58 protein-coding genes and 1 tRNA gene (1 of these 59 only partly in view) are annotated in these 55,878 nt (G+C 56.6%); 28 read left to right on the forward strand and 31 right to left on the reverse strand.

Translation table 11 applies throughout. The annotated features are described in order from the left end of the window. Position 1 precedes the first annotated feature (1 nt). Positions 2-75, forward strand: a tRNA-Gly gene (locus tag AS136_RS01660). 167 nt (positions 76-242) lie between these two features. Here AS136_RS01660 and AS136_RS01665 read toward each other — a convergent pair. Then, a complete protein-coding gene (locus AS136_RS01665) occupies positions 243-1,631 on the reverse strand; it encodes an MFS transporter (RefSeq protein WP_016161796.1) in 1,389 nt (462 codons plus the stop codon). Between the two features lie 129 nt (positions 1,632-1,760). Between AS136_RS01665 and AS136_RS01670 the strand changes: the two genes are divergently transcribed. After that, positions 1,761-2,690 carry a LysR family transcriptional regulator gene (locus tag AS136_RS01670; protein ID WP_008806405.1) on the forward strand — a complete coding sequence of 310 codons (930 nt, stop codon included), beginning with the start codon at positions 1,761-1,763 and terminating at the stop codon, positions 2,688-2,690. A gap of 360 nt (positions 2,691-3,050) precedes the next feature. On the opposite strand, the gene AS136_RS01675 is transcribed toward AS136_RS01670, so the two are convergent. Genes AS136_RS01675 through AS136_RS01690 form a run of 4 tightly spaced genes read right to left on the reverse strand, consistent with a single transcriptional unit; the run spans position 3,051 to position 5,801 of the window. Beyond that, positions 3,051-3,854, reverse strand: a complete 804-nt coding sequence (locus tag AS136_RS01675; RefSeq protein WP_023323255.1) for a carboxymuconolactone decarboxylase family protein — start codon at positions 3,852-3,854, stop codon at positions 3,051-3,053. A gap of 32 nt (positions 3,855-3,886) precedes the next feature. Continuing rightward, positions 3,887-4,906: an aldo/keto reductase gene (locus AS136_RS01680; protein ID WP_023323254.1), complete on the reverse strand. Its 1,020-nt coding sequence runs from the start codon at positions 4,904-4,906 to the stop codon at positions 3,887-3,889. 20 nt (positions 4,907-4,926) lie between these two features. Continuing rightward, positions 4,927-5,490 carry an NAD(P)H-dependent oxidoreductase gene (locus AS136_RS01685; protein ID WP_023323253.1) on the reverse strand — a complete coding sequence of 188 codons (564 nt, stop codon included), beginning with the start codon at positions 5,488-5,490 and terminating at the stop codon, positions 4,927-4,929. Positions 5,491-5,492: 2 nt separating this feature from the next. Continuing rightward, complete coding sequence (locus tag AS136_RS01690; protein WP_004151785.1) at positions 5,493-5,801, reverse strand: superoxide dismutase; 309 nt, start codon at positions 5,799-5,801, stop codon at positions 5,493-5,495. 138 nt (positions 5,802-5,939) lie between these two features. On the opposite strand from AS136_RS01690, the gene AS136_RS01695 reads away from it, so the two are divergent. Together AS136_RS01695 and AS136_RS01700 are read left to right on the forward strand one after the other, a co-directional pair. Then, positions 5,940-6,839, forward strand: a complete 900-nt coding sequence (locus AS136_RS01695; RefSeq protein ID WP_012540606.1) for a LysR family transcriptional regulator — start codon at positions 5,940-5,942, stop codon at positions 6,837-6,839. Positions 6,840-7,008: 169 nt separating this feature from the next. Continuing rightward, positions 7,009-7,284, forward strand: coding sequence for a hypothetical protein (locus tag AS136_RS01700; RefSeq protein ID WP_008806400.1), 276 nt, complete (start codon positions 7,009-7,011; stop codon positions 7,282-7,284). Positions 7,285-7,287: 3 nt separating this feature from the next. Here the strand turns inward: AS136_RS01700 and AS136_RS01705 are convergent, their stop codons facing one another. Both AS136_RS01705 and AS136_RS01710 read right to left on the reverse strand, forming a co-directional pair. After that, positions 7,288-7,860 (reverse strand): DUF1349 domain-containing protein, encoded by a 573-nt coding sequence (locus tag AS136_RS01705; RefSeq protein ID WP_023323252.1) that lies wholly within the window; start codon positions 7,858-7,860, stop codon positions 7,288-7,290. Between the two features lie 18 nt (positions 7,861-7,878). After that, the gene (locus tag AS136_RS01710) at positions 7,879-8,172 is read right to left on the reverse strand and encodes a YciI family protein (protein WP_023323251.1); all 294 of its coding nucleotides are present in this window, start codon (positions 8,170-8,172) and stop codon (positions 7,879-7,881) included. Between the two features lie 219 nt (positions 8,173-8,391). Here AS136_RS01710 and AS136_RS01715 point away from each other — a divergent pair, with 219 nt between their 5' ends. From AS136_RS01715 to AS136_RS01735, 5 genes are all read left to right on the forward strand, one after another. Continuing rightward, positions 8,392-8,721 (forward strand): metalloregulator ArsR/SmtB family transcription factor, encoded by a 330-nt coding sequence (locus AS136_RS01715; protein ID WP_008806397.1) that lies wholly within the window; start codon positions 8,392-8,394, stop codon positions 8,719-8,721. A gap of 52 nt (positions 8,722-8,773) precedes the next feature. Continuing rightward, positions 8,774-10,066 carry an arsenic transporter gene (locus AS136_RS01720; protein ID WP_008806396.1) on the forward strand — a complete coding sequence of 431 codons (1,293 nt, stop codon included), beginning with the start codon at positions 8,774-8,776 and terminating at the stop codon, positions 10,064-10,066. 9 nt (positions 10,067-10,075) lie between these two features. Continuing rightward, positions 10,076-10,498, forward strand: a complete 423-nt coding sequence (arsC, locus tag AS136_RS01725; RefSeq protein WP_008806395.1) for a glutaredoxin-dependent arsenate reductase — start codon at positions 10,076-10,078, stop codon at positions 10,496-10,498. Between the two features lie 476 nt (positions 10,499-10,974). Then, entirely contained in the window at positions 10,975-12,528 is a 1,554-nt protein-coding gene (locus AS136_RS01730; protein ID WP_008806394.1) for a peptide MFS transporter, read from the forward strand. Between the two features lie 183 nt (positions 12,529-12,711). Then, the gene (locus AS136_RS01735; RefSeq protein WP_008806393.1) at positions 12,712-13,011 is read left to right on the forward strand and encodes a DUF1889 family protein; all 300 of its coding nucleotides are present in this window, start codon (positions 12,712-12,714) and stop codon (positions 13,009-13,011) included. A gap of 264 nt (positions 13,012-13,275) precedes the next feature. Here AS136_RS01735 and AS136_RS01740 read toward each other — a convergent pair whose 3' ends face one another. From AS136_RS01740 to AS136_RS01755, 4 genes are read right to left on the reverse strand one after another with little or no spacing between them, the layout of a single operon-like run. Next, the gene (locus AS136_RS01740; RefSeq protein WP_023323250.1) at positions 13,276-14,724 is read right to left on the reverse strand and encodes an MdtP family multidrug efflux transporter outer membrane subunit; all 1,449 of its coding nucleotides are present in this window, start codon (positions 14,722-14,724) and stop codon (positions 13,276-13,278) included. Then, positions 14,721-16,658, reverse strand: coding sequence for a multidrug efflux transporter permease subunit MdtO (gene mdtO, locus AS136_RS01745; RefSeq protein WP_023323249.1), 1,938 nt, complete (start codon positions 16,656-16,658; stop codon positions 14,721-14,723). The genes AS136_RS01740 and mdtO overlap by 4 nt, the downstream gene beginning before the upstream one ends. A gap of 12 nt (positions 16,659-16,670) precedes the next feature. Next, positions 16,671-17,696: a multidrug transporter subunit MdtN gene (mdtN, locus tag AS136_RS01750; RefSeq protein ID WP_008806390.1), complete on the reverse strand. Its 1,026-nt coding sequence runs from the start codon at positions 17,694-17,696 to the stop codon at positions 16,671-16,673. A gap of 6 nt (positions 17,697-17,702) precedes the next feature. Then, the gene (locus AS136_RS01755) at positions 17,703-17,975 is read right to left on the reverse strand and encodes a YtcA family lipoprotein (protein WP_008806389.1); all 273 of its coding nucleotides are present in this window, start codon (positions 17,973-17,975) and stop codon (positions 17,703-17,705) included. A gap of 206 nt (positions 17,976-18,181) precedes the next feature. Between AS136_RS01755 and yjdI the strand changes: the two genes are divergently transcribed. Both yjdI and AS136_RS01765 read left to right on the forward strand, forming a co-directional pair. Next, positions 18,182-18,412: a 4Fe-4S mono-cluster protein YjdI gene (yjdI, locus tag AS136_RS01760; protein WP_012540613.1), complete on the forward strand. Its 231-nt coding sequence runs from the start codon at positions 18,182-18,184 to the stop codon at positions 18,410-18,412. 11 nt (positions 18,413-18,423) lie between these two features. After that, complete coding sequence (locus AS136_RS01765) at positions 18,424-18,696, forward strand: GNAT family N-acetyltransferase (protein ID WP_008806388.1); 273 nt, start codon at positions 18,424-18,426, stop codon at positions 18,694-18,696. 42 nt (positions 18,697-18,738) lie between these two features. On the opposite strand, the gene AS136_RS01770 is transcribed toward AS136_RS01765, so the two are convergent. The 10 genes from AS136_RS01770 to fimB all read right to left on the reverse strand — a co-directional run bounded on the left by AS136_RS01770 (position 18,739) and on the right by fimB (position 28,885). Next, positions 18,739-20,151: a cyclic diguanylate phosphodiesterase gene (locus tag AS136_RS01770; RefSeq protein ID WP_023323248.1), complete on the reverse strand. Its 1,413-nt coding sequence runs from the start codon at positions 20,149-20,151 to the stop codon at positions 18,739-18,741. After that, entirely contained in the window at positions 20,148-21,053 is a 906-nt protein-coding gene (locus AS136_RS01775) for a fimbrial protein (RefSeq protein ID WP_012540615.1), read from the reverse strand. The genes AS136_RS01770 and AS136_RS01775 overlap by 4 nt, the downstream gene beginning before the upstream one ends. Before the next feature lie 17 nt (positions 21,054-21,070). Continuing rightward, positions 21,071-21,571, reverse strand: a complete 501-nt coding sequence (fimG, locus tag AS136_RS01780) for a type 1 fimbrial minor subunit FimG (protein ID WP_012540616.1) — start codon at positions 21,569-21,571, stop codon at positions 21,071-21,073. A 12-nt stretch (positions 21,572-21,583) separates the two neighbouring features. Then, positions 21,584-22,111: a type 1 fimbrial adaptor subunit FimF gene (fimF, locus tag AS136_RS01785; protein WP_023323247.1), complete on the reverse strand. Its 528-nt coding sequence runs from the start codon at positions 22,109-22,111 to the stop codon at positions 21,584-21,586. Between the two features lie 10 nt (positions 22,112-22,121). After that, positions 22,122-24,737 carry a fimbrial biogenesis usher protein gene (locus tag AS136_RS01790; protein ID WP_012967258.1) on the reverse strand — a complete coding sequence of 872 codons (2,616 nt, stop codon included), beginning with the start codon at positions 24,735-24,737 and terminating at the stop codon, positions 22,122-22,124. Positions 24,738-24,817: 80 nt separating this feature from the next. Beyond that, positions 24,818-25,522: a fimbria/pilus periplasmic chaperone gene (locus tag AS136_RS01795; protein WP_012540619.1), complete on the reverse strand. Its 705-nt coding sequence runs from the start codon at positions 25,520-25,522 to the stop codon at positions 24,818-24,820. 49 nt (positions 25,523-25,571) lie between these two features. Next, positions 25,572-26,108 (reverse strand): type 1 fimbrial minor subunit FimI, encoded by a 537-nt coding sequence (gene fimI / locus AS136_RS01800; RefSeq protein ID WP_063266649.1) that lies wholly within the window; start codon positions 26,106-26,108, stop codon positions 25,572-25,574. 70 nt (positions 26,109-26,178) lie between these two features. Beyond that, positions 26,179-26,727 carry a type 1 fimbrial major subunit FimA gene (gene fimA / locus AS136_RS01805; protein WP_008806380.1) on the reverse strand — a complete coding sequence of 183 codons (549 nt, stop codon included), beginning with the start codon at positions 26,725-26,727 and terminating at the stop codon, positions 26,179-26,181. Between the two features lie 480 nt (positions 26,728-27,207). Continuing rightward, a complete protein-coding gene (gene fimE / locus AS136_RS01810) occupies positions 27,208-27,816 on the reverse strand; it encodes a type 1 fimbria switch DNA invertase FimE (RefSeq protein ID WP_022064927.1) in 609 nt (202 codons plus the stop codon). Between the two features lie 463 nt (positions 27,817-28,279). Beyond that, entirely contained in the window at positions 28,280-28,885 is a 606-nt protein-coding gene (fimB, locus tag AS136_RS01815; protein WP_012967261.1) for a type 1 fimbria switch DNA invertase FimB, read from the reverse strand. 244 nt (positions 28,886-29,129) lie between these two features. Between fimB and AS136_RS28450 the strand changes: the two genes are divergently transcribed. Continuing rightward, a complete protein-coding gene (locus tag AS136_RS28450) occupies positions 29,130-29,327 on the forward strand; it encodes a hypothetical protein (RefSeq protein WP_153242724.1) in 198 nt (65 codons plus the stop codon). Positions 29,328-29,737: 410 nt separating this feature from the next. On the opposite strand, the gene AS136_RS01830 is transcribed toward AS136_RS28450, so the two are convergent. Further along, positions 29,738-29,983, reverse strand: coding sequence for a hypothetical protein (locus AS136_RS01830; protein ID WP_008806377.1), 246 nt, complete (start codon positions 29,981-29,983; stop codon positions 29,738-29,740). 349 nt (positions 29,984-30,332) lie between these two features. On the opposite strand from AS136_RS01830, the gene yehD reads away from it, so the two are divergent. From yehD to AS136_RS01855, 5 genes are all read left to right on the forward strand, one after another. After that, a complete protein-coding gene (gene yehD / locus AS136_RS01835) occupies positions 30,333-30,875 on the forward strand; it encodes a fimbrial protein YehD (protein ID WP_023323246.1) in 543 nt (180 codons plus the stop codon). 61 nt (positions 30,876-30,936) lie between these two features. Continuing rightward, on the forward strand, positions 30,937-31,620 hold the full coding sequence (locus tag AS136_RS01840) for a fimbria/pilus periplasmic chaperone (protein WP_012540626.1): 684 nt from the start codon (positions 30,937-30,939) through the stop codon (positions 31,618-31,620). Between the two features lie 12 nt (positions 31,621-31,632). Beyond that, a complete protein-coding gene (locus AS136_RS01845; RefSeq protein WP_012967262.1) occupies positions 31,633-34,113 on the forward strand; it encodes a fimbrial biogenesis outer membrane usher protein in 2,481 nt (826 codons plus the stop codon). Between the two features lie 12 nt (positions 34,114-34,125). Continuing rightward, complete coding sequence (locus tag AS136_RS01850) at positions 34,126-35,115, forward strand: fimbrial protein (RefSeq protein ID WP_012967263.1); 990 nt, start codon at positions 34,126-34,128, stop codon at positions 35,113-35,115. Positions 35,116-35,252: 137 nt separating this feature from the next. After that, a complete protein-coding gene (locus tag AS136_RS01855) occupies positions 35,253-36,209 on the forward strand; it encodes a nickel/cobalt transporter (RefSeq protein WP_063266650.1) in 957 nt (318 codons plus the stop codon). On the opposite strand, the gene AS136_RS01860 is transcribed toward AS136_RS01855, so the two are convergent. After that, complete coding sequence (locus AS136_RS01860; protein WP_012540630.1) at positions 36,206-36,712, reverse strand: MarR family winged helix-turn-helix transcriptional regulator; 507 nt, start codon at positions 36,710-36,712, stop codon at positions 36,206-36,208. The two genes, AS136_RS01855 and AS136_RS01860, sit on opposite strands and share 4 nt — an antisense overlap. An 81-nt stretch (positions 36,713-36,793) precedes the next feature. On the opposite strand from AS136_RS01860, the gene AS136_RS01865 reads away from it, so the two are divergent. Then, positions 36,794-37,690, forward strand: a complete 897-nt coding sequence (locus tag AS136_RS01865; protein ID WP_012540631.1) for an EamA family transporter — start codon at positions 36,794-36,796, stop codon at positions 37,688-37,690. A gap of 95 nt (positions 37,691-37,785) precedes the next feature. Here the strand turns inward: AS136_RS01865 and AS136_RS01870 are convergent, their stop codons facing one another. Next, on the reverse strand, positions 37,786-37,995 hold the full coding sequence (locus AS136_RS01870; protein WP_002916131.1) for a YdgH/BhsA/McbA family protein: 210 nt from the start codon (positions 37,993-37,995) through the stop codon (positions 37,786-37,788). A gap of 705 nt (positions 37,996-38,700) precedes the next feature. Here AS136_RS01870 and mrkA point away from each other — a divergent pair. The 5 genes from mrkA (at position 38,701) to mrkF (ending at position 44,239) form a co-directional block, all read left to right on the forward strand. After that, positions 38,701-39,309 carry a type 3 fimbria major subunit MrkA gene (gene mrkA, locus AS136_RS01875; protein ID WP_008806369.1) on the forward strand — a complete coding sequence of 203 codons (609 nt, stop codon included), beginning with the start codon at positions 38,701-38,703 and terminating at the stop codon, positions 39,307-39,309. A gap of 95 nt (positions 39,310-39,404) precedes the next feature. After that, complete coding sequence (gene mrkB, locus AS136_RS01880; protein ID WP_012967265.1) at positions 39,405-40,106, forward strand: type 3 fimbria chaperone MrkB; 702 nt, start codon at positions 39,405-39,407, stop codon at positions 40,104-40,106. Positions 40,107-40,117: 11 nt separating this feature from the next. Next, positions 40,118-42,604, forward strand: coding sequence for a type 3 fimbria usher protein MrkC (gene mrkC, locus AS136_RS01885; RefSeq protein ID WP_063266651.1), 2,487 nt, complete (start codon positions 40,118-40,120; stop codon positions 42,602-42,604). After that, the gene (mrkD, locus tag AS136_RS01890; RefSeq protein ID WP_012540632.1) at positions 42,595-43,590 is read left to right on the forward strand and encodes a type 3 fimbria adhesin subunit MrkD; all 996 of its coding nucleotides are present in this window, start codon (positions 42,595-42,597) and stop codon (positions 43,588-43,590) included. Before mrkC ends, mrkD begins: the two co-directional genes overlap by 10 nt. A 13-nt stretch (positions 43,591-43,603) precedes the next feature. After that, complete coding sequence (mrkF, locus tag AS136_RS01895; protein ID WP_012540633.1) at positions 43,604-44,239, forward strand: type 3 fimbria minor subunit MrkF; 636 nt, start codon at positions 43,604-43,606, stop codon at positions 44,237-44,239. Positions 44,240-44,274: 35 nt separating this feature from the next. Here the strand turns inward: mrkF and mrkJ are convergent, their stop codons facing one another. The 6 genes from mrkJ to AS136_RS01925 all read right to left on the reverse strand — a co-directional run bounded on the left by mrkJ (position 44,275) and on the right by AS136_RS01925 (position 49,625). Next, a complete protein-coding gene (gene mrkJ / locus AS136_RS01900) occupies positions 44,275-44,991 on the reverse strand; it encodes a cyclic-di-GMP phosphodiesterase MrkJ (protein WP_032731214.1) in 717 nt (238 codons plus the stop codon). Between the two features lie 143 nt (positions 44,992-45,134). Further along, positions 45,135-45,719, reverse strand: a complete 585-nt coding sequence (mrkI, locus tag AS136_RS01905; protein ID WP_049008691.1) for a transcriptional regulator MrkI — start codon at positions 45,717-45,719, stop codon at positions 45,135-45,137. Positions 45,720-45,724: 5 nt separating this feature from the next. Beyond that, a complete protein-coding gene (mrkH, locus tag AS136_RS01910) occupies positions 45,725-46,429 on the reverse strand; it encodes a transcriptional activator MrkH (protein WP_063266652.1) in 705 nt (234 codons plus the stop codon). A gap of 382 nt (positions 46,430-46,811) precedes the next feature. Further along, the gene (locus tag AS136_RS01915) at positions 46,812-47,690 is read right to left on the reverse strand and encodes an aldo/keto reductase family oxidoreductase (RefSeq protein WP_012540635.1); all 879 of its coding nucleotides are present in this window, start codon (positions 47,688-47,690) and stop codon (positions 46,812-46,814) included. 119 nt (positions 47,691-47,809) lie between these two features. Next, entirely contained in the window at positions 47,810-49,039 is a 1,230-nt protein-coding gene (locus tag AS136_RS01920; RefSeq protein ID WP_063266653.1) for an amino acid permease, read from the reverse strand. A gap of 124 nt (positions 49,040-49,163) precedes the next feature. After that, a complete protein-coding gene (locus tag AS136_RS01925; RefSeq protein WP_008806359.1) occupies positions 49,164-49,625 on the reverse strand; it encodes a multidrug/biocide efflux PACE transporter in 462 nt (153 codons plus the stop codon). 102 nt (positions 49,626-49,727) lie between these two features. Between AS136_RS01925 and AS136_RS01930 the strand changes: the two genes are divergently transcribed. The 3 genes from AS136_RS01930 (at position 49,728) to ompK26 (ending at position 52,839) form a co-directional block, all read left to right on the forward strand. Continuing rightward, positions 49,728-50,597 (forward strand): LysR family transcriptional regulator, encoded by an 870-nt coding sequence (locus tag AS136_RS01930; RefSeq protein ID WP_008806358.1) that lies wholly within the window; start codon positions 49,728-49,730, stop codon positions 50,595-50,597. Between the two features lie 118 nt (positions 50,598-50,715). Next, positions 50,716-51,894, forward strand: coding sequence for an acetyl-CoA C-acetyltransferase (locus tag AS136_RS01935; protein ID WP_008806357.1), 1,179 nt, complete (start codon positions 50,716-50,718; stop codon positions 51,892-51,894). Positions 51,895-52,143: 249 nt separating this feature from the next. Continuing rightward, complete coding sequence (gene ompK26 / locus AS136_RS01940) at positions 52,144-52,839, forward strand: KdgM family porin OmpK26 (protein WP_012967271.1); 696 nt, start codon at positions 52,144-52,146, stop codon at positions 52,837-52,839. A gap of 133 nt (positions 52,840-52,972) precedes the next feature. On the opposite strand, the gene AS136_RS01945 is transcribed toward ompK26, so the two are convergent. Continuing rightward, positions 52,973-54,148: an oligogalacturonate lyase family protein gene (locus AS136_RS01945; RefSeq protein WP_008806355.1), complete on the reverse strand. Its 1,176-nt coding sequence runs from the start codon at positions 54,146-54,148 to the stop codon at positions 52,973-52,975. A gap of 487 nt (positions 54,149-54,635) precedes the next feature. Between AS136_RS01945 and kduD the strand changes: the two genes are divergently transcribed. Both kduD and araE read left to right on the forward strand, forming a co-directional pair. Then, positions 54,636-55,397, forward strand: a complete 762-nt coding sequence (gene kduD / locus AS136_RS01950) for a 2-dehydro-3-deoxy-D-gluconate 5-dehydrogenase KduD (protein WP_012540639.1) — start codon at positions 54,636-54,638, stop codon at positions 55,395-55,397. Between the two features lie 297 nt (positions 55,398-55,694). Then, a protein-coding gene (gene araE, locus AS136_RS01955) for an arabinose-proton symporter AraE (RefSeq protein ID WP_008806353.1) crosses the window boundary here: on the forward strand, positions 55,695-55,878 show its 5' portion. 1,238 nt of this gene lie beyond the right edge of the window; only the first 184 of its 1,422 coding nucleotides appear in the window; its start codon is at positions 55,695-55,697; the stop codon falls past the right edge of the window.

A 55,878-nucleotide genomic window follows, 5' to 3' on the forward strand; every position in this document is an offset into this window, starting at 1 on the left:
CGCGGGCGTAGTTCAATGGTAGAACGAGAGCTTCCCAAGCTCTATACGAGGGTTCGATTCCCTTCGCCCGCTCCAAACTCCAGTCTCCTGACGTCTTCTAAACTCACTTCTCCCTTGATAAATCAGCGGTTATAGCTTTCTGTCAGTCTATTGAACTCCGACGGAGGACTCCACTTTGGTTGCGGGATCAGCGTTTTGCGCTGCTGGCGCTGGAGTAGTCGCGTTTAGTGATATTTTCGCATTTATCCTGTTTCCGCAGGATGAGTAATTTTACGCAACCGGCTCGCGCTGACGATGACCGATACCGCAGAGGCCGCGGCAGCGCTCCACAGCGCAACATGAATTGACCTTTCATCTGCTGCCAGCAGAACGGCTACGGCGGCGGCTCCCAGGCACTGCCCGAAAGTGCGCATAATGGATAAAACACCGGACGCATAACTCGCGTGCTCACGAATAACGTTTGAGAGCATTTCCCGGTTATTGGGACTCTGAAAGCAGCCAAACCCTATTCCGCACACCAGACTTCGCAGGCAGATATCCCACATTGAAGGGCCGGCGGGTAACGTCGCCAGCAGGATCAAACCGATGACAAAAATCACCAGCCCCAGGGTGGATATCGCCGGGGCTGATATCGTGTCCGCCCAACGGCCTGCATGCGGCGCAATCAGCACGATCCCTAACGGCCACGGCGTAAACAGCAGGGCAGACACTACCGGACTGTAGCCGTATTCGCTCTGAAACAGGAAGGGTAGCGCAATAAAGGTGATCCCCTGGCTGACAAAAGCAACCATCGACGTGAAGGCCGCGAGGGTAAAACGTTCATTTTTAAACATGGTCGGCGGCAGTAAGGGATGATCCGTGCGGCGGATTTGCCAGATAAAAGCCATGCCGCTCAGCGCAGCGAGAGCCATCCAGCAAAGGCTGCCGAATTGAGAAGTAGCGTTCTGTAGGCTGTTCGCCGCCATGATCGTCGAACCCAACAGCAGCGCCGACAATATGGCGCCCAGGGTGTCGAAGGGCGCCTGCATACGGATCGCATCCCGCGGCAGCGCTCTGACCGCCAGCAGTAAGGCGAGGGTGCCGGGAAGAACGTTTATCGCAAACAGCCATTGCCAGCTCAGGGTGTGAAGGATCGTACCGCCCAATACCGGGCCGATAGCGGAGCTGGAGGCAATGAGCAGGGCATGGAACCCCAGAATGCGGCCAAGTAATCGTCCGGGAAATACGGACCTGAGTATTGCGGGGGCAATACTCAGCGTCGCCGCGCCGCCGATCCCCTGAAGCACGCGCATACCAATAAGCACTTCGGGCTTATTCGCCAGCGCGCAACCCAGTGATGTCAGGGTAAAGGTCGTCAGGCCCGCCAGAAATACGGGGCGATAACCCAGACGGGCCGCAAGCGCCGCGAATATCGCCAGCGTCATCGCAGCCGCCAGCAGATACCCGTTGGCGAACCAGACGGCAATACTGGCAGGTACCTGCATCTCCTGAGCCATTGAGGGCAGGGCAATGTTGATCATGGTGCCATCAAACACGCCCATTAAGGTGGTGGTCATTATTGCGGCCATCACCCGTGCACGCGCCGGGCCAGGCAGTCCTTCGTCGCCGGGTTGGCTGGAAAAGAGCGTCATCATTTGTCCTCTGAGAAGAGTGTATGGATGACAAAACTATAAAGATGGCTTTTACTGGGCGGAAGGCGCACTACTTTCACTTTATTGTTGCATCAAACGCCTTATCTTAATGTACTGGGAGGAAGGATAATGTCTGATCCCGATTTTAATTTGCTGGTAGCACTCGACATATTGCTGAGTGAAGCGAGTGTCGCAGGTGCGGCACGTCGTCTGAACCTCAGCACCTCGGCCATGAGCCGGACATTAAGCAGGTTACGCGATGTCACAGGAGACCCGATCCTGGTGCGCGCCGGGCGTAACATGGTACTGACCCCGTGGGCCGAAGCGACCCGGGATCGCGCCAGGCGTGCAGTGCACGAGGCCAGGGCAGTATTGCAGCCCTCAACGGAAACGTTCTGCGCGAGAAGTCTGGCGCGTCTTTTTACCATCAGGGCAAACGATGGCTTTGTGGTGGCGTTTGGGCCTGCGCTCATAGCAGCGGTTGCCGACGCCGCGCCGGATGTCTGTATACGCTTCGCGCCTAAGCCGGAAAAAACGTCGCGCTATCTTCGGGAAGGGCTGGTTGATCTGGAGATTGGCGTTCAGAGTAATATGGGGCCAGAAATACGGCTGCAACGACTGTTTGAGGATCGGTTTGTTGGCGTCGTGCGTAAAGGGCACCCGCTGGCTAAGCAGGCAGAAATAGGCGTGGGTGATTATGTCGCCTGGGGCCATGTGGTAGCGTCACCCGATGGCGCGTTGCACGGATCCGTCGACGATGCGCTGGCCGAACTGGGGACAAAACGTAAAATTGCGAGCGTCGTACCGGGATTTCCGACAGCCCTGTCCGTGGCGCTGGAATCGGATCTTATCGCCATGATACCCGCACTCTATTTACTCAATCAGCAGGTAACGGATCAGGTACACGTTTTCGAGCTGCCGTTCAAAAGCCGTCGTATTACGGTATCGCAGATGTGGCACCCAAGAATGGAACGCGACCCCGGTCACCGCTGGCTGAGAGAGCAAATTCTTGCGATATGCGGTGTGGGGAGGTCAGTCATGACTAAGGAGCCTGTATAGCGATTGCTATAACATCAATTTATATTAAATGAATAGTTCAAACTACTGATATTTAAGATAAAAAATCAAACGAAGTAGCGGTGTAGTAACTAAATTGAGATGCCCATCTCTGACCAAATAGACATGTCCGCGCTACCGTCTCGCTACAGCGATCGCTGCTTTCAAAGGATGAGACTCATGACGGCATACGGAACGGAAATTTTCTCAATGAGCGATGTGAACAGACTCACTATCGAAGTCTCCATACTTCGATAGACCGTTTATGTTCTTTCCGCGAGACCTAATCGAAAGCCCTCGTGGTACCTTTAAATTAACAGTTAACGATAAATAAAGGACAGCTTCCCTGTCCTTTATTCTTTTTTATTCAGCTTTGCTCTCGCGCGCTCGCAATACCTCGCCGACCACCGGGGCGGCGGTAAACGCATTTGGCCATCCCGCGTAGAACGCCGCCTGGGCGACCACTTCTCCGGCCTCTTCAGCCGAAAGCCCATTATCCATAGCTCTGTTCAGGTGGTAGCCAATCTGCGCGCTCTGTCCGGCGGCGATTAACGCGCTGACCGTCACCAGACTTCTGTCGCGGGGCGTAAGCGCGGGCCGTTGCCAGAGGTCGAGAAACAGCGGGTCGGCGGTAAATTTAACCAGGCCAGGCGAAATGGGGCCGACATTTTTCTCCACGGTCTCTGCACGCTGTTTCTCTACCTGTTCATTGAGTGGCAGCAGCGTTGGCGAGGCGGCGGGCAGGGCCTCTGCCGTGATGTCGCGGGCTGCAAAGATCGCTTTGGTCACGCTGACGGCTGACATTGCATTGGGCCAACCTGAGTAGAACGCCAGATGGGTAATGATCTCTGATACTTCCGCTGGCGTCACGCCGCTATCGAGAGCGACTTCAATATAGTGCTTCAGCTCGCCTGGCTGGTTGCGGGCAATCAGCATGGCTACGGTCACGATGCTGCGGTCGCGGGTGGACAGGGCGTCACGTTGCCAGAGGTCGTTGCTGATGGCCTCGCGGCCGAAGCGCGCCAGCGCCGGTGAGACCGCGTGAATATCAGCGTCCACAAGGGTGGAGGGGGGAATTTTCATCATAGCTTCATCTCTTTGTTCGTTGGCATAAGTAAAATCAGACAGCACAAGCGACAAGGCTGCCGCGGCAATCACGTTTTTCATGTTTTATTCTCCCTGCTGAACAGGACAGAGGGTTACCGCGTCCACACCTGAGGATGGTCTTTGGCTTGCGGCGTGTTTTGCGCCATCACGCCTGTGAGAACGTGCGGCTGATAGGCTTCTTCCAGATAACGGATTTCTTCCGGGCTCAGTTGAAGGGCCACAGCGCTGACCGCACCGTCAACATGGTGCTTTTGCGTGGCGCCGACCACCGGGGCGGTGACTTTAGTCAGCAGCCAGGCCAGCGAGATTTCGGTCATGGAGACCTGATGCCGTTCGGCAAGTTCGGCGACGCGGGCAATAATGATCCGATCCTGCTCTGCCGTGCCGTCGTATTTCCCCCGGGCATAATCATCTTCCACCGCTCGCCGCGTGTAGCCTTCTAAACGCGAGAGACGGCCGCTGGCCAGCGCGCTATAGGGGGTCATGGCGATATTATCTTCTGCGCACAGCCCGAAGAGTTCTCGTTCGTCTTCACGCATAATCAGGTTGTAATGGCTTTGCATGGAGACAAAGGGCGTCAGCCCTTCGCGTTCAGCAAGGGCGTTCGCCTTCGCCAGCTGCCAGGCATAGCAATTGGAAATGCCAATCGCGCGCACCTTGCCGGCGGTCACGGCGGTGTGCAGCGCCTCCAGCACGTCGATAACCGGGGTGTTGTGATCCCAGATGTGGTAGATGTAGAGGTCGATGTAGTCCATCCCGAGGTTTCGCAGACTCTGGTCGAGCGAGCGGGCTATCGCCTCTTTTCCGCTGATCCCCTCGGCTATCTGGGCAGCGGTTCGTGGCAGAAACTTGGTGGCCAGCACCACCTCCTCGCGTTTTGCCATCTCCCGCAGCGCCCGGCCAACGTACCGCTCACTGGAGCCGTTCTGATAGGCGATGGCGGTATCGTAAAAATTGATGCCCTTTTCGAGGCCGTAGCGAATGATGTCCCGGCTGGCTGTTTCGTCCAGCGTCCAGCGATGCTGGCCCGTCAACGGATCGCCAAACCCCATACATCCCATGCAGATGCGGGAGACCAGTAAGTCACTTTTACCGAGCCGGGTATACTGCATCGTTATTTTCTCCCTTTGGGTTATTCCACCAGAGTTTTCAGCTGCGCGATCAGTCTGGCCGCGTGCTCCCGGGCACGCGCCTTTTGCTGGGCGATTTTGTCGGCATCCCGGTCGGCGTAGCTGATGCCGCAGGTATAAACTGGCGCCAGCAGCTCAAGATTGCACAGCCTGGCCGTGGTCTCGAAAGGAAGGAGGTACTCTTCAATGGCGTGGCCAAAGAAACCGTCAGTGGTGTAGAGCGCCTGCGGCGCACCGGTGGTGAAAGAGAGAAGCAGTTTTTTACCGCCCAGTTTCGCCGTTGAGCCATGCGCGAAGCCGTGAACAAAGACCTCGTCCAGCCATTGTTTCATTAACCCGGGCAGCCCATACCAGGAAAAAGGAAACTGCCAGACAATCACATCGGCCTTCAGCAGGCTTTCCTGCTCTGCGCTGATGTTGAATTTGCCGTGCGGATAGAGCCAGTCCAGACGACGGATTTCCGCGTCGGGCAGGGCGGTCTCTACCTCGTCGAGAATGGTGGCGTTGGCGATGGAATGGTTGAGATCCGGATGCCCGGAAACGATAAGGATATGAGGCCTTTCCATCGTTACTCCTGATGTTTAAATTCGGCAGAAAAGAGGTTTTCCCAGCTAATAAACGAGCCGAGTGGAATACACTCGAAGGTTAATAAACCCGCTTTTGCCAGCGGAAATTCGGCCATGACGTTATTCGCCTCTTCCACGGTGTCGCATTCGAGGAAAATAGCGACGCCGGGTCGGTCCTGACGGAAATAGATGTCGCGGATAAAGCCAGACTTATACAGTCCCCAGGCATGCAGGGCTTCCGCGGTAAGGTGCGGCGCATAGTGTTCCAGCGTCGCGCCGGGCGCGGGGATATCCAGACATAAAATTCGCATCGTTGTCTCCGGAAAGTCGTTATCAGCGGGAAGAGACAAAAGTATACGAGCCCCTGATGGCGAAGATTAGGCGGTCATTGACTTAAGAATATTTAGCCTGTACTTAATAATCAGGCGAGGTTGGCTTAAGGAGATGCTATGAATAACGCGCTTTATAATCAGATACGCATTTTTCAGAGCATTGCGCGCGAAGGCACTATCTCGGCCGCCGCAAGGAAATTAGAAATCACGCCGCCGTCGGTCAGCAACGCGCTCAAGCTGCTGGAAGAGCACATTGGTCATCCGCTTTTTGTGCGCACTACCCGGCGAATCGAGCTGACAGAAACCGGGCAACAGCTGCTGGAGCAGACTGCGGCGGCGGTGGAGGTTCTGGAAACATCGCTGGAGAGCCTCCGCGACCAGAATCAGGAACCCTCCGGAGCAGTGAGAATAACCCTCTCGCGCTTTGCCTACCTGCTTATTTTGAAACCGGCGATGGCGGCATTTTGTCAGCAATATCCGGGGATCCAGCTGGAAATATCGGTCTATGACGGTACCGTCAATATTATTGAAGAACGATTCGACCTGGGGATCCGCTTTGGCGATATTCTCGAAGGCGGAGTGGTCGCCCGCCCGTTAATGAAGCCGTTTCGGGAAGGGTTATATGCCTCCTCAGCCTATCTGGCCGAATATGGCGTGCCTGCGGTACCCGCCGATCTCAACCATCACCGGCTGATTGGCTATCGCTTTATTACCAACAACCGCATCCTGCCGCTGATCCTCAATGACCACGGCGAGCAACTCACCGTCGAGATGCCGGGGCAGTTAATCAGCAATGATATTGACGTCATGGCCGACGGTATCCGCCATGGACTGGGGATTGGCCGCTTGTTTGAACCCATCTGGCGGCTACAGCCCGATCGTGAACAGTTTCTACCGGTGATGGAGGACTACTGGAAAACCTATCCGCCGGTTTATCTCTATTACCCGAAAAACGCGGGCAGAACGAAAAGGGTGAAAGCCCTGATTGATTTTCTGATAGCGCATACCGCGGAATAGAGGTTATTTGCGTGCGAAATGTCTGAAGGCACCGGCCCTGTCTTTCTCTCAGCCTTAACCCTATACTCCCTGCGGATAACGCGTTTTTATCGCGGTGCATTTTGCCGTGCAACGGCTCATCCCATCGTCAACGCGATGGACGGGGAATATCAATAAGGGAGAGGCAGCAATGGGCAGACGCTTCATGGTCTGTATGTTCGCGCTGGTGGCGTTTTCGGCCAGTGCAGCGCAGGGCGTTCACGGTGGCCATAACGGGCAGTCGGTAATAGCTGGCGCCGACGGCGGCAACGGTTCGAACGGCGGCGATAGCGATAATTCCTCGGGTCGGGCAGGGTGCCCGGGCGGCACCGATCCCGATAAGCACGGCCATTTTTACCTGCCCGGCACCCGCGAACCCTGTAATCCCGGGCCCCAGGATGCAGAGAAAGTCGGGTCTTCCCGCTAGCGTTCAGCTCAGATCGTGCAGCGCTTTGTCTGATGGCGGGGAAAGCTGGATATCCTGAAACTCAACCGCCAGTCCCGCGCGCTCCGGTGAGCAGCACATGACGCCCGCTTTCACCGGGCCTGGCGGAAAGTAGCCGAGCCGCAGCAGCGGCCAGCGCTCGCCGTCGGTCGAATACTGCAGCCTTAACGCATCGCCCTTGCGGGTCAGCCGCAGCCAGAAGGTGCGCGGGTCGCCGGGAAAAAGCCCGGTGGCCCAGTCGGAGTGGGTTAGCGTCAGTACGCTGCCGATGGCCGGGGCATCGTCATTGAATTCAATCCCCGCCTTCAGCCAGGTCTGCTCGTCCGCCATCATCATTAGTCCAGCCTGGTCGTAAAGCGTGGTGAAATCGGCACATATTTTTGCCTGCAGGGTAAAATCACCTTCCACCTCAGTAGCATAAAGATGCCCAGAGAAACGCTCGAAGCCATACCAGGTATGGCGCCAGAAGTCGGTATGCTTATCGGTGACCACCGTCAGGCCGTCGGTATCGCGGCGCCACTCGGCAGGTTCATTGATCCAGTGAAAGGACGGCTGCATTTTTCCTCCGGGATACGCTTATAACAGCGACTGCAGTACGGGTGACGCCATGCTGGCCTCAAAGGGAATAATCTCGGTACGGGCGAGACCCAACTGCTGGAAGGGATCCTGACTCAGACGCGATTCCAGCATTTCCCGGCTGGCGCATTTCGCCAGAATCACCCCGCCGGTGCGGGGAAGGCGGCGGCCGGAGGCGAGAAAGAGGCCGTCAGCATAGCTTTTTTTGAGCCATTCGACGTGGGCGGGAATGGCGTCGTCCACCTCTTCGAGCGGTTTTATATACGTTAAAACAACCACATAAAGCGTACTCATCCTGAAAACCCTGTCAATCCGATGGGATCGCCAGCCTGACACATTTCGATGAGGGATAAAAGAAAGCGCGGCATTTTTCCGTGCTATTGCGCAAGGGAGGGCGTGTAGCCACTCAACGGGGGCTTATCGCAGGCGTGAAATAACACATATGTTTTTACGAATGTATATTGATCTTTATTGGTGGTTCCGTATGCTGTCCGTCACGCTTAAGGAGAAATCATGTCTTTATTGCCCCTGCAACTGTTCAAAAACCTCGCCGATGAAACCCGGCTGGGGATCGTATTGCTGCTCAAGGCGCGTGGAGAGCTGTGTGTTTGCGATCTCTGTACGGCGCTCGCCCAGTCCCAGCCCAAGATCTCCCGCCATCTGGCGATGCTGCGGGAAAGCGGGCTGCTGCTGGATCGTAAACAGGGTAAATGGGTCCATTACCGCCTCTCTCCGCAGATGCCGGCCTGGGCGGCGCAGGTGATTGAGCAGGCCTGGCTCAGTCAGCAGGACGATGTGCGGATGATGGTTTGCAGACTGGCTGACGGGGCGGGTTGTCAGTAAAAATTTTATCTAAACATATCTGTTTTTTCGAATGTGATTGACGGGGGTAATCATGTTGCTGGCAGGCGCGATTTTTGTCCTGACCCTGGTGCTGGTGATCTGGCAGCCGCGGGGTTTAGGGATCGGCTGGAGCGCGGCCTTTGGCGCGGCGCTGGCGCTGGCCACCGGTGGAGTACAACTAGCCGATATCCCGGTGGTGTGGCATATCGTCTGGAATGCGACCGCCACCTTTATCGCCGTTATCATTATCAGCCTGCTGCTTGATGAGTCTGGCTTTTTTGAATGGGCCGCGCTGCACGTTTCCCGCTGGGGAAGAGGGCGGGGTCGTCTGCTATTTACCTGGATTATCCTGCTCGGCGCCGCGGTGGCGGCGCTGTTTGCCAACGACGGCGCGGCGCTGATCCTCACCCCCATCGTGATTGCCATGCTGCGAGCGCTGGGATTCAGCAAGGGAACGATGCTGGCCTTTGTCATGGCCGCCGGATTTATTGCCGATACCGCCAGCCTGCCGCTGGTGGTGTCGAATCTGGTGAATATCGTTTCGGCAGATTTCTTTGCCATCGGCTTCAGGGAGTACGCTTCGGTGATGGTGCCGGTCGATCTCGCGGCGATCCTCACCACCCTGGCGATGCTGCACCTGTTCTTTCGCCGGGATATCCCGCCGGCCTGGGATATGGCGTTACTGAAAGCGCCGGTCACGGCGATAAAAGATCCGGCGACGTTCCGCACCGGCTGGGGCGTGCTGCTGCTGTTGCTGGTCGGCTTTTTCGTTCTTGACCCGCTGGGGATCCCGGTCAGCGCCATCGCGGCGCCGGGAGCGGGGATCCTGTTTGCTGTCGCGAAGCGCGGGCGGGTGATTAACACCGGCAAGGTGCTGCGCGGCGCCCCGTGGCAGATCGTGATCTTCTCGCTGGGAATGTATCTGGTGGTGTATGGCCTGCGAAACGCCGGGTTAACGGATTATCTGACCACGGTGCTGAACATGCTGGCGGAGCGCGGGCTCTGGGCCGCGACGCTGGGCACCGGTATCCTGTCGGCCTTCCTCTCTTCAATAATGAATAATATGCCCAGCGTACTGGTCGGCGCCCTGTCGATTGATGGCAGCGCGGCAACAGGGACGATCAAAGAGGCCATGATTTATGCCAACGTCATCGGCTGCGATCTGGGGCCCAAGATCACGCCAATTGGTAGCCTGGCCACGCTGCTCTGGCTACATGTGCTGGCGCAGAAGCACATCACCATCGGTTGGGGGTATTATTTCCGCTGCGGCATTACCATGACCCTGCCGGTGCTGCTTGTGACGCTGGCCGCGCTGGCGCTGCGTCTCTCCTTCAACCAGCCATGAGAACGTACGATGAGCATCACCATTTACCATAACCCTGACTGCGGCACTTCGCGTAATACCCTGGCGCTGATCCGCAACAGCGGCGCTGAGCCCACCATTATCTATTATCTGGAGACGCCGCCATCGCGCGATGAGCTGCGCCAGCTGATCGCCGCGATGGCGATCCCGGTACGTGCCCTGCTACGGAAAAACGTTGAACCCTACGACGCGCTGGGGCTGGCGGAAGACCGGTTTACTGACGATCAGTTAATCGACTTTATGCTTCAGCATCCGATCCTGATTAACCGTCCGATCGTGACAACGCCGCGGGGCACCCGACTCTGCCGCCCGTCAGAGGTGGTGCTGGAGATCCTGACGGCGTCGCAAAAAGGCGCGTTCGTGAAGGAAGACGGTGAGCCAGTCATTGATGCCGCAGGGCAGCGTGTGAAATAACTCGCGAAAGGCGCCGGCTTTGACTCCCGGCTGCCTCACTTCCCCTCCCGTCATCCTCCGCGACAAACACCGTGGGCCAGGATAGTCCCTGATAGAGAAATATTGCCACTTAGCGTGGTTTCTACATCATTCCACCTGTTTTCCTTACTTTTTCTGTCGTTATCCTGGCAGCCGAACTGAGCCGCTATAGATCCTCGCCTTAGCGTTAACTTTCTGTTTTTTAATAAAAATAATCGGATTTGCTGCGCTAATATAAAGTCAATGCTGTTTATCTTTTTATGAACGTTAAATCTGTAAAACTAGATGTTTGTCGACTTTTCATCTAAAAAGGGAAGGTAAGGGGCTGGACAAAACCATTGTGTGGTTATCAAATGGTTAAAAATGCTCGCGTTTGATGTTAATGCAAACAAATTATAAATCGTCAGCCCGCTTTATACGGTTAACTTGCGCTGCGGCGCACCTTACCTGGAGAATTTATGCATTCCTCTGTTAATAAAAACGAAAGCCGTACCTTTTTCGGCCATCCTTATCCGCTGGGCTCCCTGTTCTTCACCGAAATGTGGGAGCGCTTCTCGTTTTACGGCATCCGTCCCTTACTGATCCTGTTTATGGCGGCGACGGTGTACGACGGCGGGATGGGACTGGCGCGGGAGAACGCCTCGGCGATCGTCGGGATTTTTGCTGGCAGTATGTATCTGGCCGCGCTGCCGGGCGGCTGGCTGGCGGATAACTGGCTTGGCCAGCAGCGGGCCGTCTGGTACGGCTCTATCCTGATCGCCCTGGGGCACCTGTCGATCGCCCTGTCGGCATGGCTGGGCAACGACCTGTTCTTTATCGGTCTGATGTTTATCGTCCTGGGTTCCGGGTTGTTTAAAACCTGTATCTCAGTGATGGTCGGCACCCTGTATAAAAAAGGCGACGCGCGCCGCGACGGCGGTTTTTCGCTGTTCTATATGGGGATCAACATCGGCTCGTTTATCGCGCCCTTGATCTCCGGTTGGCTGATTAAATCCCATGGCTGGCACTGGGGCTTCGGCATCGGGGGGATCGGGATGCTGGTGGCGCTGGTCATTTTCCGCGTCTTTGCCGTGCCGTCGATGAAGCGCTATGACGCGGAGGTCGGCCTCGATTCCACCTGGAACAGCCCGGTGGCGAAAAAGAATGGCGTCGGAGCGTGGCTGCTGGCGCTGGCCCTGGGGGTGGCGGTGCTGGTCACGCTCATTAGCCTGGGCACGATCGTGATTAACCCGGTGGCGGTGGCCAGCGTGCTGGTCTATGTGATTGCCGCCTCCGTGGCGCTCTATTTCATCTGGCTGTTCGTCTTCGCGGGGCTGAACCGTAAAGAGCGGGCGCGCCTGCTGGTGTGCTTTATTTTGCTGGTCTCGGCGGCCTTTTTCTGGTCCGCGTTTGAACAGAAACCGACCTCCTTTAACCTGTTTGCTAACGACTACACCAACCGGATGATCGGCGACTTTGAGATCCCCGCGGTCTGGTTCCAGTCGATTAACGCCTTGTTTATCATTCTGCTCGCGCCGGTATTCAGCTGGGCGTGGCCTGCGCTAGCGCGTAAAAACGTGCGTCCGGGCAGTATGACCAAATTCGTGATTGGCATCCTGTGCGCAGCGGCGGGCTTTGGCCTGATGATGCTGGCGGCGCAGAACGTCCTGAGCAACGGCGGGGCCGGTGTGTCGCCGCTGTGGCTGGTGGGCAGCATCCTGATGCTGACGCTCGGTGAGCTGTGCCTGAGTCCGATTGGTCTGGCGACCATGACTCTGCTGGCGCCGGAGAGAATGCGCGGCCAGATGATGGGCCTGTGGTTCTGCGCCAGCGCGCTGGGTAACCTGGCGGCGGGCCTGATTGGCGGTCACGTGAAGGCCGATCAGCTGTCGCTGCTGCCGGACCTCTTCGCCCGCTGCTCCATCGCATTGCTGATCTGCGCCGCCGTGCTGGCCGTGCTGATTGTCCCGGTCCGCCGGATGCTGGAGAACAGTCGGTCCAGCGCCGGGCAAACATCCGTCAGCAACGCCTGACGCGATCCTCAGGCCGGCCCTACGGGGCCGGCTTATTTTTGTACGAAACCCGCCTCAGCAGAACAAAATCCCTTTTTCACAATGCGCGATGTCCCATAACGTGAGCGTGTTCTTTGAAATCACGTCACTTTCCGGTCCATAGTGTAGTCAGGTTTACTATGTGGTTAATATAAGGACACACCTATGCCAGCAGTCATTGATAAAGCATTGGATTTCATCGGTGGTATGAATACGTCTGAGCCAGTACCACAGTCTATGGATGAAAGTACCGCGAAGGGAATTCTCAAATATTTGAAAGAGCTGGGCGTGCCCGCCACCCCGGCCGACGTCGCTGAACGCGGGCAGCAGCAGGGCTGGAGCGCCGGGTTTACCGACAAAGTGGCGGATTGGGCTGAACGGATCGCCGCCGGCGAGCGGATGGTCATCAAGCATCCGGAATTCTTTTCCACCTATATGCAGGAGGAGCTGCGCGCCCTGGTGTAATCGCCGCGCAGCCACCCCGCCTCTTCTGTTAAATGCCTTCCCCATCCGGGAAGGCATTTTTGCTGATGACAAACCTGTTTGGTTATTGTGCTCGCCTTTCTGCCGGGTGGCGGCTTTCGCCTTACCCTGCCTACAAAATACAGCAACATCAAAAATTTATGCAGTTAGTTGCAGGCTCGCGCAAGCGCAGCGCCGCCGGGCAATCTCTGAAGATTGCACTTTGTCTGCAGTCTGAATGCCTTCCCCTCGGGGAAGGCATTTTTGTTACTGCCCGCGATAGCCGCCGCCCAGGGCTTTGATCAGGGTAATGTCGGTGCTTAGCCGCTGGGCCTCAATGTCCAGCAGCAACAGCTGCTGGGCGAGGACCGCCCGGCGAGCTTCTTCGGCGGCGTAGCGGCTGAGCAGGCCGCGCTGATAATGGGCGCGAGCGCTGTCGGTAGTGGTCTGCGCCGCGGTGACCTTTAGCTGCTGCAGCGCGCGCTGTTGGTTCAGATCGTTAAGCTGGCTGGAGCTGATGGCGACATCGCGCACCGCGTCCAGCACCGCCTGGTTGTACTGTTTGATCAGGATGTTGCTGGCGGTGCGCACCGACTGCAGATTAGCGTTCAGACGACCGCCGTCGAAGATTGGCAGATACAGCCCGGGCAGCAGGTTGATCTGCTGGAAAGAGGACTTAAACAGATCCCCGACGCTCAGGGCGTTATATCCCCAGAACGCTTTGATATCAAAATGAGGATAGAAGGCCGCTTTCGCCGCATCGACCTGGCTCAGGGAGGCAGTCACGTAGCCGCGCAGCGCCTGCAGGTCCGGGCGGCGGGCCAGCAGCTCGAAAGAGAGCGATGGCGGCAGCGTCTCCTGGAGCGCCGGCAGCGCCACCGGATGGATCGCCGGCATGCTCTGCGCATCGGCGCCGATCAGCGCCCGCAGGGTTTCACGATACTGGGTCAGCATCCCCTCGGCGCTGATAATCTGCTGGCGAGCGGCGAGCTGCTCAGCCCGGGCATTGGCCACATCCACACTGTCTTCCACGCCGCGTTGGGTCCGGTGCTCATGGGCCGCTGCCGAGAATTGGGCAATACCCTCCAGCTCCTGCAGCAGCGCGATTTTCTGGAACGTCGCCTGCATGGCGAAATAGAGCTGCGCCACGCTGCTGGCGATGTCGAGTTCAATGCCGGCGGTTTCCGCCAGCCGGGCATTTTTCTCGCCAATGGCGGCGGCGACCCGGGCGCGATCGGCTCCCCAGAGATCGATATTCAGCTGCGCCCCGACGCCAACGGTATTCAGCGTATACCAGGGACCGTTCTTATCCACCGGCAGGGAGTACGAGTAGGGCCAGCTAAAGGATTTGTCGGTGATCCGCAGGCGGTTTTGCGCCGCGACGGCGGTGGCCTGCAGGCCCATCGCCGACCGGGCGAGTTCCACCGTGGACTGCGACTGGGAGATGCGTAGCCGGGCGGCCTGCATGGTCGGCGAGTTCTGCAGCGCCCGGTTGATCAGCAGGTTGAGCTGAGGATCATCATAGGCCTCCCACCAGCGGGCTGCCGGCCAGTCGCTGTTCGCCAGGTGGATCACCTGCGCCAGCTGGGCCTGCTGCGGATTGACGATGGCGACCTGGGAAGGCTCATCCTGGATCAGCGCGCAGCCGCTGAGCAGCGTCAGCGTCAGGGTAAAGAGAGTGACCCGCAATCGCGCGGGGAAAGGAAGCATCATCATGACGTTTTAGCCTGTTGCTCAGTCGCTATCGGTGTCGGGCCCCAGTCGGGCAGGGCGGCCAGCGCGGTAGCCAGCGCCGGGCCAAAGGGGTTGCGGAGATCGGCGGCCAGCGTCCCGTCAGGCGCTGCCGCCTCCTGTTCGATACGTTCGGCGTAGCGCCGCAGCTGTTCGGCGCAGCGGGCCAGCGTCGGGTCTCCCGGCGCGGCGTTGAGCCGGTAGCCTTCGCTGAGGCGGGCGATCTCCTCGGCCTGGGCGAGGGTGGCGCGCATCGGCCAGCCTTTCGCCTGGGGCCAGGGATGGGCCCAGGTGCCCAGCGGTTCAGCGCGAACCCGATGGAGCAGCGCTTCGCTGTCGGTGAAGGCGACAAACAGAGGGGCCAGCGGCACCGCATCGTGCGGGGCGGCGAGGCAGTCCGCCAGCCGGCGATAGAGGCTGGCGAGGCGCGATTTCAGCTGCGGCGCTTCGCTGTCCGGCCAGAGATACAAATGGACAATGGAGGAGACCAGCACCCCGAGCAGGATGCCGAGCACCCGATCCCGCAGCTCGGTGAGGTTCGTCAGCGGGCCAAACCAGCTGAGGAAGGCCAGCGCAAAGGTGAAACCAATCTGGATCCCGGCGTAGGCGATACGCTCCGAGCCGGCGGCAATCCACGCCGCCAGCGCCAGCACCGGCAGAGACATCGCCAGCAGGCCCGACAGCGAATCGGTCCAGGGCTGAACAAAGACGATTAACAGCAGCGCCAGCAGGGTGGCGAGCAGCGCCCCGCCGATACGCAGCCATGTCTTTTGCATCGTGGCGCCCAGCCCGGGCTGGGCGACAATGACGCAGCTCAGCATAATGGTGTGCAGCCCTTGCCAGTCGGCAGCGGTATAGAAGACATAGCAGATTAGCGTCGCCAGCAGGGTCTTGAGCGCAAAATGGAGATAAGCGGGGTTACGCCAGGCGTCCGGCGCCAGCAGGGGCGCCTTCTCCACCTCACCCTGCGGCAGGGCGACGGGCTCACCCTGCGCCAGCTGCTGCAGGAGGGTAGCCATCTCCTGCAGAACCGCGTGATTAATGCCACGACCGCTGAGCGCCAGGGGAGGAATGGCGCCGTCAAACTGTTCCTCGCTGAGGGCACTCTTCAGCTTCAGTACCGCCTGCGACAGCTGCTGGCGATCGTCGCTATCCGCCTCGTCTGCTTGCAGCAGCGCCGCCAGCTGATAGCAGCGCAGGGTGGCGGCCAGCCGCGAGCGCCAGGCCTGCGGTTCGGCGGCTATCTCCGGCGTGGCCCGGCTGGCCTGGGCGAACAGCGACTGCAGCTGGTTGAACTGCGCGGCGGTCTCGCCGAAGGTCGGTGGCGCTTCATCGCCAGGAGCCGTCAGCCGCCGGGCGACCTCGTGCAGCATCCCCGCCAGGCGCGCCTTAAACTGGTTGCCGGGAAAGGCCTGCTGAAAACAGGCGTTGACCAGCAAAGTGACGAGGATCGCGGTGTTAATCGCCACCCACAGCCAGAGCAGCAGCCGCACCAGGATCTCGCTCTGACTGGTCATTGACGGGAAGGTCTGAGCATAAATCACCGCCAGCGCCACCACGAAAAAAGCCAGTCCCAGCTTACCCAGCACCCGCATCAGGTAGATGGCGCAGAAAAAGAGCGCCACGGAGGCCGCCAGGCGGATCAGCGGGTAGTCATAGGTCCACTTGATGATCAGCAGCACGCCGCCGAGCGCCACGGTGACGGTAACAAAAAAGACCACGCTGACCAGCTTGATCATCAACACGTTAGGCTGACTGACGTAGAACACGACGATCAGCGCAACGGCCAGGAAGGGGATCTGCAGGGTCATAAACAGGGTGATGAGCACCGCGCAGCTCAGCGTCAGGCGCAGCGTGTAGCTGGCGCGTCCCGGCGCGTCGCGCAGCTCCTGGCGTAAAAAATGGGCGAGAGGAAACATCGCGTCCCCCGGCTACGGCTGCAGCACGGCGCTGGCCGAGGCGCCCATGCGGAACAGCGCCGGATCGGGATCGCTGACGGCGATTTTCACCGGGAAGCGCTGCGAGACGTGAACCCAGTTAATGCTTTTTTGGATCAGCGGCAGCCCTTCGATGACGCTCCCGCCTTCGGGCAGGACCCCGGAGCCGACCGAATCGACTACCCCGTTAAAGGTCCGGTTGTGGTTGGTCATCACGGTGATCCGCGCCGCCACGCCGGGGCGCACGTTGTTCAGATCGGTCTCGCGGAAGTTAGCGATCACATACCAGCGGTCGTCATCCAGCAGGGTAAAGACCGGCTTCAGCGCCGAGGCGTACTGGCCGACGGTGGTTTTCAGCGCCACCACCACGCCGTTGAAGGGCGCACGCACTTCGGTAAATTCCAGATGCAGTTCGGCGAGGGCGATCTGCGCCAGGATCCCGGCGCGTTGCGCCACCATGGCATCCACGCCGGTCACGGCCGCCGAGGCCTGTCTGGCCTGCAGCAGCGTGGCCTCCAGCTCCGCCCGCGCCGCTTTCTCAGCGGTGCGCGCCTGATCGAGATCTTCCTGGGAGGCAAACCCCTGCGGCACCAGCGGCTCAAGGCGGGTGCGCGTGGAGGTGGTCTGCTTGACCAGCGCTCTGGCGCGCTCGACGGCGGCCGCCACCGACTGGGCGTTATACTCCTGCGCTTTGATGGTGCGCTGGGTCAGCATGATCTGCGCGTCGAGGGTCGTCAGCCGCGCTTTCGCGTCATCGAGCATCGCCTGATAGGGGCGGGGGTCGATGCGGAACAGCAGATCGCCTTTTTTCACCCGCTGGTTATCGCGAATGGGCATCTCCACGATGCGTCCGCTGACCTCGGGCACCACATCGATGGTATCGGCATAGACATAGGCGTCATTGGTCTCCGGCGAGGTTTGCAACTGCCAGATAACCAGGATCAGCGCCAGGATAGCGGCAAGGACCAGCGCCAGCAGAGGCCACTTTTTGCGTAACAGGGGAGTGCGGGAAGTTGTCATAAGCGATCAGTGAACAAAAAACAGAAACCACAGCAGCGTGGCGAACAGGAACATCAGCGCGACATAGCTGAAGACCAGAGGAGAAAAGCGCGGCTGCCAGCCTTTACGGGTAATCAGGATATGGCAGGGGATCAGTAAAAACGCCCCGCCCAATAAGCAGAAAAACCAGCCGGGGAACGCGGCGCCCAATACCGGGATCGCGGGCGAAAGTGAGCAGCCAGAAAGCGGCAAGACGAGCAGTAACCGCGCCGGGCGGGCGATGGTGGCAATATGATTCAATAGAGCATCCCTGAGTGATCATACCAGTGTGTGATGAGTGTAATCGCCTCGTTGCGGGAATGAAAGTCAACGGATCGCCGACTGCGGGATCCTTACCCGATGGGAAAGCATGATGTGAGGCGCCAATTCCCACGCTTACGCGTAGTCAGCCGCGACGTGTAGGACTATGCTTAGCCTGAAACATAAAAAAAGAACGAGGCAATGTCATGGATAAGGAATTATTGGAAGCGGGCTACCGGGCCTACACCGGAGAGAAAATCGACGTCTACTTTAATACGGCGATCTGTCAGCATTCGGGGAACTGCGTGCGCGGCAGCGCGAAGCTTTTTAACCTGAAGCGTAAACCGTGGATTATCCCGGATGAAGTGGATGTGGCGACGGTGGTAAAAGTGATCGATACCTGCCCGAGCGGCGCCCTGCACTATCGTCATAAATAAGCGAGGAGAAGATGGAAATACTGGAAGGGCACAACAAGTTTTATGTTAACGACGCGCAGGGAAACCAGGTGGCGGAAATTGTTTTTGTTCCCACCGGCGACCACCTCAGCATTATCGAACATACCGATGTTGATCCCAGCCTGAAAGGCCAGGGCGTGGGGAAACAGCTGGTGGCGAAGGTGGTGGAAAAAATGCGCCAGGAGCAGCGGAAGATCATCCCTCTCTGCCCGTTTGCCAAACATGAATTCGATAACACCCGCGAATACGACGATATTCGCGCCTGACGTACCGGCACCGGTGCCAACCGGTGCGCTTTTCTCGCGCCATTAACGATCCGCCGGATCGCGCTGATGGGAAAAGCGGCGGATCAGATCCGGGAGATGCTCGCGCCGCATCGGCGGTGAAAACAGATAGCCCTGGAAACGGTCAATACCCAGCGATTTTAACTGCGTAAACTTCGCCAGCGAATCCACCCCTTCCGCCACGCAGCGGCTGCCGCTCAACTGGCAGTAGTAGGCCAGGCTTTTTATCAGCGCAAGCGCCTTCTGATCGTGCTGAGCGTCGTTGACGATACTCATATCCAGTTTATAGGCATTGAAGTGCAGGCGACGCGCCGGAAAGATGACGCTCCCCTGAGAAAAGCAGTCGTCCAGCATCACCCGCACGCCAGCACGTTGCAGTTCCTCCACCTGGGCGGTGGATCGGCTCTGACGGCGAAAATCGATGGTTTCAGCATATTCCAGCACCAGCCTTTCCACGCCCTCTGGCTGCCGGAGCTGCTGGCGAGCGGCTTCCACCATCCGCAGCAGGCTATCGCTGGCGGCGAGCGAGGAAGGAATATTGACCGAAAAATAGAAAGTACCCGGATGCTCATTAATATTCTGCACGGCCTCCTGCAGGACAAAGGCCGTGAGCAGCAGCCAGGCGTAGTCGGCGCGGAACTGCGGCAAAAAAGCCTGCGGATGGAGAACCTGGCCGCGGTGGCGCCAGCGGATCAGGATCTCCACCCCCTGTAGCTGTGAGCGACTATCGACGATAGGTTGAAAAACCGGGAAGACCTGGCGATCGTGGATCGCTTGTACCCATTCCTGTTCAAACGCCGACAGTGAGCTGGCGGATGAGCGCGGTAGCAGCGTACGCGGAAAGCGGGGGGCCAGATGTGGGTGATATTCCACCAGCTTTTTCACCCCGGCCAGCCGCTGGGTGTAGAGCGTTTTCTGGCTCAATCGGAGACGCCGGGCCTGCTCGCCTATCGTCTGCCCTTGCAGCAGGGCGAGGATCACTTTGAACTCGGCATGGCTCAATCCGGCGGCTCGTTTGTCGTTGAGCAGGGCGGCTTCACTGGCAAGCCGCTCAAGTCGCGGTGCGTTCTCCAGCCGATCGGCCAGCTCCGTGCAGGAGAGATCGGCGGGGGCGGTATGGACGTTGCGCAGACGATCCGGATGGCTCACCTGATAAAGCAGCGTTTGCCACAGCCAGATGGCCGGGCTGCGGCTCAGAATCAACATCGGTAACGGCTGCAAGGCCTGGTCGAGCAGCCTTGCCGCCTGGCGCAGCGTGGTGAGCATCCACAGGGGATCGTCAGGGAGAAACACCACGATCCGCTTCACGGCGGTCAGCTCCCGCAAGGACACGCCCTCGACCGGCAGCTCAACGGGCCGCTTCGCGGCGTTCACCATCAGCTGGCTCAACCCGCGGGCGGCCAGCGAGCAGGGTGAGAGGATATAGTCGGTCATCATTGATAGACAAAGGTGATGCCGATGATCGACTGCACGTTGCCGGCAGTGACCTGGCCTGTGGTCCGGGCATAGGTTGCCGTCAGACCGAGATTAACTGGCGAGGTACTGACGGTGCCCAGCGAGACCGTGCTGTTCGCCGGCACGGCGCTGCCGTTGCGGGTCAGCTGAACGCCTATCCCCTGCGCCGGCGAGGCGGAGGCGGTATTGGTGAAGATCGCGTTGGCGCTATCCGCGGTGGTGCCGGAGAGGTAATACCCCAGCTGCTGGCTTTGCGCGCAGTGCACGGTGAGCGGCACGGCCATCGATCCCGGGTAGTCGGGGAGGGTGACGGTGACATCGCGGGCGGAGACATCGCAGCCGCCGGTGGGGACCACCACGTCGTTGTTGGCGTAAATGTTCCAGATGAACTGGAAGGAGTCGCTATTATAGTTGTTGGTCTGATGCAGGATCAGCACCGCGATTAACGATCCTGCGGTGATCGCCACCCCACCGGCGGTGCTGACCGGCGTCAGATACAGGACGGTGGGCCAGGGCTTATCGGTCCGTGAATCGTAAACCACCCGCGCCGTTTCCGTGGTGGTCGGGAAGGGGTAAGAGGTGCCGTTATATTTCACGGTGCCGGAGAAACTCGACAGCACGCCGCCGTAGGCGGATCCGCGCTGCAGGGTGACGTAGTCAGTGATCGTTTCCGGATAGTCGTTATGGCAAAAAATCTGCGTGGAGAGGTCGACCACCAGGTTTTGCCCGACGTTAACCGCCGGTGTCAGATTTACGTAGACGTTGGCTGACCCGCCGCCGATGGGGATCGTCGCCCCGGTGGCCGTTTTGCAGGCAAAGGACCAGGCGTTCATCGACCAGCCCAACAGCAGCAGGGTGGTGAACAGGGGGATAATTTTTTTCATCATAATGCTCTCCTGGCTCAGGCGTAGGTATAGGTGACGTTAATCACCGCCTGAATGGTGCCTTGCGTGGCGCCGCCGTTGACGGACAGGGCTCTAACCTGCAGCGGGAAGCGAGCGGACTGGCTGGCCTCATCCACCTGTACCGACTGGCTGCTGCCATTGTTCAGCGTGGTGCCGTCCTCGCTCTGCAGTTCGAGCTGAATATTGCCCGCCGTTCCCTGGTTTTTGTAATAGCCGGTGCTGTCCGCCGTCCCGCTGAAGGTGGCCTTCACCCGTGAAGTACCCACGGGGCAGTTACTGAGATCCAGCGCCACGCTGTGCCAGGCCGATGCCGAGCCCGCGCCGATCAGGCTAAAGGTATAGAGATCGCCCAGCTCGACGGTGGCATTGACGGTGGAAACCGTGCAGGGTCTGGCCACCACCTTCCCGTTGACGGTGAGGGTGACGTCGGCCGCCCGCAGGGAAGCGCTCGCGGTTAACAGGCCGGCCAGCAGCCAGCCCACGTGGGTCCATTTCATTTCAGCCTCCGCTTACTGAAATTCCAGCGTGAATGTCGCTGTCGCATTGACATGCCCGGCGGTGACGGGCACCTGAGTGGCCATCAGACGGGCGTAAAAGTTGAGAATGTTGGTCTGGCCCGGCGTCAGCGTGGTCCAGGACATGGCTGACGACGGCGCATTGACCGGCAGCCGGGACTGCTGCTGATCGAGAATTTCCACCCCCATTCCCGCCGCCGCCGAGGCGCCGGCATCGAGTTTTAACAGGCTGGTGTTGACGCTGTCCGCCACGCCGGTGAAACCGACCTTCACCGCGGTGACGGAAGTGCCACAGGGCGACAGCACGATGCGGAACGGCACCGGCGGCGTCGTCGCCCCGACGGCATAAAACTGCTTTGCGGCGTTGTCCTGAAAATCGACGGTGAAATCCTTCGACTCGCCGGCCACTGCGCAGGCGTTGTCGCGCACATAGCCGCTGATGGTGATCGTGCTATCGGCAGCGAAGCTCAGCGGCGCGGCCAGAGTGAGCAGAGCGCCCAGCAGATACTGCAGTGTTTTCATCATGATCTCCTTAGCGGCACGCGGCCAACAGCTGGCTGAGCGCCTGCTGCTGACTCTCCGGCGGCAGACGATAATCGGCCACGCACTGAGCGTCCGGGCCATCGCCCCATTTCACTCGCACCTTGCCCGCCAGCGGCATCCCGCTCAGGTAGACCTGGCCGTTATCCGCGACGATGCTGCCGCTCTGGTTGCTGTCGCCGGTGGCGAGGGCGCCAAACGGCACCGGTTTGCCGCGATGGGTCAGCGTCATCAGGATCTTCATCCCCACCTGCGCGTTAAAGTTGGCGCGGACGATCGCCCCATGGGTCGGCACCACGCTGACCACTGCATCATCAAGGTCGACATTGTCTGCCAGGGTGTTGGTGTCCAGCGCGATCCGGTTTTCGCGATACTCGGTGGCATAGGGCAGGACGGCATACCCGCGCCAGTCGGTGCGTACCCCGGTCTGGTTTTCCACCTTCACGCCGCCGGCGCCGGGGGCTTTCACCAGCACCACGGTATCGTTCAACGGCTGGCTCAGGGTGATGCCGTTGGCGTGCGCCAGCACGCCGCCGCTGACCCCGTAGTAGAGCTGTTTAAAGCCGTCGCTGCGGCTGTAGCCGACGTTGGCGTTGCCGTAGCCGCCGCGGTAGTTGAGCGCCGTATAGCCTGTGCTCCCGCTGTCGCCGTTGCCGCCGCCCGCATAGCCGGTCTGCACGCTATAGCTGAGGTTGTTGTCTTCCAGCAGGGTGCCGTACAGGCCCGCCAGGTTAGTCATGCGGCCATTGAGATCGTGCGACAGGCTGTAGCTGGCGCTGGCGTGCCGCCAGACTGAGCGGCTATCGGAACGCAGCCAGTGGCTGAAGGGGATATTGACGTTGACCGCCAGCATCTGATCGCGCCCTTGCTGCCAGGCGTTTTTGGTCAGGCTGTAACTTAGCGACCAGTTGATATCGTCTACGGCGGCGTTGAGGCCGGCCTGCAGCTGCTCATCGGCATCGTCGGTGCCCCAGTAGGTCTGGTGGCTGCCGCTGAGATAGAGGGTGGCGGTGCGGCCCAGCTGCTGGGTCACGCTCAGTTGCACCTTGCCGCGCTTGCTGTAAGCCAGATTGTAGTAGTCGGTAAATTTGGGTTTCACCTGGATAACGCCGTCCTGAGTTTCCACACTGTAGCCGCTCATCCGGCGGTAGGTGGTATCGGCAAAGTTATAGTAGCCGCGGGTGGAGTAGCGGTAGCCCACCAGCTGCAGGTTAGTCCCGGTCTCATCCAGGGATTTGTTATAGAGGAAACGCACCGACTGTCCCTGATGCTCGCTGTCGTCCGCCAGCGTGGCGTTGGCCTGGGTGATATCCAGCGACAGGGCGCCGAAATAGCCCATGTTTTTCCCCACCCCAAGGTTAAAGGCGCGATAGCGGTCCGCCAGCTGAGTGCCGCCGTACAGGGTCCAGCCCGCCGGCAGGCCATGCATGGCCGTGCTCTGGAAAAAATCGGGCGTTTCCTGTTGGCTGTTGCCGCTGCGGTACTCTCCGGCAGTGAGGGCGAAGCGGGTATGGCCTTCGCGCTGCAGCACCGGCACCGTTGACCAGGGCACGCTGAAGACCTGGCGGGAGCCATCCGCTTCTTTAATCGTGACCTGCAGATCGCCGCCATTGCCCGCGGCGTAGAGATCGTCGATGGTAAACGGCCCCGGCGGCACTGTGCTCTGGTAGATTTCATAGCCGTTTTGTTTGATTGACACCTGCGCCGTGCCGCGGGCGATCCCGTGGATCACCGGCGCGAAGCCTTTCTGGCTGTCCGGTAGCATATTGTCGTCCGAGGCCAGCTGGGCGCCGCGGAAGTTGATCCCGTCGAAGACATCGCCGTTGGTATAGCTGTCCCCGAGGGTCAGCCGCGAACGCAGAGGCGTGATGTCCCGCTCAAGCCAGCTGTTAACGTGCTGCCAGCGGTTTTCACTGGAGGAAGCGCTGCCGCTGCCGCTACTGTAGCTCCACGTGCTGTTATCGCGCAGACGCCAGGCGCCAACGTTCAGGCCGCTCTGCAGATTCAGATAGGCGTAACGGCTGCTGCCACCCGTGGTGTTATGGACGTTATTGCCCGTGAAGTTATAGTTAATCAGCCCGGCGGTGATACCGTTATCCCACAGCTCCGGCGGAATATAGCCGCGCGCGCGGGTGCCCATAAATGCCTGAGGCACGGTGAGATACAGACGCTGTTGGCCGACGTCGAAGCGCGTGGTGGCTTCGCTGATAAGCGTCGTTAGCGGCACGCAGGCTGCGCTGTCCAGCGTCGCCATGCCCGGCACCCGACCGGTATCCACGCCCATGCTCGCCAGCTGGCCGCGCGTCAGACAGGGCGACAAGCCATGGCCCTGCGCGTCGGCCTGGAAAGTGACGTCCCGGGTGGTCATAAAACCATTGTTGAGATAAATATCGACGCGATAGGTGCCTGGCGGCACCTCCTGGCCTTTTTCAAATCCCGACAGGTCAGCCACCGCCGCCGGATCGTCAGCTAAGAAGCGGGGGTTAAAATAGAGGTCCGCCCGCGCGGCAAACGGCTGTGAGCAGAGCCACAGCGTCAGCGCCGGCGTAATCAGGCGCCGGGCGCTTCGGCAACCCCAATGGTCCAGTCCATATTTTCGATGTGACATAATCCCTCCGGTCCGACGTTGCCCGGCTGTCAGTGCTTCTGGTCATGCGCAGCGTGGCCCGCGCGGCGGGGTACTCTGGGTTAACGCAGTACGCCATTCATTTTCGGCGTCAGCGCGCCGTAATCGTTAATCGTGCGATAGGTGATGGTGCTCCCGGCATCCGCGGGCAGCTTGACGCTGGTTTTGCCCATCGGCGGCACGAGGGCGTTTTCCAGAATGCGCGTCCCGGCGTTCAGTTCGGTCACCGTCAGGTAATAAGGGGTGGGGTTCGTCAGCGTCAGCGACGATCCGCTGCGGCTAAAGGTCAGCTTTTCCGCCGCCTGATCCGGGGGCAGGGCCAGTTTTCCCGGACGGTAGTAGAGCTTGATGCGGCTGATAATCGCCAGCTGCAGGGTATTGTCGCTGAGCTTGGATTTATCCATCGAGGGGATCGCCTTCACGTTCATCCAGAACAGGCTTTCCCGATCCTGCGGCAGCTGGTTATTGGTGGCGTCGATAATGCGCAGGGTGTTCTCTTTTTTGCCCTGCATGGCAAACAGCGGGGGAGTGATGACAAACCGGCCGTCTCGCTGACCATCGGCATTTTCCACCCATGACTGTATAAGCCAGGTGCTGTTGTCGTCATTATTGGTCACCGCGAGCTGGACCTGCTTCTGTCCCGCCGGGTAGATAACCCGGGTCGCGCCCAGCGCGACGCCCGCCTGCGCGCTGGCGCTCAACGCACCGGCGACGAAAAGTAAACATCCCGCCAGTATGCCGCGTGTCGTCGTTGCCATTTTTCTCACGTTATCTCCTTGTCTGCTCACCGTGTTGTCCTGTTTGTCTGCGGATTAATTACTGATAGGTCAATGAGAACCAGGCCTGGGCGTTGGCCGCGCCGCCGGTGACCTGGCGTCCGGTCGCCCGATATTTGGCGACAAAATTGAGCGTCGTCGGTCCGCGGTAGAGCGGCACCCAGCGGTCGGGCGGACCATTGAGCGGCAGCTGCTGGCCCTGACTGTCGAACAGCGCAATGCCAATCCCGCTGGCGATCCCCGGGCCTTCGCCCACCGAGAGCACATCGGGATTTTTACCATCAGCCACGCCGTGAAATGCCACCCCCACATGCTGGCTGACTGCGGTACTGCAATCCTGTAAATGAATCGCGAAAGGGATCGGGTTACTGTCTTCCCCGACATCATGAAATCGGTTACTGCTGATCTGCCCCAGATTGACCGTCATCTGCCGATCGCCCGCTTCGACGCGACAGGAACTCGCCATAATCAGGCCCTGAAAACGCATGCTGCCCCCAGGCAGCGTGACGTTCCACTGATTACCGGCCAGGGCCAGCGGGGGTAGTAGCAGCAGCAGACCTGATTTCATTCCCTGCATCGTTTCACTCCAGTTGGAAATAGAGAGCGGGCCCTCCTGGCCCTGATTGCCTCCCTGCGTGGATCGGGCCTTACTCGTATTGCACTTTGAACGTGGCATCCGCGTTCGCCGTACCGGCGGTCGCTGCGCCGGTCGCGTAGTAACGCGCCTGGAACGGGATGATGTTGGTGCCGTCATTCAGCGTGGTCGCGGCACTGAAGGTGGCCCCGTCCAGCGCCAGCGGCGTGCCGGTGCTGTCGAGGATCTGCACGCCAACGTTGGTTGCGCCGCCGGCGGCAGAGTTTTGCAGTGCCAGAACGGTGGTGTTGCTGCTGTCGATAGCGGTACCGGAGAATGCGACAGAAGCTTTGGTCGCCACTGTGGTGTCGCAGTCATCCAGCTGAATGTTGAAACCGACGGAGGAGCTGGTGCTACCTGCGGTGGCAAGTTTCGCGGAACGCACCTGTCCTAACTGGACGGTTTGATCGATAGAGCCGGCATCTACCGCACAGGCCGCATTGACGACTTCCCCTTTAAAATGCACTGTCCCGCCGTTGACCGTGGTGGTATCGGCCAGCGCCGCCGCGGAGCTCAGAGACAGGGCTGACACAACAACCATTGCCAGTGTTTTGATTTTCATACTGTTTTCCTTTGAACGATGTCGAAATAACGAACCGGATTGGCAGCCGATGTGCCTTCCAGGCATGTCAGATTTCAGCCGAGTAGTCAGGCTGCCGGCTCTGCACAGTTTTTACCCAACTGATGAGACAATTGGGGCCATTTTGACTCGTCGGGGTAAATGATCTGTTTTTGGTTTTTGACTGGCTTATTTGTGGTTTTAAATTCTGTTTATTTGGCTTTTTGTGGGTATATAATCTGGAGTGGTGGGCGGGAGTGCAAAAGGAATAGCGATGGCGCTGGCGAAGGATCGCCGGTGCAACGGGAGTATGGTGGGAGAAAAGTGAGTGATTGCGTGATTAAAAATATATAATAATCAATAAACTATGATTTTTTCTGCAGAAATATAGCGCGGTGAGTTGCAAAACATTACAAAACATTTTTATGATATAAACAGTTTGGCCCCAATTGACCTGTTAGCAATTAATTTTATTGTATTAAATCAATCATTTAAATCATTTTCCTTTGGCAGGCCTTTTTCCTCTAAAAGATTATTTCTTTCCCAAATCCCGGCAAAACGCGCCGCATTGCTGGCGGTGTAGCGTACCGTGTGACGAATATTACGATGTCCCAGATAATCCTGTATCAAACGGGTATCTGTACCTCTTTCCGCCAGTTCATAGCCGCAGGCGTGACGCAGCATATGAGGGTGCGTGTGCGTCACGGTGCCCGCATTTTCACCGGCGGATCGAATAATACGATATGCCTGCTGGCGTGAGAGCGGCGTACCGCGACGAGAGATAAACAGCGCGTCGGTTTTTGCCGCCGCTTTCCAGCCGGCGCGGACCTGACTCCAGCGTTCGATTGCCTCGCGCTCATCAAAGCGCAGCGGATGAATAGTCGAAAAACCGTTCTTAAGCCGCCGCACATTGACCCGTCCTTCATGCAGATCCAGATCGTGATAGTGCAGATCCAGCAGTTCGCTGATGCGCATGCCGTGGCGAAAGGCAAGCAGGATGAGGCAGTAATCCCGTTCACCGGTTGGGCCCTGGCGAGCGGCCTGCATCATTGCCTGAACTTCTTTGGCGGTAAGAAAACGACGTCGGTTCACAATATTAGCTCCTGAAAAAAGGATGAATGACCGTCACGGCGAAACCTTACGCCATGACGAAAAGAATGCGTAATGCTAAAACGTTGTAGGGTGAAGTTGATTAACCACGAATAGATAGCACATTACATTGACTGATACTAAAAATATCGCCGGGCGATAATTCTTAATTTTAAAGATTTTAATCGTTGTCTCAATAGCCTCTCCAGATGTTATCGCCAGGTGCATAAAATAAAAGGATTTTTTTCTGGCGCACGTTGTCATTAAAAAAACGGTGCGGAAATTTTACTCGAGCAATAAATAATTCGGTCAAATCCAGAATGAACGCAGGGTTAAATTGACGCGGAGCTGGCAGGAATAAATAAGAACTTGCGGGAACAGTAATCATAATTAACGCAGGGTTAATGATAATAAATGTTATAATTTGCGAGCAGGTTGCGAGACAACGCCATCCTTGGCGTCAAGGTTATTGGATCAAAGACGATCGCTGTTTGTCGCGCGTATTGTCCCAGATGCCATAGAAACGTCCCGCGTTGCTGGCGGTATACCAGACGGTATGGCGGATATTGCGATGCCCAAGGTAATCCTGGATCAAACGGGTATCGATCCCCATATTGGCCAGCGCAAAGCCACAGGAGTGACGCAGCATGTGTGGGTGGATCTCCAGCGGTAATCCCGCCAGATCCCCTGATGAGGCGATAATCTGATAAAACTGCTGGCGAGAAAGGGGATTACCTTTGCGGGAGAGAAACAGCCATTCGCTGGCTGCCTGCGGCCAGCTGCTGCGAATGGCCAGCCATCGCTTTAGGGCGTGGATCTCTTTCTCCAGCAACGGATGGGTAGTTGAAAACCCCTTTTTGAGTCGATGGATGTAAACGCAGCGGGCAGCAAGGTCGATATCCGATATTCGTAGACGGCAGATCTCGCTGGCTCGCAGACCGTGAATGAAGCACAGTAATGTCAGGCAATAATTCCGTGCGGCATAGAGACCGGTATCGGCGGCTTTAAGTAAAGACTCGATCTCATTCTGAGTCAGGAAGTTCCTTTTTTTTATATCGGCGTTATTCGTCATGGTTTTCCCTTTTATTGCAGGCATATTTTTCTCTTTCCAGGCCTGCGTCAGGTCATTGTTAAATTCGACTGCCTTTTTATTTTGAAACGGCGTGCTGATAACGTTTTAATCTCATACGAAAGCGTTTCACCTGGTGAAGGCAAAATCTGAATGCTATCGCTGAGTGAGCGTGCGGTATCATAGGCTATCTCCATCGCCACCGATAAGGCGCCGCAAGCTGAAGGGTAAAGAAAGGGTTAGCGGGTTGAAGTGGCGTCGCTTTCCTGGTGGTTTCCACGTCCTGTACATCCCTGATCCTCTTGATGATGCCCGCATGATGATGAAGGCGCGGGCTTCCGGCCGCGGCAAGGCGGCCATCAATGCCGTCATGATTTATTGCCTGCCTGCTGGACATCATTGCGCCAGCAAACCAACCTCCCGCGCCAACAACCTTCGGGAATAGCATGAGAAATTTCTCAGACAGAATACAACTCTGCATCGTCTGGATAGCATTCACTGCAAAACTACAACAGTGATTAAACCATACTGCAAAAAGCCTGGGGATAATAGCCATTGTCTGTATGAGGGCACTTTACGCTGTATTTCAGTAATTCAGTTTAATCTAAAGCATGTGGTCGAAGTGGAGTGGTATCAGGCACGGTAAGCGCCAGTGGCGGCGATATTAGTGGGCTGGAAAAAAGGGGGATATGATGAGGACCGGGATACGGTCTGAGGGGGGCGCGGGAATATTCTGCTCTATGCTAAGAATAAGGCGCATGCCACAAATGTCAGCCAGACAACTGAAGTATGAGGGGGCGTTAAAGGCTCCGGCGGTGGGAGGAATGACGTCCTGAAGACGCCGAAGCCTCAGTTTCACCATTTTTCGTCACGTGCTTCCTGGCGACCTTCGCGGCGGTTTTCCCGTTTATCGTGACGGCAGCTGGCGTTGCTTTGATTGTTATTGCGGACGCATTCCTGCTTGGTATCACGACCTTGCTCGCGGCTATCCTGTCGGATATCGCGGGCGTCCTGGCGTTTGTCGCCACGCCAGGTCGCCTGCGCCGAAAACGATGGCGCCAGCAGCGCGACGCAGACCAGGGCAAGTAAGCCTCTTTTCATGGAGATGGCCTTCTGTTTTTATAAACACAATAAATAATTAGCAGGTAATTATAAAATTATCATATAGCTTAAGTGAGGATAGCACAAAATGCATCGCTGCCAGCGATAACGTTGTTTTTTATTAAATGAATCCGTCGTTTCTGATGTCTATGTTTTTATTGTGTTTTAATGCGATATAAGCAACATAACTTTTGGATGAGTCGTAGATATAATGAATTATTTGGCTTGATATTAGTCAAGTGAATTAAATACGTCTGTTGTGAATGATTAAGTCGCGTGCAATATTTACCGCATGAGTTTTTTCTCATCTCATAAGCCAAATGGATAAACAAATAAAAGGAACTATATTATGAAGCGTTTAACTGTTGCTGCAGCAGTCCTGTCCACCGTATTTATGAGTGCCGGTGCTTTTGCGGATACTGACCAGGGTGAAGTTATTATCACCGGACGCGTTGTGGGAACCACGTGTCAGTTTCTTGATGGCAACAACTCTACCACTATTACGATGAACCAGGTCGGGCAGGAAAGTCTTGCTGGTCTTAATGCCGGCGCCACCTATACCGGCATTAAAAACAGCACCACGGTGCCATTAAAATTAAAATGTACCGGTGCTGCGCCGAAAATCAGCCTGGCACGTAACCAGTTTGATACCACTTACCCGAACATTACGAAAAATACCGTAGCGGGTGGCGCATCCGGCGTCGGCTTTGTGGTGACAGCGAATGACGCCGAACTAAACGCCAACTCGCTGATTCCTCTTAATGGGGATCCTGATGAAAACGGTGTATATACCATTGATTTTTCAGCACAGTATGCGGTGGTGGCCGCAGGTAACGCAGTCACCCAGGGCGATGTTGAGTCAACCCTTACGCTGACCGTGGTAACCGAGTGATGCTGTCACCCGGCGAGACGCAGGGCGTTCGCCGGGTCTCTGTTTACATGGAGTGAAAGAGATGAAAGGATTCATTCTGCTGCTACTGACCTTTTTCATTATCCCCGCACAGGCGGGTATTGTGATCTATGGGACGCGCGTTATTTATCCGGCCGGTAAAAATGAGGTGATGGTGCAGTTAATGAATCGCGGCGATCGCGGCGCCCTGGTACAGGCGTGGATCGACGACGGTAATACTTCCATTGCCCCGGAAAATATCCGCGTGCCTTTTCTTATTTCACCGCCGGTGGTGCGCGTCAGAGCCAATACCGGTCAGCAGCTTAAAATAAAAGCATTATCCAATACGTTACCGCAAAATCAGGAAAGTTTATTTTATTTGAATGTCCTCGATATCCCACCCAATGCCAGCGTGAATGATGGTAAAAATGTGGTGAAATTTGCGATCCAAAATCGAATTAAGTTGTTTTATCGCCCGGAAGGTGTTGCTGGCGTTACGCAGGCCAGCTTTCATCATTTAGACCTGCAGCAAAAAGGTAAAAATGTACTGCTTAAAAATAACAGCGCAAACTGGATTACGATCCCTGAAATTAAAGTGAATAATGTGAAAGGAAATAGTAAAGCCATTATGCTGGCGCCATTTTCACAGCAAATGATCACCCTCAGTGGCAGCGTTGCCAGACAGTACAAAATAACTCTTATTGATGATTATGGAAATTATATTAGTGATAGCATCAGCGTAAAATAAAAAGAGGTGGTTATGTTAAGGATGACATCACTGGCCCTGGCAATTATTGCATCATTATTTGCTGAAGCCCTGGCGGCAGAAGAGACCTTTGATACCAACTTTATGTTCGGCGGGATGAAAGGGGTCAAAGACAGTCACTATCAGTTTACAGATGACGCACCGATTGCGGGTGAATATAACCTGGATGTGTATGTCAATAACAAGTGGCGTGGGAAATATGACCTGACAGTGAAGGAGCAGCCAGGGGAAAGCTGCTTGTCACACTCCCAGCTGCAGCAGCTCGGTATTAAAGCCGAGAGGCTGGACAAAAAGGATCTGGCGCAATGCATCACGCTACGCGAGGCTGTGCAGGGGGGGAAATATCATTTTGATATCTCCACCCTGACCCTCGAGCTCACTGTCCCGCAGGCGTTTGTTAATGAGCTGGAGGCGGGCTATGCTTCCCCGGAAAGCTGGGACCGCGGGGTCAACGCCTTCTATACGTCCTATTATGCCAGTCAGTATTACAGCGATTATAAAAGCGCCGGGAATAACAAGAGTACCTTTGCCCGTTTTACCAGCGGTTTAAATCTCCTGGGATGGCAACTGCACTCTGACGCCAGCTATAACAATAATGATTCTGGCGCCGGTGAGTGGAAAAGTAACACCCTTTATCTGGAGCGAGGCTTCGGCGAGATAGAGAGTACGCTGCGCGCTGGCGATATGTACACATCAGGAGATATATTCGACACTGTGCGCTTTCGCGGGGTGCGCTTATATCGCGATATGCAGATGTTGCCCAACTCCAGACGCAACTTTACGCCGATCGTCCAGGGGATTGCGCAAAGCAATGCCCTGGTCACCATTGAGCAAAATGGCTTTGTCATTTATCAGAAAGAGGTGCCGCCCGGTCCCTTTGCCATCGCTGATTTACAGATGGCCGGCGGCGGGGCCGATCTTGACGTGAGCATCAGAGAAGCAGACGGGACGGTCACCAGCTATCTGGTTCCCTTTTCTTCCGTTCCCAATATGCTGCAGGCAGGCGTCTCGAAATACGATCTTGCTGCCGGACGCAGCCATATTGAGGGGGCCGATCGGCAGGCTGATTTTATCCAGGGGACCTATCAGTATGGTCTGAACAATCTGCTGACGCTGTATGGTGGTTCGATGCTGTCGAATCACTATTCGGCTTTTACCCTCGGGACGGGCTGGAATACCTGGCTCGGCGCTATTTCCGTCGATGCCACCCAGTCGCACAGCGAGCAGGATAACGGCACCTATGATGGACAAAGCTATCAGGTGGCTTACAGTAAATTCCTGACGCCAACCCAGACCCGTTTTGGCCTCGCGGCCTACCGCTATTCCAGCCGCGATTACCGCACCTTTAACGATCACGTGTGGGCGAAGAACAGAACCCACTATCACCGCGACGAAAATGATGTCTACGATATTGCCGATTATTATCAATATGATTTCGGCAGGAAAAATTCCCTGTCGGCCAGTTTGAGTCAGGCGCTTCCGGCGGGCTATGGCGCGATTTCCCTGAGCGCCCTGTGGCGCGACTACTGGGGAAAAAGCGGCAGCAATAAAGATTATCAGCTCGGCTACTCGAATACCTGGCAGCGGCTGACCTATACGCTATCGGCCAGCCAAACCTATGACGAATATCATCACCAGGATAAGCGATTTAATCTTTATTTCTCCATTCCGTTCAGTTGGGGGGACGACCTGACCGCGCCGCGCCGTCGGTTGAATCTGTCTAACTCCACCACCTTCGATAACAGTGGCTTTGCCTCCAATAACACCGGACTGAACGGCATTGCCGGCTCGCGCGATCAGTTCAGCTACGGGGTTAATCTCAGTCATCAGCAGCAAAATAATGAAACCGCTGCCGGGGCCAACCTTACCTGGAATGCCCCGCTGGCCACACTGAGCGGAAGTTACAGCCAGTCGTCAAACTACACCCAGGCCAGCGGAAGCCTGTCCGGGGGCATGGTGCTCTGGTCCGGGGGCGTGAACCTGGCGAATCGGTTATCAGACACCTTCGCGATTTTGCAGGCGCCGGGGCTGGAGGGGGCTTATGTCAATGGTCAGAAATACCGCACCACCAACGGGAAAGGGATCGTGCTCTACGACAACCTCACGCCGTTCCGTGAAAACGCCCTGATGCTGGATGTGTCGGATTCCCACAGTACGACGGAACTGAAAGGCAACCGGAAAATGGTGGCTCCGTATCGGGGGGCTGTGGTGGTCAGCCACTTTGATACCGACCAGCGTAAGCCGTGGTTGATTCATGCCCGACAAGCCGCGGGTGAGCCGCTGCCGTTTGGTTATGAAATCGAGGATAACCGGGGGCAGAATGTCGGGGTCGTGGGCCAGGGCAGCTTATTATACATCCGCACGGATACTGTTCCGTCGACGCTGAAAGTGGCTGTTGATAAAGCAAATAATCAGTACTGCACGATCACCTTTAAACAAACCATTGATGAAGAGCAGACCTATGTCTGCCGGTAAAGGAATATTACGATGAGATGGCTACTGTTTCTGCTATTCACCTTCAGTACCTTTGGCGCCTGGGCGGGGAACTGCGACCTGAACACCAGTCATATCCAGAAAGGGATTGAGGGGTACGGTACCTATATTTTCAAACCCGTCACCCTCTCCGGTACTCTGGCGTTACGCGAAGGCACCTTTACCAATGATGACTGGCTGTTTGTTTGTCAGTCATTACAGAACGTCGTGATTACCCTGACAGGAGAAGCGCAGCACAGCACCGAGTATAATTTCCTGGTGGGCCACGAAAAATATAAAATTAAATTCGACCTGTCGCCGCATAATATTTCCGGCACCGATTTGACCGAAAAAATTCACTATAAATTGTCTGACATTTTTAATGATACCGCCTCGATTAGCTATGCCATCAGTAAGGGAGAGGTCGCAGGCAGGCCGGTGATCACCCCCGGTCAGCCCTTTACGGTAAGTTATAAACTCAATCTAAGATATTGTCAGAATAAGGATAAAGAGTGCACCGATATCCCTATTACCTATATTTATCATATCATTTTGCAAATCAACGTGATGACCTGTGGTTTTGAGAATCCGACGACGGAAATCAACATGGGTGAATATAATTTCATCGATATTAAACAGGGAACCGTAGCGTACCGCCCGGAGGTGATCTATATCGACTGCCGCCAGGGAGAGTCCGGTGTACTGGAACTGACGCCGGGCAAGATTGAGTACTCGTTCAGGAGCGCATCGGGACTGAAAAACGGCCAGGTGTTAGCCAACGATGAGGAATTATCTGCCACCGGCGCCGGTGAGGTCGGGTTCCATATTCAGGATGCCAGCGGGGCGGATATCCAGTATGACAATGGCTACCTGTACGAAACGCCTCAGGAAGCCGTGCACGGCAAAAACCCAATTACCCTTAATATCAAGCCAATGAAGTATGGCGAGAATATACGTACCGGGGAGATGAAAAGCCGGGTCATCATCGTGGTCAACAATAACTAACCCCGCTTTGCCTGTCGACGCCAGCCCAGGCTAATGTTATCTCTATCTGTCAGGGGGCATACCGCTTCCCCTGGCCGACAGGGCAGGCAGACGGTTCGCCGCCCGGTGAGATAAACTCTTTACGCAATGGCATAATGATGAATACTCCGATTGCGCAGCGCGACTGGCGCCTGCTGGCGGCCGGGAGCGGCGGGCTCCTTCTGCTGGTGGCCGGCATCATGTTGCACAGCCACTGGGGCGATTTTCTCCAGTGGTGCCTCGCCACCCAAATAACCTTACATCGCTATCTGGTGATGTATCTTTTACTGCTGAATAATCACCAGTACAGCGGCGGCGTCTGGCTGTTAGTGGGCGCCTTTCTCTACGGCGTGCTGCACGCCATCGGGCCGGGTCACGGCAAGTTTATCGTCACGACTTACCTGAGCACCAACCCGGAGAGCCTGATGGCGGCGCGGGTGGTGCCCTTTCTCGGCAGCCTGTTGCAGGGCGTCAGCGCCATCCTCTTTGTCTTTATTCTCGCGGTAGGACTGAATCTGGCCGCCGGCGATCTCAGCGCCAGCCGCTGGTACGTTGAGAAGATCAGCGCCCTGACCATCGGCGCCTTTGGAATTTACATTATCTTTCGCGCGCTGCAGAACCTGAGGCCGGGCAAGAGAGTGATTCGCGCCATGACGCCGGTGCATCAGCATGATGCCTCGTGCGGCTGCGGGCACCACGGCGTGGGGCACAACCTGCACGGCGCCGACTGGAAAACACGCCTTGGCGTGGTGCTGGCCATCGGCGCCCGCCCCTGCAGCGGGGCAATCATGATCTTGCTGTTCGCCAACGCGCTGGGGATTGTCAGCTGGGGCATCGCCGCGGTGATGACCATGGCGCTGGGCACCGGACTTTCGATCCTCGGTCTGTCACTGACGGTGCACTATGCCCGTCACCGTATGGCCAACAGGCTGACGGTGGGGAGTCGTCCGCGGCCCTGGCTGGTGCCGCTGGTGAAGATCCTCGGCGGGCTGGCGCTGATCCTCTTTGCCGCCGGGTTGTTTTTCACCGTGGTGCCGATCAGCGCCAACGGCGACTTTATCGCCGCCGGCTGTTAACGACTTTCCAGCAGGTGCATCAATACCCGCAGCGCCTGATCCAGTTGCAGGCGTTCGCTGTCACTGAGTCCTGCCAGCAGCTGCCGTTCATTATCGACATGCGTTTCCACCGCCTCATCGATCCGCTCACGCCCGACAGGAGTCAGGGCGACCAGCATACTGCGGGCATCCTCCGGGTTCGGCAGGCGGGTAATAAATCCGCGTTTCTCCAGCGCCTTCAGGCGATGAGTCATGGTGCCGGAGGTGATCATCAGCGTGGAGAAGAGCTGGGTCGGCGAAAGAGTGAAAGGGGGGCCGGCGCGGCGCAGCGTCGCCAGCATATCAAACTCCCAGCGCACCAGATCGTGGCGCGTAAAGGCCACTTCCACCTGCGGCTCCAGCAGCATGGCGCATCGTTTCAGGCGGCCTATCGGTCCCATTGGGCTGCAGTCCAGATCCGGTCGCTCCCGCTGCCACTGGGCGAGAATGCGATCCACGGCGTCGATCGCGGGTGATTTGTCCATCAGTGCTCACTTGTCTTGATATCAAGATACTTGTCGGTACATACTTCAGTCACCAATTTAGCTTGAAGTGAAGATAAAATCATGGCTTTTCTCTCACGTAGTCTGATGATCGACTTACTGCTCACCGCGCTGGCGCCCGCTATCTGGGGGACGACCTATATCGTCACCTCCCAGTTCCTTCCTCCCGATCGGCCATTTATCGCTGCGCTGCTGAGGGTGTTGCCGGCAGGCATCGCCCTGCTGATCTGGAGCCGTCGTTTCCCGCAGCGCGGCGAGTGGGCAAAGCTTATCGTTACCGGCATTTTAAATATCGGCGCTTTCCAGGCGCTGCTGTTTATCGCTGCCTATCGCTTACCCGGTGGACTGGCGGCGGTGATTGGCGCGATCCAGCCGCTGCTGGTGATGCTCCTCGCCTGGTGCGTTGATCGGCAGCGCTCGCCCTGGCTGGCGGTGTTCTCCGCCATCGCCGGTATACTCGGTATGGCCATGCTGCTGCTGTCGCCGCACACCGTCCTCGACCCGCTGGGGATCGGCGCGGCGTTTCTCGGCGCGATCAGTATGGCGCTGGGCACCTGGCTCTCCCGCCGCTGGGCGCTCTCCTTGCCGATTGTCGCGTTGACCGGCTGGCAGCTGGCGATTGGGGGAGTGGTGCTGGCCCCGGTGGCGCTGATCGTTGACCCCCCTCTGCATCAGGTGACAGCGCTGCAGGTCGCAGGCTATCTGTGGCTGTGCGTCGCGGGCGCCATGCTGGCCTATGGCCTGTGGTTCCGGGGGATTGGCCGCCTCTCGCCGGTGGCGGTGTCGGCGATGAGTCTGCTGAGCCCGGTGACCGCCGTGGTGCTGGGATGGATTTTCCTTGGACAAAAGATCCAGGGGATGGCGCTGGTGGGGTTGATCGTGGTGCTGGCGAGCGTGCTGTCTATCCAGCGCGCGCTGGCGCGCCAGGCGGCGGGAGCAAAAACGAAAAAAGCCCCATAACGGGGCTCGACATTGCTGCGTGCGGGGGGGGCGGCGGGAGCCAGACCAGCCACCCGCAGGCGGCCTGTCCGGCAGCTCCCTCTGCAACCATTCGCTTATTTAGACAGCTCGGCGGTCATATGGACCTGGTTGCCGGTGTACGCTTCGGTGATGTGGTAGGAAGCGCCTTGTTCTTTCGCAATGGTCGCGATTTTCGCTTCTGCGCTGTCCAGGGTGTCGGCAGTCACGCTCACCGGATGCGCGAAGCTAGCAAAAGAAACCAGGGAGAGCATACCGGCAGCGGCGAGTAATTTTACGTTTTTCATGGTGTTTGTCCTTTTAACTTTTATGGTGGAAAGCGTGTTTGCTTTCGATGGACTTATAATAAGTCTGCTAACTATAACGTGCGTTGCAAAAAGTGCGATTTAGATCACATTTTTATGGCGGTTTGATGGCGGAAATATGATTGTTTATCGATTTTTTAATTTAAAAACAATGGATTAATGATTTGTTTCTGGAAGGGGATATCACATGGGCTGCCCTTGTTCAGGGAGAGGAATGCGCCTCATTCATGCTTTCATCATTCGTTGTATGAATGGTTTGGTGCTGTTTTCACCACCGCAAAGGCAGATTCAGACTTATCGCGATGGCCTTCCGAGGGCTTTTTCTGCATGCTGTTGCGGTCACTTTCTCTCGCACTGGCGTTAGGCTTGCTGCGCTGTAAACAACCACCCTCTCGTTTTCATCTATCAATGACTGTTTATTAATAGTTGATGGTTATCTGTTATATAACTTAATGAAACGTGAACAAATGTATATTTGTCGGCGAATAAATAGCATTCTTTGACGCCGATAGCACCAGCGAACTGATATTTTTAAGTTCGTTACCTGACGCCTTAAATATTGCGGCTCCCGGTCAGTCGAAGATTCTATTAGCAGTGGCATAAATCAGCATCGCCTGATGTTTCTGGTTCTATGCGAATTCACAGTGTGCTCATTGATTCGTAATTCACTCTGACAAGGAAATGGCAATGAAAAAGGTTCTTCTCTCTGCAGCAATGGCAACCGCGTTTTTTGGCATGACTGCTGCCCATGCAGCTGATACCAATGTTGGCGGCGGCCAGGTTAATTTCTTCGGTAAAGTTACCGATGTATCCTGTACTGTTTCTGTTAACGGCCAGGGCAGCGATGCGAACGTTTACCTGTCTCCGGTAACCCTGACTGAAGTTAAAGCGGCAGCAGCGGATACTTATCTGAAACCGAAATCTTTCACCATTGACGTCTCTAACTGCCAGGCTGCTGACGGCACCAAACAGGATGACGTAACCAAACTGGGCGTGAACTGGACCGGCGGTAACCTGCTGGCTGGCGCAACCAGCAAACAGCAGGGTTACCTGGCGAACACCGAAGCTTCCGGTGCCCAGAACATCCAGCTGGTGCTGTCTACTGACAACGCCACCGCGCTGACCAACAAAATCATCCCGGGTGACAGCACTCAGCCGAAAGCAAAAGGCGATGCTGCTGCTGTAGCCGATGGCGCGCGCTTCACCTACTACGTTGGTTATGCGACCAGCGCACCGACCACAGTAACTACCGGTGTGGTCAACAGCTACGCGACTTACGAAATTACCTATCAGTAATTCCGCCAGAAAATAAAACTGCCCCGCTCCGGGGCAGTTAATAACAATAATAAAGCGGCGATGTCCGCCGCTTGTATTTTTATTCTGAGGTCAGCATGAAGCGTATTGCCCTTTTTTTCTGTTTCATTTTTAGTTTTGCGGCCCATGCCAACAACATTATTGTTAACGGTACCCGCTTTATTTATCCAGGAAATGAAAAAGAAATAACGGTACAGCTTTCAAATAACGCCGACCGTCCGGCACTGGCGCAGGCCTGGCTGGATAATGGCGATGCCGATGCCACACCGGATACCATTACCACCCCGTTTATTATCACCCCGCCGATCTCGCGCGTTGACGCCAAAAGTGGCCAGACGCTGCGTATTAAGCTCGGCAGCAGCGCCGGTCTGGCGAAAGATAAAGAGACACTGTGGTGGCTGAATCTGCTGGAAATTCCACCGGTAGTGGCCAATCAGAAAAATGAAGGCCAGAACGTGCTGCAGCTGGCGATCCGTTCCCGCTTTAAATTTATTTACCGCCCTGCCGGACTGGGCAACCGCGATGCGGCGGCCGAGAAGCTGACGCTGACTGCCAACGGCAGCAGTCTCGCCATCAATAACCCGACGCCGTTCTACATTACCGTCAGCCGTATTTCCCGCGACGGCGGTAAAGCCCTGAACAGCAAAACCGTGATGCTGGCGCCGCAGTCCAGCCAGACGGTAGCACTCTCCTCCGCCGTCAACCGCGGCGAAACCCTGACCGTTAACAACATTAATGACTATGGCGCCGATGTCGCAGTGAAAGTGGCCGTTAAATAAGGGAAAAGCTAATGAAGCAGAGGTCATTCTGCCCGGGAAGATTAAGCACCGCGATAGCCATCGCGCTGTGCTGCTTTCCGCCATTTTCCAGCGGACAGGAAAACCCGGGAACGGTATATCAATTTAACGACGGCTTTATTGTCGGTAGCCGCGAGAAGGTCGATCTGTCTCGCTTTTCGACCAGCGCGATTACTGAAGGCACTTACTCCCTTGACGTCTACACCAACGACGAGTGGAAAGGGCGCTACGACCTGCGCATCGCGCGCGACAAAGACGGTAACCTTGGCGTTTGCTACACCAAAGCGATGCTGACGCAGTACGGCATCGCGGCGGAAAAGCTTAACCCAAAGCTCAGCGAACAGGAGGGGTACTGTGGTAGCCTCAAATCCTGGCGTAACGAAGAAAACGTCAAAGACAACCTGGTCCAGTCCTCCCTGCGGTTGAACATTTCGGTGCCGCAGATCTATGAAGATCAACGTCTGAAAAACTATGTCAGCCCGGAGTTCTGGGACAAAGGCATTACTGCGCTCAATCTGGGCTGGATGGCCAACGCCTGGAACAGCCACACCTCTTCGGTCGGCGGCTCGGATAACAGCAGCGCCTATCTTGGCGTCAACGCCGGCCTGTCGTGGGACGGCTGGCTGCTGAAGCACATCGGCAACCTGAACTGGCAACAGCAGCAGGGTAAAGCGTACTGGAACAGCAACCAGACCTATCTCCAGCGCCCCATTCCGCAGCTCAACTCCATCGTCAGCGGCGGTCAGATTTTTACCAATGGTGAATTTTTCGACACCATCGGTCTGCGTGGGGTCAACCTTTCCACCGATGACAATATGTTCCCGGATGGCATGCGCTCGTATGCCCCGGAAATTCGCGGCGTGGCGCAGAGCAACGCCCTCGTCACCGTGCGCCAGGGCAGCAACATTATCTATCAGACCACCGTTCCGCCCGGGCCGTTTACCCTGCAGGATGTCTATCCTTCCGGCTATGGCAGCGACCTTGAGGTCTCGGTGAAAGAGGCGGATGGCTCGGTGGAAGTGTTTAGCGTGCCTTACGCTTCCGTCGCCCAGCTGTTGCGCCCGGGAATGACCCGCTACGCGCTCTCCGCCGGTAAAGTGGACGACAGTTCTCTGCGTAACAAGCCGATGCTCTATCAGGCCACCTGGCAGCACGGTATCAACAACCTGCTGACCGGCTATACCGGGGTCACGGGTTTCGACGACTATCAGGCCTTCCTGGTGGGGACCGGGATGAACACCGGCATCGGCGCGCTCTCCTTTGACGTGACCCATTCGCGGCTGAAGAGTGATACCCATGATGATTCGGGGCAGAGCTATCGCGCCACCTTTAACCGCATGTTTACCGATACCCAGACCAGCATCGTGCTGGCGGCGTATCGCTACTCGACGAAAGGTTATTACAACCTCAACGACGCGCTGTATGCCGTCGATCAGGAAAAAAACAGCCGCAGCAACTACACCCTGTGGCGGCAGAAAAACGGCATGACCTTCACCGTGAACCAGAACCTGCCGGACGGCTGGGGCGGGTTTTATCTGAGCGGTCGCGTCTCCGACTACTGGAACCGCTCCGGGACCGAGAAGCAGTATCAGGTCAGCTACAACAACTCATTTGGTCGTCTCTCCTGGTCGGCGAGCGCGCAGCGCGTTTACACGCCAGACAGCTCCGGTCATCGCCGCGACGATCGTATTTCACTTAACTTCAGCTACCCGCTGTGGTTTGGCGATAACCGCACCGCCAACCTGACGTCGAACACCTCGTTCAACAACTCGCGCTTTGCCAGCTCGCAGATTGGTATCAACGGTTCGCTGGACAGTGAAAACAACCTTAACTACGGCGTGTCGACCACCACGGCCACCGGCGGCCAGCACGACGTGGCGCTCAACGGCAGCTACCGTACGCCATGGACCACGCTCAACGGCAGCTACAGCCAGGGCGAAGGCTATCGTCAGAGCGGCCTGGGCGCCAGCGGGACGATGATCGCCCATAGCGGCGGCGTGGTGCTCTCGCCGGAAAGCGGCTCGACGATGGCGCTGATTGAAGCCAAAGACGCTGCCGGCGCCATGCTCCCGGGGTCGCCGGGCACCCGTGTGGACAGCAATGGTTACGCCATCCTGCCGTATCTGCGCCCGTACCGGATTAACGCCGTCGAGATCGACCCGAAAGGTAGCCTTGACGATGTCGCCTTCGATCGCACCGTGGCGCAGGTTGTGCCGTGGGAAGGCAGCGTGGTTAAGGTGGCGTTCGGCACCACGGTGCAGAACAACCTCACGCTGCAGGTGCGCCAGGCGAACCATGAGCCGCTGCCGTTTGCGGCGAGTATTTTCTCTCCTGATGGTAAGGAGATCGGCGTTGTCGGCCAGGGCAGCATGATGTTTATCAGCGATGCGAATGCCAAACGCGCGATTGTGAAGTGGAGCGGCGGGCAGTGTTCGGTGGATCTGGGACCGCAAACAACAAAGGATAGCGTATGTCGCTGAGGAAATTACTAACGCTTTTTATCGTCTTAATGGCGCTGGGAACCACCTCGTCCTGGGCCGTCTGTACGCGCCTTTCTTCGCCAACGGTGATGCTGGACATGGTGGTGGGCAGGGTGGTGGTGCCTCCGGATCTGCCGGTGGGGTCGGTGATCCTCACCCGCGACTGGACGATGAGCGCCCCCGGCGGCGCGAGCTATCGCTGTACCTCCGGCACCAACCGCTTCGCGGCGAAGATTGTTGCGCCAGGGGCCACGGACCTCGGGAATAAAATCTATTCCACCAACGTGCCGGGTATCGGCATGCGTTTCAGCCGCGGCGGCGCGACGGTCAATATCGTCTATCCCGACGTCTTTTCGTCTCGGGTATCGGGTACCACCAACTATTCGCTGGAGGGATCGCGCTTTACCCTGGAGATAATCAAAACCGCGGCAACCACCGGCAGCGGCACCCTGGCGACGGGAAAATACACCTCCTATGACTGGGAGAGCGGCGGCAACCCGATCCTCGAAACCTATCTGAGCGCCAACGCCATCACCGTGGTCTCGCCCTCCTGTACGGTGATGAGCGGGAAGAATATGAATGTCGATGTGGGCTCCATCCGGCGCAGTGACCTGAAAGGGGTGGGCACTACCGCGGGCGGGAAAGATTTTAATATCGATCTGCAGTGCAGCGGCGGCCTGAGCGAAACCGGGTATGCCAACATCAGCACCTCGTTTTCCGGAACGTTGGCTACCAGCACGACGGCGACTATGGGCGCGTTGCTCAATGAAAAGGCCGGTAGCGGTATGGCAAAAGGCGTCGGTATTCAGGTACTGAAGGATGGATCGCCGCTGCAGTTTAATAAGAAATACACCGTTGGCCGCTTGAATAATCAGGAGATCCGCTACATCACCATACCGCTGCACGCGCGCTTTTATCAGTATGGCCCGACGACCAGCACCGGCGAGGTGGAGTCGCATATGATCTTTAACCTGACGTACGATTAATACGGGAGGGGGAATGAAGGGATTGCCGAAACACACTATCGCGTGGCTGCTATTCTGCGGCAGCCTCGCCGCCCCCTCGGCGTGGGGTTTCGAGACCAATTATGACCGCGGACGGGTCGAATTTGCCGGGCGGGTGACGGATATTTCCTGCAGCGTCGCGCTGAATGGCGGTCAGCATGCCGGCAATGGCAACGTCTGGCTGGCGCCGGTCAGCCTGGCGGAAGTGCACGATCGCGGGGCCGGGGCGTTTATGAAGCCGCAGCCATTTACCCTGGCGCTGTCAAACTGTCAGTTGCGCCATGACGGTGGGGCCGCCTCGCAGGACGAAGTGCGACGGGTCAGCGTTCGCTGGATTGACGGTTTTTTACTGACGGCGGTCGGGAATGAGAATGCGGGCTATCTGGCCAATACCTTGCCAGATGGGGCGCAGAATATTTATCTGGCGTTGTCGACCAATGATAATAATACGCTGGATAAAAGTAATAAAATTGTCCCGGCGGACCCGCAGCAAAATCAGGTGCATTTGCAGGAAAACGCGGTCAGCGGTGGGCTGTTCACCTATTACGTGGGCTACGTTTCGCCAACGCCAAAAAGCGCCACCAGTGGGCCGATTACCAGTTGGGCAACGTGGGAATTAGTTTATAATTAAGCAATGCAAAAAAGCCGGAGAATCCCCGGCTTTTTTTATCGGGTAATATCGTCAGCAACCAGTTGTTCAATACTGACTTCCTGCCAGTAATGGCCCTGAATGGCAAACCATTCCATTCCCTGCAACCATTTTTTATGGTCTTCGCTTTCCACCCCCTCAATAATCACGTTGTGATGATTGCGGGATAAAAAGGTCACCAGGGCATCCATTAACTGGCGGCCTGACTCTTTGCGCATCAGATGCCAGAAAAAATCTTTATCAATTTTGACATAGTCAAAATGATACCCTCTGATGGCGTTAATCCCCGCATAGCCTGAGCCGAAGTCATCGAGCCACAGCGAGGTATCTTGCGGGTTTTGCCAGGCGGCCAGGGAATTATTGAGAAGATTCTCAGCGTTTTCGGTCACTTCGAAATGGACGCAGGTGAGTGCGGCAATTTTATCTTTTATTTCCTTCTGACGCAGCAGATTCAGGATATGGTCATCGACGTTAATCGTGGCGGAAATGTTGTTGTGTAAAAACCATTCTTTATGTTTTTCAATCAATGCCAGTTGCTCGAGAAAAATACGCTCACGAACCGCCGCGGTAGCATGACGAAAAAAATACTCAGGAGAGACGGTAAGATTATCGAAGCGGCTCAGGCATTCAACCGCGACTAAGGTACCTTGTGGGGAAAACATTTTCTGAAAGACGTAGCGTACAGCGATATCATTACGAGATAAAATGTTGTCTTCGGTTATTTTAGTGTTCATTATCCCTCATCACGAGGTTAGTCAGACAATAGGCAGAGGATACACTAATTATAGGCTACCTGATGATTAATGGGAATGGCAGGAAATGTAAATCAACAGCGAATAAGTACGCTTTATCCGCTGTTGATTTACTGGAGCATAATTTAACATTGATGGAGTGCGGCAATACGCTGGTTCATGGCGCGGGAATTATCAATGCCCAGCTTTTGCATGATATGGATACGATGGCTGTGAACCGTTTTATGAGCAATGCCGAGCAGGGCGGCAATACGCTTGTTATTATTGTTGGCAATCAGCAGTTCGAGGATCTGGCACTCTCGTGGCGACAGCTGTTTGCGCAACCTTCGCGGTGGCAGTTCGCTGGCGCCCTCTGCGCGCTTGACGATAGAGGAAAAAAGAGATAATGGAGATTTTTCGCTAATAATCATAGCATTATCAATAGTTATCAACTCTCTGCACAGGGCGACAATGTCGCTTTTCACTACCAGTACCGGCTGTTGGCAGCGCTGCAGAGAAAGGCGAAGCGCGTTCAGCAGGTCGACGATTCTGATGGCAGAAATATCCTTATTAATTAAATTGAAAATAACCGTCTGAGCCAGTGGTAGATGTTTCCCATGGATAACGTCGCCATAACCAAGACGGGTGATATTTTCATGGCTATCAATAAGGTAGTGATAGATTGAGTGACCAATGAGATTATCATTGGTGTACAGCAATATACTGTCCAAGGGTATCAGATTCTCTTTTTGCGCTTGGCTTCTAAGATCAGGTCCAGCAGTATCTTCTCTATTCTGCGCTGGTCATCGAGATGGCGGAACTTAAACTGGCAGGATATCTGATAGTAGCTTTCACTCTCTTCATTGGCGTCATCAAGGGTGATAACAATGACATTCTTTACCACCAGGTCAATGGTGATCTCACCATATTCCGCGAGCATCAGTACAGCATTTTTCAGTAAGGCGTTATGGCTGAGAAATTTCAGGTTCGGCGTCCTGGTCATCAATGCGCAACCGCCATCTGAAATGTCTTTGATGTCGAAAAGATAGTTTTCGCCATTTTTATGGCGACCGCGGCAATAAAAATCATGTTCGTGGCGTAAACGAAAACGGGGATCGCGGCGGCGCTGTACGACCTGCAGACATTCAGGCAAAGAAAAGGCGTAGCGGATACCTTTATCCACACCGCTATTGTCATGTTTTGTCTGGGGTGCATTAAACTCTATTTTCCCTGAATCACTATGCAGGAGAAAGCGAATTTTATGCCCCGGCGGGATTTTGCGGTGAGTCTGAATATGGAACTCGGCAAAATCCACACGTGTCAGTTGGGTTACGATACTCGTGTTGTTAAAAAATATTTCAATTTCAGTACGTTTGCGCAACTCCTCTCTGAAAATAGCAATAATTTCATACTTACTGGTCTTTATCGTTCCCTCTGTCATGTGCTTCCCTTGTAAATAGTTGTCGTGAGGCGTTTGATTTTTCTTATAGCAATAGCAACATTCTGATTGGGTTAATCAGATGTTTTTATGAGCGTTTGATGTTATTGGCTATCTTTGCAGCCAGATTGATATGTATAAACTTGGAATTTGATATTGTGTTTCCTGTAATCAAGAGTTTCAAATTTTGGTCATGACAAAAACGACAACGGCCTCCATGCTGGAGACCGGTCGAAGGATAAAAACAGTAGTTTGATTAACGGGGATAATGAGAAAACGATCGTCGATCACACCCCATTTGTAAGATCTATAGTGCCAGCAGTGTTGAGGTTTTTCCAGGCAAATATTAAGGATAGCTGTCGTTCCCCCCATTTCTCCCCACGGGTCAGGGGCGTGCGCGGGTGGCGATATTATCGAGGATGCGCAGGGCGTCGCCCGGCAGGGCCAGCTGCGCGGCGGCAATATTTTCCGCCAGATGCGTGCGGGAAGACGTGCCGGGGATCAGCAGAATATTCGGCGAACGCTGAAGCAGCCAGGCCAGGGCGACCTGCATCGGCGTCGCCTCAAGCGAGGCCGCGACCTCGTTCAGCTCCTGCGCCTGGAGTGGCGTAAAACCACCCAACGGGAAGAAGGGCACCCACGCGATGTGCTGCGCGGCGAGCGCATCGACCAGCGCGTCGTCGGCGCGATGGGCAATGTTATAGAGGTTTTGCACGCAGACGATGGGCGTCATTTTCTGCGCATCCGCGACCTGTTTTGCCGTCACGTTGCTGAGGCCGATATGGCGGATCAATCCCCGCGCTTTGAGCTCCAGCAGGGTAGTGAGCGGCGCCTCCAGCGAGCCTTCCACCGGGCCGTGAGGGCTGAGCATACTGCGCAGGTTCACCACCTCCAGCACGTCGAGCCCCAGGTTACGCAAATTATCCTCGACGGCCTGGGTCAGTTCGGCAGGCGACATGGCCGGCAGCCAGTTGCCCTTCTCGTCGCGGCGGGCGCTAACCTTAGTGACAATACACAGGTCGTCAGGATAGGGATGGAGCGCTTTGCGGATCAATTGATTGGTCACATGCGGACCGTAAAAATCAGAGGTATCGATATGGTTTACCCCGGCCTCGACGGCAGCCTGCAGGACGCGCACCGCCTCCTCGGGATCTTTCGGCGGGCCGAAGACGCCGGGGCCGGCCAGCTGCATCGCGCCATAACCCAACCGATAAACCTGGCGATCGCCGAGCGTGCCGCGACCGGATAAGGTGACACTGGACATACGAACTCTCCTTACGGTGGCTAAGCCGTAAGTGTAATCCGCTCAGGGGAAAGGGAAGGGCGAGAATGTTGTCAGAATGTGCGGCAGCGGCTCAGGTAAGCCGCTGCCGCCAGAGGCGATTAGCCAAAGAACATCACTGAAACGCAGAGCAGGCCGACCACCAGCGTAATGGCGTTACCCACCGAGCGGTACGGTTTAAGCGCCGGAATAAGCCAGGTGGACAGCGTGGGCATGATAAACAGGATCATGGCGATAAGCGGCCCGCTGATGGCGTAGATCATCGAAATGGCATTCGGGTTGATAAAGCACACCGCAAAGGTGAAGGCGGAGACCAGCAGGATCGACATCGCCCGGTTGAAGGCGCGGCTCTTACGCACGCCGACCAGCCCCAGCGAACTCTTGACGATTTCACTGGCGCCTTCAATCACCCCGAAGTAGGTGCCAAGGAAGGATTTCGACATGGCGACCACGGCAACGATGATGCCGGTTACCGCCAGCCAGCCGGGCGCGCCCGGCACCATCGACAGGGCGGAAAGGATGGTCACCCCCTGATCGCGGGCGCTTTCAATATAGGTCGCCGGGATCGCCAGCAGACAGCTGAAGACGAAAAACAGCACGCTGGCGCAGATGATGGTGTAGGCCACCTTCATGATTTTTTTGCATTTACCCATGGCCAGGTCGCCATGTTTCTCCTGCTGGTCGATAGCAAAAGTAGAAATGATCGGCGTATGGCTAAAAGCGAAAACCATCACGGGAATGGAGATCCAGATCTGATGGAGCGTGTGCGTGCTGAACTGCATCTGGCTGGTGAGGTGCTCAGGATGCCAGTCGCGGATTAAATAGAGGGAGAGAAACAGGAAGCAGGCGATAAGCGGGAAGACCAGAAAGCCCATCACCTTGATGGTGACCTGCCGACCCATGAGAAAGATCAGGTTGAGGACCAGCACAACGCCCAGGCTCAGCAGCGCGCGCAGCGTGGGGGTCATCGGCGTACGATGCGCCACCTGCTCGGCCAGCGAGTTGGTGATGGCCACGGCATAGATGAGCACCACGACGAAGAAGGCGAGGAAATAGAGGCCGGTGATCAGGTTGCCGATTTTCTTACCATAGTAGTGATTGACTGCGCCGGTGATCCCGGTTCCCGGCGCGATATTGGCCGAGAGAATAAACTGGCTCAGCGCTTTGTGAGGCCAGTAGGTGAGCGGCCAGGCGACCAGCGCGGTGATGAACAGGACAATGGCGCCAGCCGAACCCAGCTGGATCGGTAGAAATAGCGTCCCAGCGCCTACTGCAGTGCCATATAAGGCAAAACTCCATAGAATTTCTTCTTTAGACCAAATTTTAGACATTATGCGACTTTATCAACCGGTAAACCAAAAAAAAGGAGTGCAATTTACCATATTTATGGTTCGTCTGTTGCGATAGTTTTTGGTGATAAAGTCGCGGCGGATCGTGGAGGATCCGCCCGGGGCACTACCCGCGCGCCGGCTGGCGTGGGCGGCGGCGGCGGATAACGCGCTCGCGCAGGGTGTCCCATGCCCAGTTAAACGCCATGGTGTAGGGCAGGAAGAAGAGCATGAAGCCGATCTCCAGCATAAACGCCTGCAAGAGCGATACGCCCAGCACGATCGCCACCATGGTGACGCCAATGATGATGAATCCGGTCTCAAAGCCCAGCGCGTGCAGCGCACGCACTTTCAGCTGGCGGGGAAAGCGGGAGACCGGCCACAGGCGATCGAACATCGCGTTATAGATGATGTTCCATACCATCGCCAGGGTGGCGAGCAGAATACTCAGCCCGCCCATCTCCACGACCGAGCGCTGCATCAGCCAGGCGGCGGTAGGGGCGAGGATCAGCGTCGCCAGTCCTTCGAAGGTGATGGCGTGGATAACGCGTTCCGTAAGCGTCTTGCGCTGATGAGGGATCTGTTGCATGGCGAGCGACCTCCAGTTTTAGCCTGAACAGGAAATTACCCGGCATTTTATGGAAAAATATGATAAACAAAAGATAGAAAACATCGATAAAGTAGATAGATTATGCGTTATTCCCCGGAAGCGTTAACCGCCTTTGTGGAGGCGGTTGACTGCGGATCGTTTTCCGCTGCCGCCCGTCGCCTGCGTAAAAGCCAGTCGACGATCAGTACCGCTATCGCCAACCTGGAGGCCGATCTCGGCGTGACCCTCTTTGACAGGGCAACGCGGCAGCCGACGCTGACGCCGCAGGGGGAGCAGGTGCTGAGCTATGTCAAAGCGATCCTCGCCGCCAGCGAGCGGTTGGATGAGCTGGCGGTGTCGCTCGCCGGTGAGACGGAACCGCGACTGACCTTCGTGCTCTCGGACACCCTGCACCCGGACGTGCTGGAAGATCTGCTGGTGCAGTTTGACCGCCGCTTTCCCCATACCGAGTTTGAGTGTTTGATTGGCGAAGACGAGGATGTGATCGATCTCCTGCAAAAAGCCCGCGCCCAGGTGGGGCTGATTGAGGCCAGAGATCGCTACCCGACCGACATCGGCAGCACCCGCCTGCCGCTGCAGACGGCGATGGGCATTTACGTGGCGCCTGACCATCCGCTGGCGGCGCAGGGCAAGGTCGTCTGGGATGAGCTGCGCAGCTGGCGTGAGCTGCGGTTGAGCACCTTTCTGGCCAGCGCCACCGAACCTGCCGCAGGTCAGGTCTGGTCGGCGCCAAACTATCTGCTGCTGCTCAGCATGGCAGTGCAGGGATTCGGCTGGTGCATTCTGCCCTGTGCGCTGGTGGCGGAGTTTGCGCCGCAGGGCGGGCTGGTGGCGCTTGATATTCCCGGCTGGCCGCGGGCGATTTCGGTCGATCTGCTGTGGAATAAGAAAGCGCCGCCGGGGGCGGCCGGCAGCTGGCTGCGTGAGCATCTGCAGCGGCGTGAACGTTAATAAAAAGCGGTTTCTTTGTGATTAGCTTCACTTTTTTTAAACAATTACAAAGTTTTTTGATAACAATTATCTAGTATATCGCTGTTTCTTTGCGCAAAAGCATGGGCAGGGGTAGAGGATGAAGGATGTCGTGATCGTCGGGGCGCTGCGAACGCCGATTGGCTGCTTTCAGGGCGCCTTATCGCGCCATTCAGCCGTCGAGCTGGGGAGTGTGGTATTGAAAGCGCTGGTTGAGCAGACAGGGATCGATCCGCAGAGTGTGGATGAGGTGATCCTCGGCCAGGTGCTGACCGCCGGTACCGGGCAAAACCCCGCGCGCCAGTCCGCAATTCGCGGCGGGCTGCCTAACACTGTATCGGCCATTACCATAAACGACGTCTGCGGCTCCGGCCTGAAGGCTTTGCACCTCGCCACCCAGGCGATTCAGTGCGGGGAAGCGGATGTGGTGATCGCCGGCGGTCAGGAGAATATGAGCCGCGCTCCGCATGTACTCACCGACAGCCGCACCGGCGCCCAGTTGGGCAACAGCCAGCTGATTGACAGCCTGGTGCATGACGGACTGTGGGATGCCTTCAACGATTATCATATGGGCGTTACGGCGGAAAACCTCGCCCGGGAATACGGCATCAGCCGCGAGTTGCAGGACGCCTGGGCGCTCAGCTCACAGCATAAGGCGCGCAAGGCGATTGATTCCGGCCGCTTTCGCGACGAGATTGTCCCGGTTATTACCGAGCATAACGGCGCGGCGCGCACCGTGGATACCGATGAACAACCGCGGGTGGATGCCAGCGCGGAAGGGTTGGCCAGCCTGCAGCCCACCTTCGACCGCCTCGGGTCGGTGACCGCCGGCAACGCCTCCAGCATCAACGACGGCGCGGCGGCGGTGATGATGATGAGTGAAGCCAAAGCCCTTGAACTGGGGCTGCCGATCCTCGCCCGGATCCGCGCCTTCGCCAGCGTCGGGGTCGATCCGGCGCTGATGGGTATTGCCCCGGTGCACGCCACCCGTCGCTGTCTGGAGCGGGCCGGCTGGCGGCTGGACGACGTTGATCTGATCGAAGCCAATGAGGCCTTTGCCGCTCAGGCGATCTCGGTTGGCCGGGTACTGGAGTGGGATGAACGGCGGGTCAACGTCAACGGCGGCGCGATCGCTCTCGGCCACCCCATCGGCGCCTCCGGCTGCCGGATCCTGGTATCGCTGGTGCATGAAATGATCAAGCGTGATGCCCGTAAAGGGCTGGCGACGCTGTGCATCGGCGGCGGTCAGGGCGTGGCGCTGGCGGTAGAGCGCGCCTGACACTCTGTCTCGATCTACATGGCCTCCTGCGGGAGGCCTTTTTTATGCGCCGCACTTTGCCGAACCCTGCTTTTTCTCGCGTATTTCACTTCCCCCCTGGCGAATTTATTGAGCTCCGTCACGTCTTGTTGTGCCACATTTTTTGAAACAAATAACTACGATCCTGGTCACTAAAACTAAGGTGCTTAAAAAATAAAATAACGTTTCATAAAAACGAAATGACATTTTATTTATTATAAGGGGTACCCTATGTTAAAACGATCTCTGGTTCTGGCCGCCCTCTGTGGTATGTCTTTTGCGGCGACTGCGGTAACGATAGATTTACGTCATGAATTCATTGATGGCGGTAAGAGCGATAAAAGTAATGCCGACCGCGTCTCCGTTTCCCACCGTTTTGCCAACGGGCTAGGCTTTACCGTCGAGGCCAAATGGCGTTCGGGTGGCGACAACGGTTCGCAGCCCTATTCAGATGTGGTGGGTAATGGTCATGAAGACACCATTAGCTGGCGCTGGAAAGCAACGTCGAACTTTTTCCTCACCCCCGGGTTTACCATTGAGAGCAACGACAGCCGCTCCATCTACAAGCCGCACCTCCACGTGCAATACAGCTTCGACAACGGCTTCTATGTCGCCGCTCGCTATCGCTATGAATACACCCGCTATCCGAACAACGCCGGTAAAGATGATGACAAAGTTAACCGCGGCGATGCGTGGGCCGGGTTTGCGCTTGGTGACTGGCGTACAGAGCTGAACTATGTCTATGCCCGCAGTTCCGAAGGGGTCAGCCGCAACGACAACAAACCCTACTCGCAGGAATATAACGTGAAGGTGGCTTATAAGCTGGATAACAACTGGTCACCGTATGGTGAAATTGGCAACGTCGGGGTGAACGACCGCAGCGATCGTCAGACCCGCTTCCGCGTTGGGGTGGCCTACTCGTTCTGACAGACCATTCAGCCCTCATCGTTTGTTTTCCCCGGCGCCGTCAGCCGGGGTTTTTTATGGGGGAAAGAGAAGGGACAAAAAAGCCCTCCGCGAAGGAGGGCAAGGCCAGTGACAGAAAGACGTGTGGCGTGGATCAGGCGCTCAGCATTGGCGGATGCTCGGGTAATTTCGCGATATAGATGGCCGGTTTACCGTCTTTATCGGAGCTGAACAGAATGGCGCTGTCGTCCGGGGTAAACGAGGGGTGCGGGTGAGTCACCTGACGGCTGTTGGCCACCGTCGCCCACGAGGTATCATGACGCGCGACGCGGAAGTAGCGTTTTTGCGCCACGTTAAAGACATACAGATAAGGATCGTTATCAATGGAGTAGCCGCCGGTATCTTTGACATCCACCGGGGTCCCTGAGCCATCGCCCACCAGCAGCGTGCCGTCGAAATTGCTCATCAGATGCGAGCAGGCCGGCATGGTCATCAGGGCCTCGTTGACGCCGCTTTCGGGATCAAAGCGATAGATCGTCCGCCCCTGCTGACCTTTCAGATAGGAGACGTAGATCAGCGCCGAACCGTCCGGTACCCAGAATTCATGGGTGCAGCTTTCGCCCGGGGCATGCGTTTTCACTTTGCGGACGTGGCTGCCATCTTCATTGACCAGCCACATGCGGGCGTCCACCAGATCGTGCGGCCCTTCATGGCAGAAGGCGACGGTGTGGTCGTCGAAGGGACGATAGATCGGGTGTCCCAGCCAGATTTTTTCCTCATGGATCACCTGGCTCTCTCCGCTGTGCAGGTCGACGCGCAGCAGGCGGCAGTGCGGTCCTTTGTGGAAGAAGTCATGGAAAATCTGCCAGTCGTTGAGCGGCGTCCAGTCGCTTTTCGCAATCTCAATGCCCACCAGTTTGCTGCAATCGCTGTTTGCCACCCAGGTGCCGTAGCCGACCCAGTCATCGCTGACGCGATAAACTTCGCGCTCAACGAGGGTGGTCAGATTCACCTCCAGCAGGGTGCGGTCATTTTTCACGTAATAAAGCGACTTATCGTCCGGGGAGAGGAAGCCGCCGAAGGTGTTATCCCCGGCGCCTTCCGTCAGCTGGATGGCCTCGGCGCTGGCGATATTCAGCAGATAGTAGTTCCAGTGGCCGTCAAACTCGCCGGCGAACAGTAAATGGCTGCCATCGTTAAAAAAACACTTCTGATAGAAGTAGTTGCGATGACAGGTGACCTCCGGAGGGGTTAAGCGGGTAACTTCCGCTCCGGTATCCGGATCGTGGCTGACCTGATAATTCAGTTTGACCCGCATGCCTTTAGCCATGTAGTGCTCCTTTCTTTCCTGCGATGCCGCTGGACCAGAGGCGTGTCGCTGAGTGATGTGTTTTAAAAGATGAGTGTTAATTTATCAAAACATCGTTTCATTATTTGTGATGCTTCACGCAGTTCAGCGTAATTCCCGCATTTTCAGCGGCCTGTTGGCCTGTCTTCTGCCGTCTCTCCAGACAACCGATTGAATCATCAACCTTTTAAAATCGCTTCCGACCCGGCGCGTGCCGCCAGGTGCCTTCGCTTTTTCTTTTTTTGTAATCGCCATCATAAAAAATGAAACATCGTTTTAAATATTATTGAAAATGACAGGGGGCAGGGCTAAGATGGCACCCATCAGCAAAAACGGAACTCTGTTTTATTTTCATTATGGTGGGCTATGCCCGAGAGTTCACCCCACGCTCAGCTCCGCCATCGGCGTGGGCAGGGCCGAGAGAACCTTGCCTGCACGCAGCAGGCTCTGAACGATTAAGGAACACATTATGATTCTTGATGCATTCTCCCTGCAGGGAAAAGTAGCCGTCGTGAGCGGATGCGATACCGGTTTAGGTCAGGGAATGGCCCTCGGGCTGGCGGAAGCAGGATGCGATATTGTTGGTATCAATATCGTCGAGCCAGTGGAAACCATCGAGCGGGTGACGGCGCTGGGACGCCGCTTTCTCAGCCTGACCGCCGACCTGCGCCAGATCGACGGTATCCCCCAGCTGCTGGAGCGTGCGGTGGCGGAGTTCGGCCATATTGATATTCTGGTCAATAACGCCGGGCTGATCCGCCGCGAGGACGCGCTGGCGTTCAGCGAAAAGGACTGGGACGACGTCATGAACCTGAACATCAAGAGCGTATTTTTCATGTCCCAGGCGGCGGCGAAGCACTTTATCGCCCAGGGCAGCGGCGGGAAGATCATTAACATCGCCTCCATGCTGTCTTTCCAGGGCGGGATCCGCGTGCCATCGTATACGGCGTCCAAAAGCGCGGTGATGGGCGTGACCCGCCTGCTGGCGAACGAATGGGCTAAACACAATATCAACGTCAACGCCATCGCCCCGGGGTATATGGCGACCAATAACACCCAGCAGCTGCGCGCTGACGAACAGCGTAGCAGCGAAATTCTCGACCGCATTCCCGCCGGACGCTGGGGCCTGCCGGCCGATCTGATGGGGCCGGTGGTATTCCTTGCCTCCCCAGCTTCCGATTACATCAATGGTTATACGGTGGCGGTGGACGGCGGCTGGCTGGCGCGCTAACCCCCTCCGCGAGGCCGGGGCGGTGAGTATCGCACCGGCCGAGTGAGCAATTATTGTCCATATCAATAAGTGATAATCGTCCATATTCTATATCGCCTGATTAATGTTACTGCCCTGTATGGACAGGGTTATTCACTATGACAAACGCATTTTTTGTTCCTTAGAAAGTTTAATGTCCATCACAAAACCTCTCCTGCCAGCAAAATAGTCCATATCTTTGGCTTATCCAGCCTGACAAACTCCTCCGCCAGTCACGTACTTTCGTCCTATGTCTTTCTCTGTGTGGCAGGAATAAAAATGACTTCAATCAGTAACGACTCTGCATTAACGCCGCGGACACAACGTGACACCCGGCGGATGAACTGGTTTGTTTCTATCGCTGCGGCGGTAGCGGGGTTGCTCTTTGGCCTGGATATCGGCGTGATATCCGGGGCGCTGCCCTTTATTACCGACCACTTCACCTTATCCAGCCAGCTTCAGG

This window comes from Klebsiella sp. D5A (assembly GCF_001620885.1).
In the GTDB taxonomy this organism is placed as follows: domain Bacteria; phylum Pseudomonadota; class Gammaproteobacteria; order Enterobacterales; family Enterobacteriaceae; genus Klebsiella; species Klebsiella variicola.

Bases quoted from the DNA above. Each gene is read 5' to 3' on its own strand.
- AS136_RS01845 (WP_012967262.1), top strand. From the start codon at position 31,633: ATGTTAAGGATGACATCACTGGCCCTGGCAATTATTGCATCATTATTT.
- AS136_RS01925 (WP_008806359.1), bottom strand. From the start codon at position 49,625: ATGCAACAGATCCCTCATCAGCGCAAGACGCTTACGGAACGCGTTATC.
- AS136_RS01865 (WP_012540631.1), top strand. From the start codon at position 36,794: ATGGCTTTTCTCTCACGTAGTCTGATGATCGACTTACTGCTCACCGCG.
- fimI (WP_063266649.1), bottom strand. From the start codon at position 26,108: ATGCAGGGAATGAAATCAGGTCTGCTGCTGCTACTACCCCCGCTGGCC.
- mrkC (WP_063266651.1), top strand. From the start codon at position 40,118: ATGAAGCAGAGGTCATTCTGCCCGGGAAGATTAAGCACCGCGATAGCC.
- AS136_RS01685 (WP_023323253.1), bottom strand. From the start codon at position 5,490: ATGGAAAGGCCTCATATCCTTATCGTTTCCGGGCATCCGGATCTCAAC.
- AS136_RS01930 (WP_008806358.1), top strand. From the start codon at position 49,728: ATGCGTTATTCCCCGGAAGCGTTAACCGCCTTTGTGGAGGCGGTTGAC.
- AS136_RS01855 (WP_063266650.1), top strand. From the start codon at position 35,253: ATGAATACTCCGATTGCGCAGCGCGACTGGCGCCTGCTGGCGGCCGGG.
- AS136_RS01665 (WP_016161796.1), bottom strand. From the start codon at position 1,631: ATGACGCTCTTTTCCAGCCAACCCGGCGACGAAGGACTGCCTGGCCCG.
- kduD (WP_012540639.1), top strand. From the start codon at position 54,636: ATGATTCTTGATGCATTCTCCCTGCAGGGAAAAGTAGCCGTCGTGAGC.
- AS136_RS01675 (WP_023323255.1), bottom strand. From the start codon at position 3,854: ATGAAAAACGTGATTGCCGCGGCAGCCTTGTCGCTTGTGCTGTCTGAT.
- AS136_RS01670 (WP_008806405.1), top strand. From the start codon at position 1,761: ATGTCTGATCCCGATTTTAATTTGCTGGTAGCACTCGACATATTGCTG.
- AS136_RS01715 (WP_008806397.1), top strand. From the start codon at position 8,392: ATGTCTTTATTGCCCCTGCAACTGTTCAAAAACCTCGCCGATGAAACC.
- AS136_RS01690 (WP_004151785.1), bottom strand. From the start codon at position 5,801: ATGCGAATTTTATGTCTGGATATCCCCGCGCCCGGCGCGACGCTGGAA.
- AS136_RS01695 (WP_012540606.1), top strand. From the start codon at position 5,940: ATGAATAACGCGCTTTATAATCAGATACGCATTTTTCAGAGCATTGCG.
- AS136_RS01705 (WP_023323252.1), bottom strand. From the start codon at position 7,860: ATGCAGCCGTCCTTTCACTGGATCAATGAACCTGCCGAGTGGCGCCGC.
- ompK26 (WP_012967271.1), top strand. From the start codon at position 52,144: ATGTTAAAACGATCTCTGGTTCTGGCCGCCCTCTGTGGTATGTCTTTT.
- fimG (WP_012540616.1), bottom strand. From the start codon at position 21,571: ATGAAATGGACCCACGTGGGCTGGCTGCTGGCCGGCCTGTTAACCGCG.
- mrkA (WP_008806369.1), top strand. From the start codon at position 38,701: ATGAAAAAGGTTCTTCTCTCTGCAGCAATGGCAACCGCGTTTTTTGGC.
- AS136_RS01830 (WP_008806377.1), bottom strand. From the start codon at position 29,983: ATGAAAAGAGGCTTACTTGCCCTGGTCTGCGTCGCGCTGCTGGCGCCA.
- AS136_RS01840 (WP_012540626.1), top strand. From the start codon at position 30,937: ATGAAAGGATTCATTCTGCTGCTACTGACCTTTTTCATTATCCCCGCA.
- yehD (WP_023323246.1), top strand. From the start codon at position 30,333: ATGAAGCGTTTAACTGTTGCTGCAGCAGTCCTGTCCACCGTATTTATG.
- mrkF (WP_012540633.1), top strand. From the start codon at position 43,604: ATGAAGGGATTGCCGAAACACACTATCGCGTGGCTGCTATTCTGCGGC.
- AS136_RS01775 (WP_012540615.1), bottom strand. From the start codon at position 21,053: ATGAAAAAAATTATCCCCCTGTTCACCACCCTGCTGCTGTTGGGCTGG.
- mrkH (WP_063266652.1), bottom strand. From the start codon at position 46,429: ATGACAGAGGGAACGATAAAGACCAGTAAGTATGAAATTATTGCTATT.
- mrkJ (WP_032731214.1), bottom strand. From the start codon at position 44,991: ATGAACACTAAAATAACCGAAGACAACATTTTATCTCGTAATGATATC.
- arsC (WP_008806395.1), top strand. From the start codon at position 10,076: ATGAGCATCACCATTTACCATAACCCTGACTGCGGCACTTCGCGTAAT.
- AS136_RS01770 (WP_023323248.1), bottom strand. From the start codon at position 20,151: ATGATGACCGACTATATCCTCTCACCCTGCTCGCTGGCCGCCCGCGGG.
- AS136_RS01710 (WP_023323251.1), bottom strand. From the start codon at position 8,172: ATGAGTACGCTTTATGTGGTTGTTTTAACGTATATAAAACCGCTCGAA.
- mdtO (WP_023323249.1), bottom strand. From the start codon at position 16,658: ATGTTTCCTCTCGCCCATTTTTTACGCCAGGAGCTGCGCGACGCGCCG.
- AS136_RS01945 (WP_008806355.1), bottom strand. From the start codon at position 54,148: ATGGCTAAAGGCATGCGGGTCAAACTGAATTATCAGGTCAGCCACGAT.
- AS136_RS01920 (WP_063266653.1), bottom strand. From the start codon at position 49,039: ATGTCTAAAATTTGGTCTAAAGAAGAAATTCTATGGAGTTTTGCCTTA.
- AS136_RS01790 (WP_012967258.1), bottom strand. From the start codon at position 24,737: ATGTCACATCGAAAATATGGACTGGACCATTGGGGTTGCCGAAGCGCC.
- mdtN (WP_008806390.1), bottom strand. From the start codon at position 17,696: ATGACAACTTCCCGCACTCCCCTGTTACGCAAAAAGTGGCCTCTGCTG.
- mrkD (WP_012540632.1), top strand. From the start codon at position 42,595: ATGTCGCTGAGGAAATTACTAACGCTTTTTATCGTCTTAATGGCGCTG.
- fimF (WP_023323247.1), bottom strand. From the start codon at position 22,111: ATGAAAACACTGCAGTATCTGCTGGGCGCTCTGCTCACTCTGGCCGCG.
- fimA (WP_008806380.1), bottom strand. From the start codon at position 26,727: ATGAAAATCAAAACACTGGCAATGGTTGTTGTGTCAGCCCTGTCTCTG.
- AS136_RS01730 (WP_008806394.1), top strand. From the start codon at position 10,975: ATGCATTCCTCTGTTAATAAAAACGAAAGCCGTACCTTTTTCGGCCAT.
- AS136_RS01765 (WP_008806388.1), top strand. From the start codon at position 18,424: ATGGAAATACTGGAAGGGCACAACAAGTTTTATGTTAACGACGCGCAG.
- yjdI (WP_012540613.1), top strand. From the start codon at position 18,182: ATGGATAAGGAATTATTGGAAGCGGGCTACCGGGCCTACACCGGAGAG.
- AS136_RS01870 (WP_002916131.1), bottom strand. From the start codon at position 37,995: ATGAAAAACGTAAAATTACTCGCCGCTGCCGGTATGCTCTCCCTGGTT.
- AS136_RS01850 (WP_012967263.1), top strand. From the start codon at position 34,126: ATGAGATGGCTACTGTTTCTGCTATTCACCTTCAGTACCTTTGGCGCC.
- mrkB (WP_012967265.1), top strand. From the start codon at position 39,405: ATGAAGCGTATTGCCCTTTTTTTCTGTTTCATTTTTAGTTTTGCGGCC.
- fimB (WP_012967261.1), bottom strand. From the start codon at position 28,885: ATGACGAATAACGCCGATATAAAAAAAAGGAACTTCCTGACTCAGAAT.
- AS136_RS01860 (WP_012540630.1), bottom strand. From the start codon at position 36,712: ATGGACAAATCACCCGCGATCGACGCCGTGGATCGCATTCTCGCCCAG.
- AS136_RS01915 (WP_012540635.1), bottom strand. From the start codon at position 47,690: ATGTCCAGTGTCACCTTATCCGGTCGCGGCACGCTCGGCGATCGCCAG.
- AS136_RS01735 (WP_008806393.1), top strand. From the start codon at position 12,712: ATGCCAGCAGTCATTGATAAAGCATTGGATTTCATCGGTGGTATGAAT.
- AS136_RS01935 (WP_008806357.1), top strand. From the start codon at position 50,716: ATGAAGGATGTCGTGATCGTCGGGGCGCTGCGAACGCCGATTGGCTGC.
- AS136_RS01720 (WP_008806396.1), top strand. From the start codon at position 8,774: ATGTTGCTGGCAGGCGCGATTTTTGTCCTGACCCTGGTGCTGGTGATC.
- AS136_RS01700 (WP_008806400.1), top strand. From the start codon at position 7,009: ATGGGCAGACGCTTCATGGTCTGTATGTTCGCGCTGGTGGCGTTTTCG.
- AS136_RS01740 (WP_023323250.1), bottom strand. From the start codon at position 14,724: ATGATGATGCTTCCTTTCCCCGCGCGATTGCGGGTCACTCTCTTTACC.
- AS136_RS01680 (WP_023323254.1), bottom strand. From the start codon at position 4,906: ATGCAGTATACCCGGCTCGGTAAAAGTGACTTACTGGTCTCCCGCATC.